General features: G+C 63.7%; 53 protein-coding genes, 1 tRNA gene, 1 pseudogene and 1 riboswitch (1 of these 56 cut by a window edge). Of the genes and pseudogenes, 27 read left to right on the top strand and 28 right to left on the bottom strand.

Features of this window, described 5'->3' with window-relative positions; all coding sequences use genetic code 11:
• The 3 genes from FW760_RS23400 to FW760_RS23410 form a co-directional block, all read left to right on the top strand.
• The coding region (locus FW760_RS23400) for a hypothetical protein (RefSeq protein WP_446444032.1) at window positions 1-361 on the top strand (361 nt) is incomplete at its 5' end.
• A complete protein-coding gene (locus FW760_RS23405; protein WP_054916223.1) occupies window positions 358-666 on the top strand; it encodes a DUF3630 family protein in 309 nt (102 codons plus the stop codon). The genes FW760_RS23400 and FW760_RS23405, both read left to right, overlap by 4 nt.
• A gap of 354 nt (window positions 667-1,020) precedes the next feature.
• On the top strand, window positions 1,021-1,290 hold the full coding sequence (locus FW760_RS23410) for a toxin glutamine deamidase domain-containing protein (protein ID WP_353229557.1): 270 nt from the start codon (window positions 1,021-1,023) through the stop codon (window positions 1,288-1,290).
• Between the two features lie 490 nt (window positions 1,291-1,780).
• Here FW760_RS23410 and FW760_RS23415 read toward each other — a convergent pair whose 3' ends face one another.
• The 10 genes from FW760_RS23415 to FW760_RS23460 form a co-directional block, all read right to left on the bottom strand.
• Window positions 1,781-2,287: a GNAT family N-acetyltransferase gene (locus FW760_RS23415; protein ID WP_054916224.1), complete on the bottom strand. Its 507-nt coding sequence runs from the start codon at window positions 2,285-2,287 to the stop codon at window positions 1,781-1,783.
• 52 nt (window positions 2,288-2,339) lie between these two features.
• Window positions 2,340-2,789, bottom strand: a complete 450-nt coding sequence (locus FW760_RS23420; RefSeq protein WP_446444033.1) for a hypothetical protein — start codon at window positions 2,787-2,789, stop codon at window positions 2,340-2,342.
• A gap of 86 nt (window positions 2,790-2,875) precedes the next feature.
• On the bottom strand, window positions 2,876-4,183 hold the full coding sequence (locus FW760_RS23425) for a carbohydrate porin (protein WP_116052815.1): 1,308 nt from the start codon (window positions 4,181-4,183) through the stop codon (window positions 2,876-2,878).
• A gap of 156 nt (window positions 4,184-4,339) precedes the next feature.
• On the bottom strand, window positions 4,340-5,032 hold the full coding sequence (locus tag FW760_RS23430; RefSeq protein ID WP_054916226.1) for a sensor histidine kinase: 693 nt from the start codon (window positions 5,030-5,032) through the stop codon (window positions 4,340-4,342).
• Window positions 5,029-6,636 (bottom strand): tetratricopeptide repeat-containing response regulator, encoded by a 1,608-nt coding sequence (locus FW760_RS23435; protein ID WP_043864364.1) that lies wholly within the window; start codon window positions 6,634-6,636, stop codon window positions 5,029-5,031. Before FW760_RS23435 ends, FW760_RS23430 begins: the two co-directional genes overlap by 4 nt.
• Window positions 6,637-6,888: 252 nt before the next feature.
• A complete protein-coding gene (locus tag FW760_RS23440) occupies window positions 6,889-9,609 on the bottom strand; it encodes a LuxR C-terminal-related transcriptional regulator (RefSeq protein ID WP_078481525.1) in 2,721 nt (906 codons plus the stop codon).
• Between the two features lie 252 nt (window positions 9,610-9,861).
• Window positions 9,862-11,226: a DUF1329 domain-containing protein gene (locus FW760_RS23445; protein WP_043864362.1), complete on the bottom strand. Its 1,365-nt coding sequence runs from the start codon at window positions 11,224-11,226 to the stop codon at window positions 9,862-9,864.
• A 25-nt stretch (window positions 11,227-11,251) separates the two neighbouring features.
• Window positions 11,252-13,135, bottom strand: a complete 1,884-nt coding sequence (locus FW760_RS23450; protein WP_088515274.1) for a DUF1302 domain-containing protein — start codon at window positions 13,133-13,135, stop codon at window positions 11,252-11,254.
• 337 nt (window positions 13,136-13,472) lie between these two features.
• Entirely contained in the window at window positions 13,473-15,155 is a 1,683-nt protein-coding gene (locus FW760_RS23455) for a fatty acid--CoA ligase (RefSeq protein ID WP_116052809.1), read from the bottom strand.
• Between the two features lie 132 nt (window positions 15,156-15,287).
• Window positions 15,288-15,917 (bottom strand): LysE family transporter, encoded by a 630-nt coding sequence (locus tag FW760_RS23460; RefSeq protein WP_043864359.1) that lies wholly within the window; start codon window positions 15,915-15,917, stop codon window positions 15,288-15,290.
• A 188-nt stretch (window positions 15,918-16,105) separates the two neighbouring features.
• Here FW760_RS23460 and FW760_RS23465 point away from each other — a divergent pair, with 188 nt between their 5' ends.
• The 3 genes from FW760_RS23465 to FW760_RS23475 all read left to right on the top strand — a co-directional run bounded on the left by FW760_RS23465 (window position 16,106) and on the right by FW760_RS23475 (window position 18,944).
• Complete coding sequence (locus FW760_RS23465) at window positions 16,106-17,068, top strand: 2-hydroxyacid dehydrogenase (protein ID WP_104572244.1); 963 nt, start codon at window positions 16,106-16,108, stop codon at window positions 17,066-17,068.
• A gap of 42 nt (window positions 17,069-17,110) precedes the next feature.
• Window positions 17,111-18,109 carry a class I SAM-dependent methyltransferase gene (locus FW760_RS23470; RefSeq protein ID WP_043864357.1) on the top strand — a complete coding sequence of 333 codons (999 nt, stop codon included), beginning with the start codon at window positions 17,111-17,113 and terminating at the stop codon, window positions 18,107-18,109.
• Between the two features lie 38 nt (window positions 18,110-18,147).
• Window positions 18,148-18,269: riboswitch (yybP-ykoY riboswitch) on the top strand.
• An 87-nt stretch (window positions 18,270-18,356) separates the two neighbouring features.
• The gene (locus tag FW760_RS23475) at window positions 18,357-18,944 is read left to right on the top strand and encodes a TMEM165/GDT1 family protein (RefSeq protein WP_043864356.1); all 588 of its coding nucleotides are present in this window, start codon (window positions 18,357-18,359) and stop codon (window positions 18,942-18,944) included.
• Between the two features lie 87 nt (window positions 18,945-19,031).
• Here the strand turns inward: FW760_RS23475 and FW760_RS23480 are convergent, their stop codons facing one another.
• Window positions 19,032-19,847: a M48 family metallopeptidase gene (locus FW760_RS23480; protein ID WP_058540663.1), complete on the bottom strand. Its 816-nt coding sequence runs from the start codon at window positions 19,845-19,847 to the stop codon at window positions 19,032-19,034.
• A gap of 1,237 nt (window positions 19,848-21,084) precedes the next feature.
• Between FW760_RS23480 and FW760_RS23485 the strand changes: the two are divergent.
• Together FW760_RS23485 and FW760_RS23490 are read left to right on the top strand one after the other, a co-directional pair.
• Window positions 21,085-21,288 (top strand): annotated as a pseudogene (locus tag FW760_RS23485) (HAMP domain-containing protein); the annotation flags it as partial.
• Between the two features lie 111 nt (window positions 21,289-21,399).
• Window positions 21,400-22,143 carry a methyl-accepting chemotaxis protein gene (locus FW760_RS23490; protein WP_373870460.1) on the top strand — a complete coding sequence of 248 codons (744 nt, stop codon included), beginning with the start codon at window positions 21,400-21,402 and terminating at the stop codon, window positions 22,141-22,143.
• Window positions 22,144-22,228: 85 nt separating this feature from the next.
• Here the strand turns inward: FW760_RS23490 and FW760_RS23495 are convergent, their stop codons facing one another.
• The 3 genes from FW760_RS23495 to FW760_RS23505 are packed head-to-tail and all read right to left on the bottom strand — an operon-like array spanning window position 22,229 to window position 23,301.
• Window positions 22,229-22,849 (bottom strand): SOS response-associated peptidase, encoded by a 621-nt coding sequence (locus FW760_RS23495; RefSeq protein ID WP_043864354.1) that lies wholly within the window; start codon window positions 22,847-22,849, stop codon window positions 22,229-22,231.
• 9 nt (window positions 22,850-22,858) lie between these two features.
• Window positions 22,859-23,119 (bottom strand): putative signal transducing protein, encoded by a 261-nt coding sequence (locus FW760_RS23500; RefSeq protein ID WP_078481521.1) that lies wholly within the window; start codon window positions 23,117-23,119, stop codon window positions 22,859-22,861.
• Complete coding sequence (locus FW760_RS23505) at window positions 23,119-23,301, bottom strand: CPXCG motif-containing cysteine-rich protein (RefSeq protein WP_054916232.1); 183 nt, start codon at window positions 23,299-23,301, stop codon at window positions 23,119-23,121. The genes FW760_RS23500 and FW760_RS23505 overlap by 1 nt, the downstream gene beginning before the upstream one ends.
• A 123-nt stretch (window positions 23,302-23,424) precedes the next feature.
• On the opposite strand from FW760_RS23505, the gene FW760_RS23510 reads away from it, so the two are divergent.
• Window positions 23,425-24,588, top strand: a complete 1,164-nt coding sequence (locus FW760_RS23510) for a 1-acyl-sn-glycerol-3-phosphate acyltransferase (protein WP_043864351.1) — start codon at window positions 23,425-23,427, stop codon at window positions 24,586-24,588.
• 107 nt (window positions 24,589-24,695) lie between these two features.
• Here FW760_RS23510 and FW760_RS23515 read toward each other — a convergent pair whose 3' ends face one another.
• The gene (locus FW760_RS23515) at window positions 24,696-24,956 is read right to left on the bottom strand and encodes a hypothetical protein (protein ID WP_054916233.1); all 261 of its coding nucleotides are present in this window, start codon (window positions 24,954-24,956) and stop codon (window positions 24,696-24,698) included.
• A gap of 163 nt (window positions 24,957-25,119) precedes the next feature.
• Between FW760_RS23515 and FW760_RS23520 the strand changes: the two genes are divergently transcribed.
• Window positions 25,120-25,326 carry a hypothetical protein gene (locus tag FW760_RS23520; RefSeq protein WP_043864349.1) on the top strand — a complete coding sequence of 69 codons (207 nt, stop codon included), beginning with the start codon at window positions 25,120-25,122 and terminating at the stop codon, window positions 25,324-25,326.
• Window positions 25,327-25,398: 72 nt separating this feature from the next.
• Here the strand turns inward: FW760_RS23520 and FW760_RS23525 are convergent, their stop codons facing one another.
• Window positions 25,399-25,983 (bottom strand): YajG family lipoprotein, encoded by a 585-nt coding sequence (locus FW760_RS23525; RefSeq protein ID WP_043864348.1) that lies wholly within the window; start codon window positions 25,981-25,983, stop codon window positions 25,399-25,401.
• Window positions 25,984-26,774: 791 nt separating this feature from the next.
• Between FW760_RS23525 and mqo the strand changes: the two genes are divergently transcribed.
• The gene (gene mqo, locus FW760_RS23530; RefSeq protein ID WP_043864347.1) at window positions 26,775-28,280 is read left to right on the top strand and encodes a malate dehydrogenase (quinone); all 1,506 of its coding nucleotides are present in this window, start codon (window positions 26,775-26,777) and stop codon (window positions 28,278-28,280) included.
• Window positions 28,281-28,334: 54 nt separating this feature from the next.
• Here mqo and FW760_RS23535 read toward each other — a convergent pair whose 3' ends face one another.
• From FW760_RS23535 to FW760_RS23545, 3 genes are all read right to left on the bottom strand, one after another.
• Window positions 28,335-28,622 carry a PA4642 family protein gene (locus FW760_RS23535; protein ID WP_054916234.1) on the bottom strand — a complete coding sequence of 96 codons (288 nt, stop codon included), beginning with the start codon at window positions 28,620-28,622 and terminating at the stop codon, window positions 28,335-28,337.
• Between the two features lie 71 nt (window positions 28,623-28,693).
• A complete protein-coding gene (locus FW760_RS23540; protein ID WP_054916235.1) occupies window positions 28,694-29,161 on the bottom strand; it encodes a hypothetical protein in 468 nt (155 codons plus the stop codon).
• A 154-nt stretch (window positions 29,162-29,315) separates the two neighbouring features.
• Window positions 29,316-29,873, bottom strand: a complete 558-nt coding sequence (locus FW760_RS23545; RefSeq protein ID WP_043864344.1) for a hypoxanthine-guanine phosphoribosyltransferase — start codon at window positions 29,871-29,873, stop codon at window positions 29,316-29,318.
• A 165-nt stretch (window positions 29,874-30,038) separates the two neighbouring features.
• Between FW760_RS23545 and upp the strand changes: the two genes are divergently transcribed.
• Together upp and FW760_RS23555 are read left to right on the top strand one after the other, a co-directional pair.
• A complete protein-coding gene (gene upp / locus FW760_RS23550) occupies window positions 30,039-30,677 on the top strand; it encodes a uracil phosphoribosyltransferase (RefSeq protein WP_054916236.1) in 639 nt (212 codons plus the stop codon).
• Between the two features lie 2 nt (window positions 30,678-30,679).
• The gene (locus tag FW760_RS23555) at window positions 30,680-31,954 is read left to right on the top strand and encodes a uracil-xanthine permease family protein (RefSeq protein WP_043864342.1); all 1,275 of its coding nucleotides are present in this window, start codon (window positions 30,680-30,682) and stop codon (window positions 31,952-31,954) included.
• An 87-nt stretch (window positions 31,955-32,041) separates the two neighbouring features.
• Here FW760_RS23555 and hemH read toward each other — a convergent pair whose 3' ends face one another.
• Together hemH and FW760_RS23565 are read right to left on the bottom strand one after the other, a co-directional pair.
• On the bottom strand, window positions 32,042-33,058 hold the full coding sequence (gene hemH, locus FW760_RS23560; protein ID WP_043864341.1) for a ferrochelatase: 1,017 nt from the start codon (window positions 33,056-33,058) through the stop codon (window positions 32,042-32,044).
• Between the two features lie 12 nt (window positions 33,059-33,070).
• Complete coding sequence (locus tag FW760_RS23565; RefSeq protein ID WP_116052806.1) at window positions 33,071-33,973, bottom strand: TIGR01777 family oxidoreductase; 903 nt, start codon at window positions 33,971-33,973, stop codon at window positions 33,071-33,073.
• A gap of 185 nt (window positions 33,974-34,158) precedes the next feature.
• Between FW760_RS23565 and FW760_RS23570 the strand changes: the two genes are divergently transcribed.
• The 5 genes from FW760_RS23570 (at window position 34,159) to FW760_RS23590 (ending at window position 39,262) form a co-directional block, all read left to right on the top strand.
• Window positions 34,159-35,145, top strand: coding sequence for an NAD(P)/FAD-dependent oxidoreductase (locus FW760_RS23570; protein WP_043864339.1), 987 nt, complete (start codon window positions 34,159-34,161; stop codon window positions 35,143-35,145).
• A 112-nt stretch (window positions 35,146-35,257) separates the two neighbouring features.
• On the top strand, window positions 35,258-36,214 hold the full coding sequence (locus tag FW760_RS23575) for a YbgA family protein (protein WP_043864338.1): 957 nt from the start codon (window positions 35,258-35,260) through the stop codon (window positions 36,212-36,214).
• Window positions 36,204-37,094: a MerR family transcriptional regulator gene (locus FW760_RS23580; RefSeq protein WP_043864337.1), complete on the top strand. Its 891-nt coding sequence runs from the start codon at window positions 36,204-36,206 to the stop codon at window positions 37,092-37,094. The genes FW760_RS23575 and FW760_RS23580 overlap by 11 nt, the downstream gene beginning before the upstream one ends.
• Before the next feature lie 28 nt (window positions 37,095-37,122).
• On the top strand, window positions 37,123-38,550 hold the full coding sequence (phrB, locus tag FW760_RS23585) for a deoxyribodipyrimidine photo-lyase (protein WP_116052804.1): 1,428 nt from the start codon (window positions 37,123-37,125) through the stop codon (window positions 38,548-38,550).
• 10 nt (window positions 38,551-38,560) lie between these two features.
• Window positions 38,561-39,262, top strand: coding sequence for an SDR family NAD(P)-dependent oxidoreductase (locus FW760_RS23590; RefSeq protein ID WP_158554925.1), 702 nt, complete (start codon window positions 38,561-38,563; stop codon window positions 39,260-39,262).
• Between the two features lie 57 nt (window positions 39,263-39,319).
• Here the strand turns inward: FW760_RS23590 and FW760_RS23595 are convergent, their stop codons facing one another.
• From FW760_RS23595 to hemA, 6 genes are all read right to left on the bottom strand, one after another.
• Window positions 39,320-39,838, bottom strand: coding sequence for an acyloxyacyl hydrolase (locus FW760_RS23595; RefSeq protein ID WP_043864335.1), 519 nt, complete (start codon window positions 39,836-39,838; stop codon window positions 39,320-39,322).
• A 114-nt stretch (window positions 39,839-39,952) separates the two neighbouring features.
• Window positions 39,953-40,744, bottom strand: a complete 792-nt coding sequence (gene murI / locus FW760_RS23600; RefSeq protein WP_043864474.1) for a glutamate racemase — start codon at window positions 40,742-40,744, stop codon at window positions 39,953-39,955.
• Window positions 40,737-41,492 (bottom strand): molybdopterin-synthase adenylyltransferase MoeB, encoded by a 756-nt coding sequence (locus FW760_RS23605; RefSeq protein ID WP_078481516.1) that lies wholly within the window; start codon window positions 41,490-41,492, stop codon window positions 40,737-40,739. Before FW760_RS23605 ends, murI begins: the two co-directional genes overlap by 8 nt.
• Entirely contained in the window at window positions 41,486-42,316 is an 831-nt protein-coding gene (gene prmC, locus FW760_RS23610) for a peptide chain release factor N(5)-glutamine methyltransferase (RefSeq protein WP_116052798.1), read from the bottom strand. The genes FW760_RS23605 and prmC overlap by 7 nt, the downstream gene beginning before the upstream one ends.
• The gene (gene prfA / locus FW760_RS23615; protein ID WP_054916244.1) at window positions 42,317-43,399 is read right to left on the bottom strand and encodes a peptide chain release factor 1; all 1,083 of its coding nucleotides are present in this window, start codon (window positions 43,397-43,399) and stop codon (window positions 42,317-42,319) included.
• Window positions 43,396-44,673, bottom strand: coding sequence for a glutamyl-tRNA reductase (hemA, locus tag FW760_RS23620; protein WP_043864331.1), 1,278 nt, complete (start codon window positions 44,671-44,673; stop codon window positions 43,396-43,398). Before hemA ends, prfA begins: the two co-directional genes overlap by 4 nt.
• 177 nt (window positions 44,674-44,850) lie before the next feature.
• On the opposite strand from hemA, the gene FW760_RS23625 reads away from it, so the two are divergent.
• The 9 genes from FW760_RS23625 (at window position 44,851) to FW760_RS23665 (ending at window position 54,050) form a co-directional block, all read left to right on the top strand.
• On the top strand, window positions 44,851-46,581 hold the full coding sequence (locus tag FW760_RS23625) for a tetratricopeptide repeat protein (protein ID WP_054916245.1): 1,731 nt from the start codon (window positions 44,851-44,853) through the stop codon (window positions 46,579-46,581).
• Window positions 46,582-46,585: 4 nt separating this feature from the next.
• Window positions 46,586-47,203, top strand: a complete 618-nt coding sequence (lolB, locus tag FW760_RS23630; RefSeq protein ID WP_043864329.1) for a lipoprotein insertase outer membrane protein LolB — start codon at window positions 46,586-46,588, stop codon at window positions 47,201-47,203.
• Window positions 47,203-48,051, top strand: a complete 849-nt coding sequence (gene ispE / locus FW760_RS23635; RefSeq protein ID WP_043864328.1) for a 4-(cytidine 5'-diphospho)-2-C-methyl-D-erythritol kinase — start codon at window positions 47,203-47,205, stop codon at window positions 48,049-48,051. Before lolB ends, ispE begins: the two co-directional genes overlap by 1 nt.
• Window positions 48,052-48,085: 34 nt before the next feature.
• Window positions 48,086-48,160 (top strand) — tRNA-Gln (locus tag FW760_RS23640).
• 47 nt (window positions 48,161-48,207) lie between these two features.
• Window positions 48,208-49,149 (top strand): ribose-phosphate pyrophosphokinase, encoded by a 942-nt coding sequence (locus tag FW760_RS23645; protein WP_010225730.1) that lies wholly within the window; start codon window positions 48,208-48,210, stop codon window positions 49,147-49,149.
• A gap of 138 nt (window positions 49,150-49,287) precedes the next feature.
• On the top strand, window positions 49,288-49,884 hold the full coding sequence (locus FW760_RS23650) for a 50S ribosomal protein L25/general stress protein Ctc (RefSeq protein WP_043864327.1): 597 nt from the start codon (window positions 49,288-49,290) through the stop codon (window positions 49,882-49,884).
• A 75-nt stretch (window positions 49,885-49,959) separates the two neighbouring features.
• Entirely contained in the window at window positions 49,960-50,544 is a 585-nt protein-coding gene (pth, locus tag FW760_RS23655; protein WP_043864326.1) for an aminoacyl-tRNA hydrolase, read from the top strand.
• A 21-nt stretch (window positions 50,545-50,565) separates the two neighbouring features.
• Window positions 50,566-51,666 carry a redox-regulated ATPase YchF gene (gene ychF, locus FW760_RS23660; protein WP_054916246.1) on the top strand — a complete coding sequence of 367 codons (1,101 nt, stop codon included), beginning with the start codon at window positions 50,566-50,568 and terminating at the stop codon, window positions 51,664-51,666.
• A gap of 179 nt (window positions 51,667-51,845) precedes the next feature.
• Window positions 51,846-54,050, top strand: a complete 2,205-nt coding sequence (locus FW760_RS23665) for an OsmC domain/YcaO domain-containing protein (RefSeq protein WP_116052796.1) — start codon at window positions 51,846-51,848, stop codon at window positions 54,048-54,050.
• Between the two features lie 99 nt (window positions 54,051-54,149).
• Here the strand turns inward: FW760_RS23665 and metE are convergent, their stop codons facing one another.
• Window positions 54,150-56,125, bottom strand: the 3' portion of a protein-coding gene (gene metE, locus FW760_RS23670) for a 5-methyltetrahydropteroyltriglutamate--homocysteine S-methyltransferase (RefSeq protein WP_116052794.1). 313 nt of this gene lie beyond the right edge of the window; only the last 1,976 of its 2,289 coding nucleotides appear in the window; its start codon lies off the right edge, out of view; its stop codon occupies window positions 54,150-54,152.

Genomic DNA, 56,125 nt, shown 5'->3' on the forward strand with positions numbered 1-56,125 from the left:
TACTCCTGCTTGGGACAACGCTATATCTAAAGCTGACGGAGACTTCGGGTATCTCCCACCTGTCCGACAAAACTATGTTAAAGATGTTTACGACTTGCAAGGTGCTGTGGACAAAATGCGTGCCGGCGGCGCTAGCGCAGAAGAAGTCGCAAAATATGCATATGGCGCAAGAAACGAGTTGAAAGTAAAGTATAGGGAGTATACGCCTCCGGATATGCTTGACGTAATCGATGCAAGAAATTTGGAGCGATATGGTAACAAGATCGGCCCTGCATTTGATGATTTAGTTAAAAAGGGAAAAACTTTTGATCAGATAATTGAGAGCTCTACGCGAGCTGGTGGTGGAGATCTTTTTCAATGAAAAAATTTATTGATGAAAAAGTGTTTTCTCTTGGCCGCATGAGGTCTGGGAGACTGTATGCGGAGCTGACTTCTGATGTGGGCTGGGAAGGCTTCCCTAATTATGCCGAAGAATTCGTTAAGTTATTTTCTGGAAAGATTATTAGCAGAAGTGATTCTGTTGATACTAGAGTGTGGGGGGTGATTATAAAAGACCGGCTCCTGCGATTGGTTTATGAAGACTTTCCTGTGATGATTAGTTTGGAGTCGCAAAGTGAGGAGGGGGATCGACTTATCGAGGAATTAAAAGAAATTTCTATTAAGTAGAATTAGTCCTTCGGTGCAAAAGGCGCAGGTGAGGTTGCCTCTATAGGCGGAAAGGCCTGTGTTTATAACTGCGTTATTGATGGCGTGACTCGTTACGTTGGAAACCGACGACATAGTTAAACGCAGTCAAGCTCACCTCAGACAAAAAGGTATAGTGGTTTCCGAAATCAGAGGGCTTGAGAATATTTCTCGTGCTGACGCTCGGGCAGTTGAGCAAACACTGATCGATTACGATGGCCTTGGTAAAGATGGCGGCACGTTAATCAATACTAACTCTACATAGTCCATCAAAAAACAGACCAAGTATGGTTTGTTTTGCGCCTGCAAGGCCAGGCGAAAGGTGTCCCGCTGAGTGTGTTTCAAAAACAATTTGGGTCTAAATTTGGCCCTATAACGGCGCCTGACAATATTGCGCAGCAAATGGCAAGCTCCGGAAATGGCGCTCGGGGAGTTGTGTTTGGTTCTTATGGGCTGGGTCAGCCAGGGCATGTTTTCAATGTGTTTAATCAGAATGGTGTTGTTAGATTCCTTGATGGGCAGACCGGGAAGCCAGCAAATCTCAGTAATTTCAAAATACTACGCAGTCTGGTGCGCTTCATGTTCTTGGAACAGCAAAGCCCTTAGAAAGTTATTTGGAGGACTACATAAAAGAGAAGGCCGTGAAATCTAGGTGATTTAACGGTGCAAAAGCAACTGGTGGCGCTGCCAGAAAGGTAGATGATCTAGCTACTAGTGGCTTAAGCTCAGCGTCAAACCTTCCAAGTGGAACAGGTCTTGGGCCACGCTTACGCACAGTGGTTTCCTGCTGCTGACCAAACAGCTCTTCGAGTTTGGTCGAAAGCAGTCGGGCCAGCTCTCATCGCTGGAATAATTGTCAATGCACGGCGGTATGGATCTCTGACATTCCGCACAAGGGCGGGTGGGCCGGGTGGCTCGCTCTGGCTGTGGGACGGTGACGAAGAGTATCGACCGGACAGGGCATTCAGCTCGCAAGAGCAGAAGTACCCCACCCGAGGATTAATCAGCGCGCCCTTGCTGGTCTAGCGCATCGAAAAAAACTACAGGGCCCAGCCCCATGAAGTCTGGTGAGGCTTGCCGCTGGTAGCCGGCCCTTTCAATGCATGACCGCCCGCGTAATCAAAAAGCTCAGCAGCTCGCCCTCATCATCCAGTTCGATGGCCTGCACCGGCCGTGGCAGGTTGTCGAGCACGCTGCGCCAGAACGCCTGTGAGGTTTCATCCTGGTCATAGAAGCGCACCAGCCAGTCCCCTTCCCCACTCATCAGCACCTGGGTAGCCAATGCCTGGCCGATGCCCTTGCGCCGGTAGCGCTTGAGAATGAACAGGTCGGCCAGCTCCTGTGCGTCCAGCCCTGCCAGTTCGCTGCGCTCGACCAGCAGGAAGCCGGCGATGTAGCCATCGACCAGAATCAGGTTGGCGCTCCACTGCGGCTCCTGCCAGTAGCGGGCCAGGTGTTCGTCGTGGATGTAGAAACGGCCGTCCACCTCGACGTCTTCCTGCTCCCAGTCCGAGGACTCGTAGGCATAGAACTGGTAGAGGTTGCGGATCAGCTCGATGTGTTCAGGGCCGGTCGGGATCAGTTCGACGGTGAGTTCACTCATGGCTACGGCAGGGGCTCGATGAAAAAGAGCGCGCAGTCAGCCACGATTCGCGTCACAACTCAACCCATTCGCCCTGCGAGTAGACGCTGAACCGGTTCGACTCGGAAAGCCGCATGGTGTAGGACGATTGCACGTGGTGGGTCTGCCCGCCGTCGCCGAGCAGGCGTACTTCGGCACCGCAGATGAAGTTCGAATCGCGTTCCGGGCCCATCGATGCGCAAGAGACGGTGGAGACTTCTATGCGGCCCAGCACCTTGATCGGCGACGTCATCCGGCCACTGGCGTGAAGCTTGCGGGTGAAGTCAGCCATGGCGTCTTGCACCTGGCCCTGGGTCGGCATCCAGTCGGGGCAGACATAATCGTCACCGCTGCAACTCTTGTCCGAGGCCGAAGGGGCTGCGTAGGTGAAAACCGGGAAGGACAACAGAGCGAGGGCAAACAGTGCAGTGCGAAGCATGAAGGCGAGGCTATCCTGGGCGATCTGGGCGCGGGATGATGTCATGCAGCCCTCTTCGCCAGCAAGGCTGGCTCCTACAGTCCTGTGCAGGGGTCAGCCTCCAGGCGAACAAGCGCATCGCGCTCACGCCATCAGAACTGCACCTTCACCTGTACGCCGGCCAGCAACGCGTCCTGGGTGTCCTTGCCGGAAAATGCACCCGGCTCCATCACGTACTGCACGCTCGGGCGCACCGTCAGCCAGCGGGTTACCTGGGCGGTGTAGCTCAGTTCCAGCAACTGCTCGCCCATGTCCAGGTTGCTGACACTCTGCGCCTGGGCCAGGTCGCCACCGCGCTCCAGGTTGGCGATCTGGACATCGCGGCTGCGCGAGTTGAACACCGCACGGCCGTATGCCAACCCCACGTTGTCATGCTCGCGCGAAGCGAACGGTCGGCTCAGCACCGCTCCGGCCGCGTACCAGTGCGAGAACGGCGAAGTGGCCGTGTCGGTGTCGGCGGCCTGCGCGAACAGGCGTACGCTGCGCCCCCGGGTCGAATCCGAACGCCATACCATCTGATCGACCAGGACATAGGCACCGTGACGCCCCGCCGCCTTGCTGTCGGGCTGGCCGATGCGCGCAGTGTCGGAGGTGTCGTAATACCAGCCGAACTTGTACTGCCCATCATAGGTAGCCAGGTTGTTGTAAATCAGCTCCACCGGCAGGATGGCCCCGGTGGTGCCGCTGGAGGTCAGGTCGAAGGCCTTGGACGAGGCGCTGTTGGTCTCGGGGTTCACGTTGAACCAGGCGGTCTGCACCGTCCACTCGGGGCTGATGCGGTATTTCAGCTCCATGCCCCAGTGCGCGGTGGGGTAGTTGCCCCAGCCACTGCCACCGGACATGCTCAGCGGGTGCGCGCAGAAACCTGCGTTGACGAAGTTGGTGAGGATGCCCATGCCGCCGAAGTCATTGCCCATGGCCATCCAGCCGAGCTTGACGTTCAGGTCGTCGGTGAACAGGCTGCGCGCATAGCTCAGCTCGCTCAGGCGCGTGTACAGCCCGCCGTAGATCTCCTGCACCGGCAGCCGGTTGCCCACCAGGTCTTGCGAGGCGCTGTTGCCGCGCCGGTCATTGATCGTCAGCTGGACCGTGCCTGCATCCGCCTCGTCCAGCAATGTCTCGAGGTCGAAGGTGGCGCCCAGGCGGACCTGCTGCGCATAGCGCGCACCGTGCTTGAGGCCACCGCTGACCAGGCCCATGGTTTCCGACACATACTCGCCGGTGAGCTTGACGCCGCTCGCCTCCAGGCGTGAGCGGCTGCCGCCCCAGTCGCCGGTCAGGGTCGGGCTGTCGACAAGGGTGTCGAATGCATCGGCCTGCACCGCACACGCCAGCAAGCTGGAAGAAAGGCCCACGGCAAACGCGAGGGGGCTGAACGGAAAACGCGAAAAGAGGCTCAAACGGCCCTCCCGAAAGACAATAGATCACCACCCGGTCAGCGACGAAGACGCGAACCGGGACACAAGAAATGCAGGTGGCCTATATTACGGGATTTTATGTACTAACCGTTTAATTTGTAGACTTTGGTGCAACGCCCTGGCCGACCGGCGACTGGCTCAGGGCAGGTACAGCTGGAACAGGCCGCCGCCCAGGGCACCGCCATTGGCGATCTCGATGCGCCCGCGCACACCGTTGCGCTCGTGCAGCGCAGCAATGCGTTCAGCGAAGTACAGGCCCAACCCGGTGCTGCCGGTGTGCAGGTTGATGCCCTGCACGTAGTCGGCCTGACGGTCGATCATGCCCTGTGGATAACCCGGGCCGTCGTCATTGATGCTCAGCACCAGTTGCTCGCCCTGCTCGGCCACCGTGACCAGCAAGGCGTGCCCGGCATAGCGGATGGCGTTGTTGATCACGTTGGAGATCACCGAACCGACCAGCTCGCGGTCGAAGAAGCCCAGCGGGTTGAAGGCATCGATCTCGTAGCGCGCAATGATCTCGCGGCTGTCGATGATCGGCTGATTGGAGGCCAGCAGGCCGCCGATGAAGTCGTCCAGGTCATGGTAGTCGGGGCACATGGGCAACTGATTGACCCCGAGTTTGTACAACCCCAGCAGCTGCACGAGCATGCCGTTGAGGTGCGCGAACTCGTGCTCCACCACCGCCTGCTCCGGGCCTTGCGCCTGGGCGGCCGGCAGGCGCGACAGCCACTGGCTGTGCGCCTGCATCAGCATCGCCAGGGAGTTCTTCATGTCGTGTACGGTGGAGGCGATCACCGTGGAAAAATCCAGCCCCTGGGAATCGTTGCTCATGAGCCCACCGCCCGGATACGCAGTTTTCGATAGCGCTCGTAGCGCGGATCGGTATTGGGAATGCCCGCCACCTTGGCCAGGCACGCGCGGCATTCCTCCAGCGCGGCGCTCGAGGGGTTTTCCCCGGCCATGCGCAGCAGCGCCTGGGCAGTGTTCAGTGCAATGCTGATGTTCTTGGGCTGCAACGCCAGCGCGCGCCGGAACTGCTCCAGCGCCTCGCCGACCTTGCCGGCCTGATAGCTGCGCACGCCCTGGCGGTTGAGGTCGACGGCTTCGTTGCCGGCGCCCAGAATCGTCGGGTCGTCAGTCAGCTTGGCGATGCTCTGCATCACGCTCGCGTCGTCACCGTAGACTTCCACGCAGTTCTTGAGGATGGCCGTGCCCGCCGCCTCCTGACCCAGTTGCTGCAACTGCGCAGCCACTGCCAGGGCGGTTTCGGCCGAGAAGAACTGGTCCATGTTCTCCAGCCGCGCAACCGCCGCCTCGGTGAGCTTGGCGGCCGTCTCGGCATCGCCCGCCTGCGCCAGGCCGGTGGCCTTGATCAAGCGCGCACGTACCTGCAGGCCCTGGTCGTCGGTGTACTCCTTGGCCACATCGCCCAGCACCTGGTTCAGCTCCACCCGTGTGCGTGCATCCAGGCCGTTGCCCACGTTCTTCTGGATCAGCGCCTGGGCCAGGCCCAGGTTGCTTTCAGGGTCTTTGAAACGCGAATTCTGGCCCTGGCTCACGGCCTGGCGATAGGCCCGCGACGAGGTGTCGAAGTCGGCGTTGCCCAGGGCCAGCTTGCCCAGTTGCATCTGCCGGCGGACCGCCAGCGGCGACAGGCGTACGGCCTCTTCGAGCACCGACTGGGCACGGCGGGTTTCACCTGCGGCAGCCAGCACGTCGGCCAAGCCGTCGTACAGGCCGGGCATCATCGAAAACGCCTTGATCGCCTGTTCGTAGATTTCCTTGGCCTGGACGGCCTGGCCGCGCTTGAACAGCAGCTTGCCCAGCGCCGCGTACGCCCACGGCGTAGGGCGGTTGGCCAGGATCGCCTTGAGAAAGCGCTCCAGCTCCTCATGCCGGTTGAGGGCGCCCAGGGCGTCGGCACGGTAGCGCAGGCACAGCGGCGCAAAGCGCGGGTCCTGCTTGCACAGGTTGTCGCAGGCCAGCAGCACTTCGGCCGGTCGGCCACGGTCCAGCGCCTGCAAGATAGGCTTGAGCAGGGTCTTGCGCTGTACCAGCTTGTCCAGGCGCTGGGTCAGCCCCAGGCGGTTGAAGGGCTTGGTCAGGTAGGCGTCCGGCTCGTGCTCCAGGGCACTGAGCACCACCGCCTGGCTGCTCTCGGCCGTCACCATGACAAAGATCGCCTCGTGGCTGATCAGCTTGTCGATCATCAGGTCTTCCAGCACCTGCTGGCCGTTCTTCTTGCCGTCGCCCAGGTGGAAGTCGTGCAGGATGAAGTCATAGCGCTTCTGCCCGCACATGCGAATCGCCGTCTCGCCGCTCTCGGCGGTATCGACGTCGCGGATACCCATTTCCCGCAACATCGAACGCACGGACGTGCGGAAGTCGGTGAAGTCATCGACGATCAGAAAACTTTTTTGGCTATACACCAACATCCACAAAACCTGACTTGGAAGAAAGAAGAGCGGCGCCAAGGCGCCTACAGGGACAGGCTCGGCTTCAGGACGCAAGCAGCGCGACGATCATCGCCAGCGCATGCTGCTTGGGCAAGCAACGTCAACGGCTGCAGGCCTCGGAAAGGCTATCGGCAGCACGTGCACTTTGCTTGAGGCGCCGCAAGCATGCGGCATGAAGCCAACGCGCCAAGTATGATGGCGCTATGCCATCATACTTGGCCGACTGCCGTGCTACAACAGGCCCAGCGCCTTGGCCCGGGCGACCGCCTGGGTGCGGCGCTCGACGCCGAGCTTGCTGTTGATGTGGCTGGCGTGGGTCTTGACGGTGTGCAACGAAATGAACAGTTGCTCGCTGATCTGCTGGTTGGAGCACCCCAGCGCGATCAGCTTGAGTACCGACATCTCTCGCGCACTCAGAGCCTCGGTGCCCGCCCCGGGGGCCGGCGGGGTATCAACCACCGGCAACAGCGACAGCAGGCGCGCCTGCACCGGCCCCGCCGGCTGGGCCAGCAACTGCTCGCGCATCCACTCGGGGTGATCTTCCAGCAGCCGCTGGAAGGGTTGCAGCACGCCCCCCTGCGCGGCCTCCAGGGCCTGGGGCAGCAACACCACGGCCGCCTCTGCAGCACCGCTCGCCAGCAACAGGCCGATATGCTGACACACCGCGGTGGTGCCGAGCAGCTGGCCGCCATTGCTGCGCCCGTGCTCGGTCAGCGCCTGCAGGCGTTGTGCGGCCTGTGCGGTACGCCCCTGGGCCTGTTCCAGCAGGGCCTGCTGCAGTTCGATGTGCAAAGGCAGCAGCGGATGGAACTCCGGTGCGGCGGCGGCACGTTCGCCACCGTAGGTCTGGCCCAGGCGCAGCAGCCAGGATTCGGCCAGGTCCATGCGCCCCTGGGCCAGCCACAGCTCGCATTTGACCAGGGTGATCATGGCCAGGTAGAACACCGGCGGCACGTCCCAGATATGCATCAGGCGCTCGGCCTCGGCCAGCTCGCAGAAGGCCTCGGTAAAACGCCCCTCGCGTCCGTCCAGGGTGGCCAGCACGCAATGCCCGATCAGTACGCTGATGTCGCGACAGGCACGCGCTTCCACCAGCCCGGCGCGCAAGCGCGCACGCCCTTCCTGGGGCTGCAGCCCGGCGACCAGCAGGTAGCCTTCGTACAGCGCCAGGCGCGCACGCGCCGCGTACAGGCGCTGGGCCGACAGCCCTTGCAGGCGTTGCAGGCCGTGGCGCACCTCCTCCATCGAACGCAGGACCTCGCCACGGGCATGCAGCACCCGCGCGCGATCGTAGTGGGCCAGGGCCTCGAACAACGGGTTGCCGACCCGCCGTGCCAGCTCCAGCGCCTCGCGGTTCCAGCCACGGGCGTGCCAGAAATCGCCCTCGGCGATGGCCAGGTTGGACAACGTGGACAGGCACATCAGGCGCTGGCCGTAGCGCTTGGTGGGCAGGCTGCGCAGCGCCTGCTGGCAGTACGAGCGGGTTTTCAGACGGTCGCCGCGACCGCGGGCGATGATTCCGCTCAGGGCCAGCCATTGCGCCAGCATGGACTTCTGCGCCGTGGCCGAAGGCGCCGGCAGGAACCGGCTGAGGTGGCTGACCAGTTCCTCGGCCGCGTCCAGCTGGCAGGCCAGCCCCAGCGCCCAGCTGTACAGCACGATCAGGCGCGGGGTGCTGATCAGCAGGCTGTCGGGCAGGTCCATCTTCCAGCGCAGCAGCATGCCGACGTTCTGTTCGGCCAGCAGTTGCTCTTCGGACAGGTTCTGCACCAGGTTGGCCGCCACGTCCAGGTGACCGGCGCGCAGGGCCTGCTCCACCGCCTCGTCGAGCAGGCCCTGGGCGTGGAACCAGCGGCACGCGCGCAGATGCAGGCTGGCCAGCGGCTGGCTGGCCTGGCGGGTGCGCAGCAGGTCGGAGAACAGGTGGTGATAACGCAGCCATTGACCCTGCTCGTCCAGCGGTACCAGAAACACCTGGTGTGCCTTCAGGTAACGCAGTATCTGCGCGCTGTCGTGGCTTTCGCGCAGGGCATCGCACAGGTCGGCGCAAAAACGCTCCTGGCAGGCGGTGTCGTAGAGAAACGCCTGCACCTCGGGCGGCAGGCAGTCGATGACTTCTTCGAGCAGGTAGTCGCGGATCAGCCCTTCGCCGCCATGCAGGGCGTGGGGCAAGGCGCTGTCGACCCCCGCCTCGGAGGCGGCCAGCAGCCAGAAGCGCAGGCCGGCGACCCAGCCATCGCTGCGTTGAATCAGGTTGTCCAGGGCCTGGCCACGCAGCGTGGTGGGGTGCTGGTCGAGCACGGCCAGGGATTCCTCGGGGCTCAGGCGCAGGTCCTGTTCGGTGAGTTCGAGCAACTGCTGCGACAGGCGCAGGCGCGCCAGGTGCCAGTCGGGACGCTGGCGGCTGGTGACCAGCAGCACCAGGCCAGGCGGCAAATGATTGAGGAAGAACTGCAGGCAGCGGTCGAGCACCGGGCCCTGGGCCAGATGGTAGTCATCGAGCACCAGCAGCAGCGGGTTCTGCGGGTGCAGGTGCAGGGCCAGTTCGTCGAGCAGGCTGTCGAGCCACTCCTCGAAGGCAAAAGGCTGGTGCCGCTGGCGCATCTTGAGCAGGCCCAGGGCCTGGTTGCCCAGGTCCGGGCAGAACTGCTGCAGCCCTTCGAGCAGGCGCTCCAGAAAGCGCCCGGGGTCACTGTCGCGCTGGCTCAGCCCCAGCCACAGGCTGCCCCACGAGGCCGGCAGGCTCTGGCAGAACTCCACGGCCAGCGAGCTCTTGCCGAAACCGGCGGGCGCCGAAACCAGCAGCAGTCGACCGCTAAGGCCGGCGTGCAGGCGCTGGCATAGCCGCGGGCGCGGCACGTGCCCCTCGGGCAGTGGTGGACGGTAGAAACGGCCCTCCACAGCGCTGATGGCCTGGCTGGCGAACCCTTGCATACGCGACAGATCAGTCATGGCCGGCTCGTTTTAGTTGGAAGTCTTCGGCAGAACAGACCCGCCGAGACTAGCGCTTTAAACGGCACATTTGAAGATGATTGGCGCAGAGGTCGGAAAAAAGACTACAACAAAAAGCGACAAAAACTCACGAAGCGCAGCATTGCGTGCAATTCATCCCGCATTGCCCCTCACGGCCTGTTGTCGGGCCACACACAGAAACGCCCCGGGCAAGCCGGGGCGTTCTGGGGATCACACGGAGGAGGTTCTAACTCAGCGCACACCATCCTGGCGCAGCGCTGCCGGCTGGAAGTCGGCCTTGCTGGCAGTGAAGTCGAAGTTGTAGGCCTTCTGCTCTTCGTTCTTCATGCCCAGCGCCAGGTAACGGCCCGACTGCAGGTCGTAGATGGCTTCCAGGGTGTACCACGGCACCTGCTTGTTGTAGTAGTCCTGGGCATGTGCCTCGGATACCCGCCACAGCTGGCCGCGGCCGTCGTACTGGTCGATCACGGCCGCTTGCCAGGTGTCTTCGTCGATGTAGAAGTCACGCTTGGCATAGATATGCCGCTGGCCCGGCTTCAGGGTGCCCACCACATGCCACACGCGACGCAGCTCGTAACGGGTCAGGTCCTGGTTGATATGCCCCGGCTTGATGATGTCGGCATACTTGAGGCTCGTCGAATCGAGCTTGTAGCTGTTGGAGGCAATGTACATCTCCTTCTTGCCTTCCAGCTTCCAGTCGTAGCGGTCCGGCGCACCGTTGAACATGTCCAGGTTGTCGGAGGTACGCAGGCCGTCAGCGGCGGTACCCGGGCCGTCATACGACACTTGCGGGGCCTGGCGCACGCGGCGCTGGCCAGCGTTGTACATCCAGGCCTTGCGCGGCTCCTTGACCTGGTCGAGGGTCTCGTGAACCAGCAGCACGGTACCGGCCAGGCGCGGCGGGGCGGTCACTTTCTGCTTGAAGTAGAACAGCACGTTGCCAGGGTTGGCCGGATCGAAATCCTTCAGGCGATCGCGGAACATGAACTGTTCCTCGAGCTTCACCATGCTGTAGCTGCCGTTCTGCTGCGGCGTGGCCTGGTTCACCACACGCGTGACGCCACCGCCACGGTAGCGGGTGATGTGGTTCCAGATCACCTCCACACCGCTTTTCGGGATCGGGAACGGAATCGCGATCTGGAAGTTCTCCAGCCCGTTGCCGCCAGCTACCAGGTTGGTGGTGGTGGCGTTCTTCTTGATGGCGGCGAACACCGAGTCCGGCACCGTGGAGCCACGCTGGGTCGGGTACACCGGCAGCTTGAAGGTGTCCGGATAGCGCTTGAACATGGCCAACTGGCCAGGGGACAGCTTGTCCTTGTACTGGTCGACGTTCTGCGCGGTGATGGTGAACTTGGGCTTGTCGTTGCCGTACGGGTCGGACAGGAAGCCCTTGGCATCGACCGAACCGGCCGTGGTGCTCAGGGGCTGCCAGGCAGTGATCGAACCGTCGGCATTGCCGGCCTTCTCGGCGCCCATCGGGGTCAGGCTGGTGCCCAGCTTGGCGGCTTCGTCGGCGGACACCGCCGCCATCACGCCGGTGGCGAGCAGCGACAGGCTCAGCACACCGATTTTCAACAGACTCTTGGTTGCTTTCATGATCTTGGTCTTCCCGGATCAGTGCTTAGAAGTTCACGCCGAAGCTGAGGGCGATGAAGTCGCGGTCATCCACGGTGGTGTACTTGCCATCGAAGAAGTTGGTGTACGACAGGCTCGCGGTGTAGGTGTTCTGGTATTCGGCGTCCAGGCCCAGGCTGACCGCCTTGCGCCCTTCCTCGAAGTTGCCGCCCGGGCCTGGCGAGTAGCCGGACACGTCATGCGACCAGGCCACGCTCGGCTTGAGGTTGACCCCGGCGAACACATCGTTGTAGTCCCAGATCACGCGGCCACGGTAGCCCCACGAGGTGCTGGTGGTGTAGCCGTCCTTTTCGCACTTGCGGCTGCGGTTGGCGGAGGAACCACCGCCAGGCGCGGCGCCACCGATGGTGCCGGCGTTGAGGATGTCCGTGCAGGTATTGAGGCCGAAGGTATCCGGCAGCGGGCCAGGGCCATACACCGGATCGCGGCCGTAGCGCAGCTTGTCGGCGCTTTCCAGGCCGCCCACGTGGGTCACGCCCACTTCACCTACCACGGTCATGCGGCTGGCGCCCATCACCTGGTCGAAGAAGTGCGTCAGGGTGGTCTGGAACTGGGTGATTTCCTTGCGCTTGTAGCCGTGCAGGTCGGTATCGGCCTGGCCCTTGAGCAGCGAGGCATTGCCGAACGTGCCGCCCAGCTGGGTGACCCCGGCGTACAGGATGTCGGTGGTGTTCAGCTGCACCGGTGCGTTCGGCCGGTAGCTGATTTCACCGCTCCACGCGGTGCCGGTAGGCAGGGTGGTGGAGAAGCTCAGGCCGTACAGGCGGATGTCTTCGGGATACTCGACGAAGTACTTGGAGTTGCCCGCCACGATAGCGGCGCCGGTGCGCGGGTCGACCATGCCGGCAATGGCGTAGGCCTGTGCAGAAGCCCCCGTGGCGCTGAAGATCGGCGCACGGCTGTGGTAGTTCATGGCGTAGGCGCCGAACTCGGTATTGAGCGGTTCGAACATGTAGCGCAGGGCAACACCGAACTGGCCGCTGTCACGGGCATCGCGGTCGGGGCCGCGCGCCACCTTGATGCCTTCCTCGTTCACGTCCACGCCGAAGTTGGCCAGGCCGGCGATCTGTGCCGGGGTCATGGTGCGGCTGCTGGACAATACGCGCAGGTTGTCGGTGCAACCGTCGGCGATGATGTCCGGCTGGGAGAAGAAGGTGCCGCAGTTGTCGACGACGGTCTGGTCCCATTCCAGCTGGTAGAAGGCTTCGGCCGACAGGTTGTCGGTCAGGCTCTGGGAGATGTAGAACATGTTGACCGGGATCAGGCCTTCCTTGATCTCGGCACCCGGGCGGCGGAACGCGGAAACGTCGATCGGGTTGATCGAGTTGATGCCACCACCGATGAAGGTACTTTCACCCCAGCTCACCACCTGCTTGCCGAAACGCACCGAACCCGGCAGTTCGCCAATCGAGTAGTTGTGGTAGACGAAGGCGTCGAGCAGCTCGGCACCGGACGACTTGGCGCCCTCTTTGCGGTTGGAGTCGCTGATGTCCTTGAACTGGCGGTGTTCGTCCTTGAGTTCGAAGTCGTACCAGTACTTGCCACGCACGAACACGCCGGTGTCGCCGTACTTGAGCTCCAGGTCGTGGATGCCCTTGAAGATCTTCGAGAAGGTCTCGCCGCGCTTGAAGTTCAGGTGGCCGTCGTCGGAGGTCTGCGACAGACCCTTGCCGCCGTTGTTGACGCCGATCAGGTTCTGGTTCGGCTTGGCCGTCGACCAGCTGGCCCCCACGGACAGCGACGAGTCGAACTGACCTTCGATTTCACCGATGTTGAAACTGACGCCGAATGCAGGGCCGGCGAGCGTAGAAGCGAGGCTGACGGCCAATGGCAATTTCGCCCGGCGCCAGAACAGATTTACTGATGTCATCGACGCTACTCCATGTACTTTATTTTTATGGCAGTGAGTCCTTTGAGAAACGCATCGAACGACCGACGTGAATACGCCTGCTGGTCGACCAACGTGGCAGTGCGCAGTCATTTGCGCGGGCCCCCGTCCCTAAAAATCCCCTGACCCGACTATAGCCAGCAGGTACCTGTGCTTGATCCCTCTAAAGTGTGATTTGCACGTTGGTACTACACCCAAAGAGCTGATTCGCTCGCCAACTGCGCGGGCAGCGGCAAGGATGGCCTATTTTTTCGCTTTGACAAGGCGCGCAGGTGTCTGGCGCAAGGGTCGCACCCGCCAGGGCGCGACCGGCCCGCCTTCAGAGGGTGGACAGAAATGCGCTGTTGCTGGCCTGCCAGTGGCTGATGTCGACGCGGATGCGCTTCTTGTCCAGCTTGCCCACGCTGGTCTTGGGAATTTCGGTAACAAGGGCGATCTGGCTGGGGATTGCCCACTTGTTGATCATGCCCAGCTCCACGTAGGGTTTGAGGTGCTCCTTGAGCTCGCGGGCGTCGATGCTGGTGCCGTCACGCACCACCAGCAGGGCAAACGGACGCTCGCCCCACTGCGGATCGGGTACACCCACCACCGCCACTTCGCGCACCGAGGGGTGGCGGCTGACGAGGTCTTCGAGGGCCAGCGACGACACCCACTCCCCGCCGGTCTTGATCACGTCCTTGATGCGATCGCGGATATCGACCACGCCCATGCTGTCGATGGTCGCCACATCCCCGGTGTGCAGCCAGCCGCCCTGCCACAGCTCGGCGCCTTTCTCCGGTTCGCGGAAATACCCCATGCTCAGCCACGGCGCGCGCAGCACCAGTTCGCCCTGGGACTCGCCGTCAGCCGGCAGGAAGCCGCCTTCGGCATCCATCACCGCGGCCTCCACCAGCGGCACCGGCACGCCGGCCTTGATGCGGTAGCTGATGCATTCGTCGTCGCTGCCGGCCAGCAGCTCTTCGTTGAGGTGGGCACAGGCCACCAGCGGGCAGGTTTCCGACATGCCATAGGCCGCCGTGAGCTGGATGCCCTGGGCCTTGGCCGACTCATACAGGGCGCGGTTGAGCGAGCTGCCGCCGATGATGATCTTCCAGCCGCCGAAATCCTGGCCCTGCGCGCCCTTGGCGTTGAGCAGCATCTGCAGGATGGTCGGTACGCAGTGCGAGAAGGTGACCTTTTCGTCCCGCCACAGCTGACACAGCATCTCCGGCTCGTAGCGCCCCGGGTAGACCTGCTTGAGCCCGAGCATGGTGGCCACGTAGGGGATGCCCCAGGCGTGCACGTGGAACATCGGGGTGATGGGCATGTACACATCATCGGTGCCCAGCAGGCGGATGCTGTCGATGCTGCCGGTCACAGTAGCCACGCCCAGGGTGTGCAGCACCAGCTGGCGGTGGGTGAAATACACGCCCTTGGGGTTGCCGGTGGTACCGGTGGTGTAGAAGGTGGTGGCCACCGAGTTCTCGTCGAAGTCGGGGAAGTCGTAGGTGGTGGCCGCGCCGGCCAGCAAGTGCTCGTACTCGCCCACCAGGTTCGGCAGTTCGGCATGCTTGTCGGGGCCGTCGGTGAGCAACAGGGTCTTCTCGACCGTGGTCAGTTGCGGCGCGATGGACTGATACAGCCCGATGAAATCGCTGTTGACCAGTACGAAGCGGTCTTCGGCGTGGTTCATGGTGTAGAGGATCTGCTCGGGCGACAGGCGCACGTTGATGGTGTGGGCCACCGCGCCGATCATCGGGATGGCGAACATGCACTCCAGGTAGCGATGGCTGTCCCAGTCCATCACCGCCACGGTGTCGCCGGCCTTGACCCCGGCTGCGGTGAGCACGTTGGCCAGGCGCGCGATGCGCTCGCTCAGGGTCAGGTAGTTGTAGCGCAGCTGACCGCGGTACACGATCTCGCGGGTTTTCTCGTAGCGGCTGCCCGACATCAGCAGGCGCTTGATCAGCAGCGGGTATTCGTAAGCGCCCGCAGCGGGGGCGATAATCCTGGTTTGCAGCATGGGAGTCCCTTTTTCGAGTACGCAGGCATGGCAATACGGCGCTTACTCTAGAACGGGACGGGGGCGCTCAAATCAGCCAAAGGAATGATTTGCGCGCCCGCAGGGATGACAGGCCAATGGCCATCAACCGCCTCAGTGCATCTCGGTGAAGGCGATCTTGATACCCAGCGCCACCAGCACCGCGCCCATGCCGCGATCGAACCAGTGGCCCATGCGCGCAAACCCGGAGCGCACGCGGGCGTGGCTGAACAGCAGGGCCACCAGGCAGAACCACAGGCCGGTGGCCAGCGCCAGGTAGGCCCCGTAGCCGGCCTGTATCAGCAGCGGCGTGTGCGGGTTGATCACCACCGTGAACAGCGACAGGAAGAACAGCGTGGCCTTGGGGTTCAGGCCGTTGGTCATGAACCCTGCCACAAAGGCGGCACGCGGGGTGCGCGCCACGGTCGAGACCTGCACGCTCTCGCTGCCGGCAGGCGCCGGGCGGGCACGCAGGGCCTTGATGCCGATGTACACCAGGTAGGCCGCAGCCAGCCACTTGAGCACGTTGAACAGCATGATCGACTGCGACACGATCAGGCCGATGCCCAGCAGCGAATAGCCCACATGCAGGAAGATCGCCGTGCCCACGCCGAAGGCGGTCCAGGTACCGGCGCGCCGACCGTGGGTAACACTTTCGCGCACCACCACCGCAAAGTCCGGGCCGGGGCTGGCCACGGCCAGCAGGTGGATCAGCGCAACGGTGAGAAATTCTGCCCAGTACATGGGGTGACGCTCCTGGCAAACGATCGGGTGGCGTACCTTACCCACTGCCTGGCAGTTCTGAAAGATACAGTTACAAGTGAATCGGCACAGTCACCTCCCGTGCAGCCGGATGCCTGGCTTTACGCCCACGGCGATGCAGGCTCTAATGCCCCACTACCTGCTCAAACCACACCCCAGGAGCCTGCCCCATGACCTTGCGCCGCGCTGTATTCCTCGACCACAGCTCCCTGGACCTGGGCGACCTCGACCTGAGCCGCCTGCGCGGCTGCTTCGATGAACTGCAGTTGCATCCGACCACTGCCCCCCACGAAGTGGCCGAGCGCCTGCAGGGCGCGAGCGTGGCGATCACCAACAAGGTGCACCTGGACGCCGCCGCCCTCGCGGCCTGCCCCGACCTAAGGCTGATCCTGGTGTCGGCCACCGGCACCAACAACGTCGACCTGCAGGCCGCGCGCGCCCAGGGCATCGTGGTCAGCAACTGCCAGGGCTACGGCACGCCCTCGGTGGCGCAGCACACCCTGGCCCTGCTGCTGGCGCTGGCCACTCGCCTGCCCGATTACCAGCAGGCGGTGGCCGACGGCAAATGGGCCCAGGCCAGGCAGTTCTGCCTGCTCGACTTTCCCATCGTCGAACTGGAGGGCAAGACCCTCGGCCTGCTCGGCCACGGCGAACTTGGCGGTGCGGTGGCGCGCCTGGCCGAAGCTTTCGGCATGCGCGTGCTGTCCGGCCAGTTGCCCGGCCGCCCGGCCCGCGATGATCGCCTGAGCCTGGCCGAGCTGCTGCCGCAGGTGGATGCGCTGACCCTGCACTGCCCGCTCAACGACAGCACCCGCAACATGATCGGCGCCGCCGAGCTGGCCCTGCTCAAGCCCGGCGCGTTCGTGGTCAACACCGCCCGTGGCGGGCTGATCGACGAGCAGGCGCTGGCCGACGCACTGCGCAGCGGGCACCTGGGTGGCGCCGCCACCGACGTGCTCAGCGTGGAGCCTCCGGTCAATGGCAACCCCCTGCTGGCAGGCGATATCCCGCGCCTTGTGGTCACCCCGCACAGTGCCTGGGGCGCGGTCGAGGCGCGCCAGCGCATCGTCGGCCAACTGGCCGAGAACGCCGAAGCCTTCCTGCAGGGCAACCCGCGCCGAGTGGTCAGCTGAGTTCTGCTAGAATTCGCGACTTTTTGCAGAGGGGCGCCGACCATGGACCCGCGTAGTGAAGTGTTGCTCCGTCAGGCCGAGCTGTTCAAAGGCCCCGTGTTGCTGGCCGGCCTGCCCGCCGACGACCTGCTGGGCAGCCTGCCCGATGCCCGCGCCTGGAGCTGGCACGCCGGCGACCAGGCCGCGCTCGAGGCGCGATTTGCCGGGCGCAGTCACTATGGCGTGGAGGTGCCGCCGGTGGCTTTCGACGGCGCCGTGCTGTTTCTGCCCAAGTCCCGCGATCTGGCCAACTACCTGCTCAATGCCCTGGCCTCGCGCCTGGGTGGGCGCCAGCTGTACCTGGTGGGTGAAAAGCGCGGGGGTATCGAGGGTGCGGCCAAGCAGCTGCACGCCTTCGGCAAGCCGCGCAAGCTCGACAGTGCACGCCATTGCCAGCTGTGGCAGGTCACGGTGGACACCCCGCCAGAGGCGCAGCCGCTGGAAAGCCTGGCGCAACGATTCGAACTGCCGCTGGCCGAAGGCCCGCTGCAGATCGTGAGCCTGCCCGGGGTCTTCAGCCATGGCCGGCTGGACCGCGGCAGCGCGCTGCTGCTGGACAACCTCGAGCAACTGCCCGTGGGCCATGTGCTGGACTTTGGCTGCGGTGCGGGCGTGCTCGGCGCGGCGATCAAGCGCCGCTACCCACAAAGCCGGGTAACGCTGCTGGACGTGGATGCCTTCGCCGTGGCCAGCAGCCGCCTGACCCTGGCCGCCAATGGCCTGGAGGGGGAGGTCATCGCCGGCGACGGCATCGATGCCGCGCCCCGCGAGCTGAACGTGATCCTGAGCAATCCGCCGTTTCACACCGGGGTTCACACCAATTACCACGCCTCGGAAACCTTGCTGAAAAAATCGGCCGATCATCTGAAAAAAGGCGGCGAACTTCGGCTTGTGGCCAACAGCTTCCTGCGGTACCAACCGCTCATCGAAGGCGCCTTGGGCAACTGCCTGATTCGCGACGAGGGACAAGGCTTTCGGATCTACCAGGCCACACGAACTTAAAAACTTCGCTTGCCCAAACGGTTTTGCCTAGGCAGAATCCGCTCCGTCCTAGGGGAGTAGTCTCCCGCGAGCACCCAGCTCGCCCGGTACGCGTCAACATACTTGGTCCTCAGACCATGGCGCGTACGACCCACGGTCCGCACAGACGGATCCAGGGTTTGACAAGACCTATGACACGCACACCTTACCCGGGGCGGGAAGGCTGTACGTGTCATAGCCGTGTCGACCCGCCCCCGTAGGAATCCTGATGCTGGAATCATTGCTGGTCCCCACCGCCATCGTTGCGCTCGCCGAAATCGGCGACAAGACGCAACTGCTCGCGCTCATCCTCGCTGCACGCTTTCGCAAACCCTGGCCGATCATCGCCGGTATCGTTGCCGCGACCCTGGCCAACCATGCGGCGGCCGGTGCGGTGGGTGCGTGGTTCGGCAGTTTCTTCTCGGAGGCCACGTTGCACTGGATCCTGGCCGCAAGCTTTGCCGCCACGGCCCTGTGGACCCTGGTGCCGGACAAGATGGATGACGATGAAGCCAGTACGGCGCGGCGCTTCGGCCCGTTCCTGACCACGCTGATCGCGTTCTTCATTGCCGAGATCGGCGACAAGACGCAGGTGGCCACGGTGATGCTGGCGGCGCAGTACCCGCACCTGATCATGGTGATCATCGGCACCACCCTGGGCATGCTGATTGCCAACGTACCGGTTGTGCTGGCGGGCAATTTTGCCGCCGAGAAGCTGCCGTTGACCCTGATCCGTCGCCTGGCGGCCACGGCATTCGTGGTGCTGGCGCTGGTGGCGGTGTATTCGGCGATGAAGGTCAGCGGGTGGGTGGGCTGATACCGGCTAGCGTGTGAAGCATTCGCCGGCAAGGCCGGCTCCTACAGGTTCAGGTAGGAGCCGGCAGTGCCGGCGAAGGTCACGGCGCTATTTTCTGGCTTGCTCGTACAACGGCATCACCTTGGGAATCGCCGCCTGCAACGACGCGATACGGCTGCTCGAAGCCGGGTGAGTGCTCATGAACTCAGGCTGCGAACCACCCGACGCTTCGGTCATCTTGTTCCACAGGCTGATCGCCGCATTCGGGTTGTAGCCCGCACGCGCCGCCAGCTCCAGGCCGATCAGGTCGGCTTCGTTCTCGTTGCTGCGGCTGTTGGGCAAGGTCATGCTGTACTGCACCACGGTGTCGGCCAGCGCCAGGCTGTCCTGGCCCAGGCCGAACAGGGCACCTGCGCCCTGGCGCGCCATCTCCACACCATAGGCCTTGGACATCGCCTCGCGACCATGCTCGCGCAGGGCGTGGGCGATTTCGTGGCCCATCACCGCCGCGATCTCGTCGTCGGTCAGCTTGAGCTTGTCGATCAGGCCGGTATAGAAAATGATCTTGCCACCCGGGCCGCAGTTGGCATTGAGCTCGTCGCTCTTGATCAGGTTGACTTCCCATTTCCACTGCGCCGCATCGGGGCGGAACTTCGGCGCCTGCACGATAAGCCGGTCGGCAATGGCCTGCACCCGCTTGGCGGTGGTACTGGTCTTGTCGAGCATACCCTTGGTGGATGCCTCACCCAGGGTCTGCTGGTACGACTGCGCGTACATCTGGTTGACCTCATCGGTCGACAGCATGCTGAACATGTACTGCTTGCGCTCCACGCCCACCGCTCCACCACTGGTGGTGTTCACGGCCTGGCAACCGGCCAGCAGCACACTGGCGCTCAGGGCACCGATAACAACTGATCTACGCATGAAAACACTCCCTTCGAACATGCGGCGTATCCTAGGCCGCGCATCATAAACGCGCTACAGCCGTTCGCGAAGAATTGCATCGCCACACTCATGCTTTGCCCCCGGCGCGCCGATAACGCCCAGACAGGCGACCCTCTTTGCGCTCGGAGCTCCCATGAAGTTCAAGTCGATCCAGTTTTCCGTGGCCGCGCTGGCCGGTGCCATCGTGCTGAGCATCGTTGCAGCACTGGTGCTATACGCAGTGTATTCCGGTGCCCGCACCCAGACGCTGGTGCACAACCGCACCCAGCAACAGTTCGAGGCAGTGATCGAGCAACGCCTGACGGCCCTGGCCCAGACCCAGGTCAGCCAGATCCAGCGCAGCCTCGAGGCGCCGCTGCTGATCGCCCGCGGCCTGGCCACCACCAATGCCCTGATCGGCATGCAGGATGCTGCCGGCAACCCGCAGCTCAAGCTCGAACGCGAACAGATGATCGCCCTGCTCAGGCAGACCGCCCTGGACAACCCGCTGCTGCTGGGCGTTTACGTGGGCTGGGAGCCCAATGCGCTGGACCACGACGATGCCCGCTATGCAGGCAGCACGCTGGCGGGCGTCAACCCGCAGAGCGGGCGCTTTCTGCCGTGGTGGTACCGTAACGACGACGGTAGCCTGACCCTCGACAAACTCCAGGATGTGGACGACCGTACCCTGCTGCCCACAGGCGTGCGCACCAGCGAGTACTACCTGTGTTCCAAGGAAACCGGCAAGGCCTGCGCCATCGACCCGGCCCCGTACCAGGTGGGCAACAAGACCGTGATGCTGGCCTCGTTCGTCGAGCCGATCATGGTCAACGGCCAGTTCCAGGGCATCGCCGCCGCCGACCTGTCGCTGAACTTCATCCAGGATATGCTCAAGGCCGCCGACGCCCAGCTGTATGACGGTGCGGGCGAGATGGCGCTGCTGTCCAACAACGGACGCGTGGTGGCCTACACCAAGGATGCGAGCACGTTCGGCAAAAAAGCCAGCGATGTGCTGCAACCCAATGAAGTGGCGGTGCTCGGCAGCCTGTCGGGCAAGGCGCTGCACTACGAAATCGACCATGCCAGCGGACAGATCGAGCTGTTCGTGCCATTTGCCGTGGGCAACACCGCCTCGCGCTGGACCTTGCTGCTGCAACTGCCGGTCAGCGCGGTGATGGCCGACCTCGACGCGCTGCAGCGCGAAATGAGCGCCCAGCGCAGCACCGACCTCACCGGCATGATCGTGGTCGGCCTGGGCATCGCCGGGCTTGGCCTGCTGGTGATCTGGCTGCTGGCCCACGGCATCGCCCGGCCGCTGCGCCAGATGGTCGGCATGCTGGACGACATCGCCCAGGGCGAAGGTGACCTGACCCGGCGCCTGAGCAGCGATCGCGCCGACGAACTGGGCGCCATCGCCCGTGGCTTCAATACATTCCTGAGCAAGCTGCAGGCAATGATCAGCCAGGTGGTGGTGTCGGTGCAGAAGGTCAGCGACTCGTCCGAGCACACCGCCGACATCGCCATTCGCACCAACCAGGGCGTGCACAAGCAGATGGCCGAAATCGACCTGGTGGCCACTGCGGTGCATGAAATGACCGCGACCGCCCAGGACGTGGCGCGCAATGCCACCCATGCGGCGCAAGCGGCCAGCAATGCCGACCAGGCCGCCAACCAGGGCCTGGAGATCGTGCGCAACACCTCCACCTCGATCAGCGCCCTGGCCGAGGAGATCGGCCGTGCGGTGGGTGTGGTACAGGCCCTGGCGCGCGACAGCGAGAACATCAACGCGATCCTGGTGGCGATTCGTGCCATTGCCGAACAGACCAACCTGCTGGCGCTCAACGCGGCCATCGAGGCGGCGCGAGCCGGTGAACAGGGACGCGGGTTTGCCGTGGTGGCCGATGAAGTGCGCAACCTGGCGCAGAAGACCCAGCAGGCTACCGAAGAGATCCAGCAGATGATCCAGCAGTTGCAGCAGGGCACGCGGGATGTGGTGCAGGTAATGGAGGACAGTCAGGGCAAGACCGAAGTCAGCGTGCAACAGGCGGCGCAGGCGGCCCAGGCGCTGGAGAGCATCACCCGGGCGGTGTCGGTGATCAACGACATGAACACCCAGATCGCCAGCGCGGCGGAGGAGCAGAGCGCAGTGGCCGAGGACATCAACCGCAATGTGATCAATATCGGCCAGGTGGCCAACGAAGTGGCTGGCGGGGCGGATGAGTCAAGCGCGGCGAGCGCGGAGCTGACCAAGCTGGCGGAGCAGCAGCGCCGGTTGATCAATCAGTTTCGCGTCTGAGCCAGAAGCTTCGCCGGCAAGGCCGGCTCCTACAGGGGCATGCAGTTCCTGTAGGAGCCGGCCTTGCCGGCGAAGGGCTCACCACTTACGCCGGGGTCAGGCACTCCGGCGCATTCAACTTCGGATCATTCACCAGGTTCGCCAGCACCCGCTCGCGCAAGGCGGCCTGCGGGCCAGCGAGCAATTCCTGCAACTTCACCAGCGGCGTCTGCGGGTCCAGCCACGCGGCCTGCCCTGCCGCATCCAGAATCAGCGGCCGGCGCTGGTTGACCGCGGCCTGGGTCACCACCGCCGTGCTCAGCCACACCTGGTCCTGCACCGGGTAGGCCTCCCACACGCCGGCAAAGAACAGCGAAGACCCCTCGCCCGGCGTCAGCCAGTACGGCCGCTTGCGCGCGGTGCCGCGCCACTCGTAGAAGCCGTTGGCCGGCAGCAGGCAACGGCGCAGGCGAAACGCTTCGCGAAACATCGGTTGCTCGGCCAGGGTCTCGGCGCGCGCCTGGGCCGGGGTGCGCGACAGGTCGGTCAGCCACGCCGGGGTCAGCCCCCAGCGCGCCCGCGCCAGCTCCAGCTGGCCTTCGCGCTGACGCTGGATCAGCACCGAGGCGCCGGGCGAGATGTTCCATTGCGCCTGCTGGTCAGGCGGGAACCCGGGCAGCGCGGCAAACGCCGAAGACCAGCGAAACAGGGCGTAACGTCCACACATGAGCAAAACCTAGCAAATCAGTATTCCCGGAAGGGTCTCCGGCTCGTCGCCAGGAAGCGGCTGGGCGCCATTGTACGCGGCGATCAGCTGGCGTGCGTATTCGGCCTGCGCATCGGGCACCGCCAGGCCCAGCAGCCCCTGCATCGGCAGCTCGCCCACGGCGCCCATCAGGTCGCGCCCACTCAGGTGCGCCTGGATCCCTTCGCTGCGCAGCATGCCGATCAGAAGCTCGGCCTCCAGCAGACTTTCCGGCTCGTAGATACGCTGCATCACTCGTCCTCGCGCTTGACGTCCAGCATCCACTCCTCGCCATGCACCTGCAGCACGAACACGATCGGCCGGCAACAGACCTGGCAGTCCTCGATATAGCTCTGGTCGCCACCGGACAGGTCAACGGTGGTTTCCACTTGCTCACCGCAGTAAGGACAATCATAGAAAGCAGATTCCACCATCGCAGTCTCCCAGGTGACTTGTGCGTATAATTGCCGGTCTATTTACAGGCCTTGCCGGTGTCTGAGCCGTTTTTCAGTCCGCAGCCCTACTATTACCCTAGCCGTTTCCAACAAGAGAGCATGATGGGCGAATTCGATGCCATCCGACCGTACAACGACGCCGAGGTGCCCGCCGTGCTGGCGCGCCTGCTCAGCGACCCGGCATTTCTGGATATCCTCACCCACTTTCGCTTCCCGCGCATGGCCGGGGCCTTCGGCTGGCTGCTCAAGCCGCTGATCGCTCGGCGCCTGCGCAAGGAATTTGCCGGGGTCAGTTGCGTATCGACCCTGCAGGACAAGGTCGAATACTACGTCGACCACACCATCGACCGCGCCACCGACGGGGTGACCTACACCGGTGTCGAGCAGTTCAAGTCCGGCAGTGCCTACCTGTTCCTGGCCAACCACCGCGACATCGTGATGGACCCGGCCTTCGTCAACTATGCGGTGTACCACGCCGGCCTGCCGACCCCGCGCATCGCGATCGGCGACAACCTGCTGCAAAAGCCGTTCGTCAGCGACATGATGCGCCTGAACAAGAGCTTCATCGTGCACCGCTCGATCACCGGGCGGCGCGAAAAGCTGGCGGCCTATCAGCTGCTGTCGGCCTACATCAACCACTCGATCCGCAACGACTGCGCCTCGATCTGGATCGCCCAGGCCGAGGGCCGCGCCAAGGATGGTGACGACCGCACCGATTCGGCGATCCTCAAGATGTTCCACATGAGCCGCAAGGACGAACCGTTCGGCGCGGTGATCCAGTCGCTGAACCTGAGCCCGGTGTCGATCAGCTACGAGTACGACCCGTGCGACCAGGCCAAGGCCCGCGAGCTGTACATCCGCGCCACCACCGGCACCTACAGCAAGGCGCCTGGCGAGGATGACGTGAGCATCGCCCAGGGCATCACTGGCTACAAAGGCCGCGTGCACATCAACTTTGCCCCGCCGGTGAGCGAGTACTTCGAAGACACCAAGCAGCTGGCGGCGGAAATCGATCGGCAGATACTGGGTGGCTACCGGTTGTTCCCGGTGCATTACCTGGCGTATGCACAGTGGGCCGATGCCGACCCGCAGTTGCAGGTGCCCAGGGCCGCCGAGGTGTTCCCGGCCGATGAGCTGGCCCGAGCCCAGGCCGAGTGGCAGCGGCGCCTGGATGCCTGCCCGGTGGAACACCAGCCGTACCTGGTGCTGCAGTATGCGATGCCGGTGCGCAACCAGTACCGCGTCAAGGCGGGGTTGGCGCTCTAGAGCGCGTCGCCCGTATCGCGGGTCAAGCCCGCTCCCACAGGGATATCACTGGCTTTGAGTACAGTGCAGAACATGTGGGAGCGGGCTTGACCCGCGATGGCTTCACCTCAGATCCAGGTACTGAACCACGACAGCAGCAGCGCCATCGCCAGGCACGAAAACCCCAGGATGTAGTAGAACCGGTTCACCCGCAGGTTCATCCCCTCCACCATCACCTCATCACGCGCCAGCCCCGCCAGCGCCTGCGCGCCACGACGCCGCGCCGCTTGCAACAGCAACCCGCCAGGGCAGGTAATCAACAAGGCCAGCACATTGATCAGCTTGGCCGGGTGGGCCGCCAGCAGCCCCCACATCACTTGCAACGACATCGCACAACCTCGATAAAAAACCAGACCTCGACACGCCGCGCATTCTACCCAAGCGCCAGCGGCTCTCTCGTACTTTGCGACCGATGACAATTAAATCCGGCCGTCACACGTTCGTCATCCCGACAAGCCACTCTATTGCCCTTCAACACTCAGGGAGCTTGTCATGCTGCACGCCGAAAACCAGGACCGCCTCTATCTGATCGCCCCCAGCGATGAACAACAGGCCTTGATCGACGGCCTGGCGTTCAACGTCCAGGACCGCCAGTGGCTGGTGTACTGCGCACTTGGCGGGCATGCCCACCATGACCTGCCGGAGGTCGACCAGGGCACCGGCATCAGCCTGCTGGACTTCTACGTCGAAGCCGCCTGAGCAGGTCACGCCCACTAAAAAGCCCGATGCCTGCAACGAGGCATCGGGCTTTTTCGTTTGCCGTCAGCGGGTTTACTCGCCCAGTACCTGACCGACCGTCGGGTCCTTGAACAGGCGGGTCAGGGCGTCGCTGAGCACGTCACCCACCAGCTTGGTGTTGGTTTCCTGGTTGGGCGCCATGCCGAAGCGCTGGTCCAGCGAGGCGCCGTAGCGACCGCTGTAGCGGCGGTTGGCATTGGACACGTCGGCACGGAAGGTGGCGCCGATGGTGGCCTCGGTCACGTACAGGCCTTCCTTGGGCGACTGGTACTTCAGCTCGGCCAGGGTCACGGTCAGCTGCGGGGCGTTGTAGGCGTTCGCCGTGGGCGTGAAGCCCAGCAGGCGCACCGCTGCCTCGGCCTGGGCCTGCAGCTTGGGCACGATGTCATTGCCGTTCACGGTGATGGCGCTGGTTTCCGGGTACAGCCCGCCGCGGGTACCCAGGGTTTGCGAAGGACGACCATCGACCACCTTGACCACCACCGGCTGGCCACGACCCACGGGCGCGAGCTGGGCAGTGAGTTTGGGTTGCGGGCTGAGTTGTTGCGGGCTGTGGGCACAACCGACCAGGGTCAGGCTGGTGACAGCGATCAAACCGAACAACAAACGTTGCAACATGCTCATCTCTCCAGGAATAGCAGCAAAGGTCGCCAGTATAACCACCCGGGACCACCCCAGCCATCGGGGCCAGCCACTGTCACAATCGTTTCATCATCGACCGCGTAGACTGCCCACCTGCGCCGGTGAACGCTCTGTTCAGCCGCCTGCCCCCTGCAGGCCAGCCCGCCACGGCGTGGCCGGCGAAGCAAAGCGCAACAAAAGTCGTTAATAAAGATCGTTTCTGCCCGCGACCTCGTTATAATCTCCCCCCGATTATAAGGACGTCTCCTGATCGGGCCTCGCAGCACCGCCAATGCCATTGCATCGGCATCCCCGAATCGCCCACAGAGAGCCGCCCACACAGGTCTTGCCAAGCTGGTGTGCCCGCGTTCCTTCGGCGCTCTGCTCTGCCTGAACCTGCCGGGTTTGCCATCGTGCACACCCTTTTTGAGGTTCACGACTCCAAAAGAGCGTGAAAAAACGGTTTTCACAACTTCACGAGAGTGTGGCGAGCAATGAACAGTCTGGCATGTGTAAAAGCAGCAACTGCGTCCCTGAAAGCCCCAAACAGCTGGCAACAGCACTCATCTGCGATGGGTGACTAAGGCCGGTCCATAGCGCACGATGGACACCTTGACCATAAGTCGAATTGCCGCACGGGCGGTAAAATGCGTTCATAGGCAACGCAAAGCCCGGTTGGTGGTGTCCGCGGAAGTTGAAAAACCTGCGAAGTAGCGGACATGGAAATCCCGGCCAAGCCTGGGAGCCATGCTGTCAATTTGGTGCTGAAGATTTTTGGAGACGCGTTAATGGCGCAGAACGAAGCAGTCGATGTAGTACTGGTAGGGGCCGGCATCATGAGTGCCACCCTGGCCGTACTGCTCAAGGAACTCGACCCGGCGATGAAGCTGGAAGTCGTCGAGTTGATGGATTCGGGTGCCGCGGAAAGTTCCAACCCGTGGAACAACGCCGGGACCGGCCATGCCGGGCTGTGTGAGCTGAACTACACGCCGCAGGCCGCCGACGGCAGCATCGACATCAAGAAAGCGGTGCACATCAATACCCAGTTCGAGGTATCCCGGCAGTTCTGGGCCTACCTGAGCAAAAAGGGCGCCTTCAAGAACCCGCGTGCCTTCATCAACCCGATCCCGCACCTGAGCTACGTCGAAGGTGACAAGGGCGTCGCGTTCCTGAAAAAGCGGTTTGAATCGCTCAAGCCTCACCACGCCTTCGCCGAGATGGAATACACCGAAGACAAGGCGCTGATGAACGAGTGGATGCCGCTGATGATGCCGGGCCGCCCCGCCGACCAGCACATCGCCGCCACCCGCGTGATGAAAGGCACCGACGTCAACTTCGGCGCCCTGACCAACAAGCTGCTCAAGCACCTGGCCGACACCCCCGAGTCGCAGGTCAAGTACAGCAAGAAGGTCACCGGCCTGCGCCGTAACGGCAGCGGCTGGACCGTCACCATCAAGGACGTCAACAGCGGCAGCAGCCGCGACGTCGATGCCCGCTTCGTGTTCCTCGGCGCCGGTGGCGCGGCCCTGCCGCTGCTGCAGCTGTCGGGCATCGAGGAGAGCAAGGGCTTCGGCGGTTTCCCGGTCAGCGGCCAGTGGCTGCGCTGCGACAACCCCGAGGTGGTCAAGCGCCACCAGGCCAAGGTCTACAGCCAGGCCGCCGTGGGTTCGCCGCCGATGTCGGTACCGCACCTGGATACCCGCGTCGTCGACGGCAAGACCTCGCTGCTGTTCGGCCCGTACGCCGGCTTCACCACCAAGTTCCTCAAGCACGGCTCGTTCCTCGACCTGCCGCTGTCGGTGCGCCTGGGCAATATCGGGCCGATGCTGGCCGTGGCCCGCGACAACTTCGACCTGACCAAGTACCTGGTCAGCGAGGTGATGCAGTCGATGGAACAGCGCCTGGAATCGCTGCGTCGCTTCTACCCTGAAGCCAAGGCCGAAGACTGGCGCCTGGAAGTGGCCGGGCAACGGGTGCAGATCATCAAGAAAGACCCGAAAAAAGGCGGCATCCTGCAGTTCGGAACCGAACTGGTGGCGGCCAAGGACGGCTCGCTGGCCGCCCTGCTGGGCGCCTCGCCGGGTGCTTCGGTCACCGTGTCGATCATGCTGGAACTGATCGAACGCTGCTTCCCCGAGCAGGCCAAGGGCGCCTGGGCGGCCAAGCTCAACGAGATCTTCCCGGCACGGGAGAAAGTCCTGGCGACCGACGCTGCGCTGTACCACAAGATCAGCGCGCAGAACGACGAGGCCCTGGGCCTGGTCGAGAACCAGCCGACGCAAAGCTACGCGTAAGCGTGATGCATGAAAAAACGCCCCTCGGGGCGTTTTTTCATGGCTGCGATGTACTCACTTGCGGGCGCTGTCGATGATCTCGATGTACTCGGGCGCATTGCGCTGGTCGCCGATCACCTGGGCGAAAGTGTTGCCGTGCTCGTCCTTGCCGTCCACATCGTATCCGGCCTCGACGAAGAAGCCGACGAAACGTTCGAAGTCATCGATGCGCAGGCCGCGATAGGCCTTGATCAGTTTGTGGTGCGAGGGCGAGCTGGCATCGGCCGGTTCGAACTGGAGAAACGACTTGATGTAGTCGTCGCTGATCTCATCACCAATCACTTGCTTCTTGTCTTTACGCATTGCCGACTCCAACTGAACCATCACGGACATTTTTCACGGGCCGGCAGTTTACCCCCCGGCAGCGCTGTGGCTCAACGCGCGCGTAGGGTGCCGGTGTGCACATCGGCCCAGATATGACCGTTGGCATAGCTGAGGAACTGCACGTACAGGGTGTCGTTGCGCAGCAGGTCGAGAATCACCCGGTACTGGCTGGCGGGATAGTTGAGGGTCAGGGTGCGGCTCTTGGCGTCGAACGCCGGCTTGCGCAGGCTCTTGCCTTCGCCGTCGAAGCTGATCAGCACCTCGCTGATGGTGGCGCCCTTGTTCAGGGGCTTGCCCTTGAGGCGCATCAGCACCGGTGCCGTGACCGGTATCGGTTGCTGGTTGGACTGTCGCTGGTTGCCGACCACCACCGAATACTGGGTCACCTGCAGCAGTTGCTGGGCTTCGGGGGTTTCCTGGCGCAGGGTAAGGTCGTCGGGCGGCAGGAACTGGCTGTGCAGCGGCGCGGCGGCCAGGGGCAGGCTGGTCAGCAGCAGGAGGGCGAGGATGGCGCGCATGGCAGGCTCCTTGGGGGCGGCCTGGCACTCTAGCATGAGAAATGTACGAAGCTGATGGCCTCTTGTGGGAGCGGGCCTGACCCGCGATGCAGGCACCGCAAATAGCTGATACCGCATCGACCCTTTCGCGGGCCAAGTCAGCTCCCACCCGGTTTTACATGCCCTTCACGGCATAGATACCCGCCGCATTGCGCCAGTAGCCCTTGTAGTCCATGCCGTAGCCGAACACATAGCGGTCAACGCAGCTCAAACCGCAATAGTCGGCCTTCAGGTCAGGGCTGGCCTTGCGGTCGTGGTCCTTGTCCACCAGCACCGCGCTGTACACCGCCTTGGCACCGGCATGCTTGCAGAAGTCGATGATGGCGCTGAGGGTGTGCCCTTCGTCGAGGATGTCGTCGATGATCAGCACTTCGCGATCGATGAACGACACTTCGGGCTTGGCCTTCCAGAACAGATCACCGCCGCTGGTCTGGTTGCGGTAGCGCGTGGCATGCAGGTAGGACGCCTCCAGCGGGAACTGCAAATGGGTCAGCAGCTTGCCGGAGAAGATCAGGCCACCGTTCATCACGCAGAACACCACCGGGTTGCGGTCGGCCAGGTCGGCGGTGATCTGCGCGCCCACACGGGCAATCGCCGCTTCGACTTCGGCTTCGCTGTGCAGGCAGTCTGCTTCACGCATGACTTGACGGATATGCTCGAGATCAGCGGACATGACGCTCTCCAGGGGGCTGCGGTTGAGAAAAGCGGGCAAAGGTACGCACCCTCACGCATCAGATCAAGCATTTATGGACTAACGTGCACAATGCCTATAGGACACCTGCGGCCGAATAGATTACTCTAGCGCGGTTTTTTTGCCCGCCCCCCGGAGCCTTTCCCTATGCCAACCCGTGAGATCCGCCATCCGCTGATCCGTCACAAGCTCGGCCTGATGCGCCGCGCCGATATCAGCACGAAGAATTTTCGCGAACTCGCCCAGGAAGTCGGCGCGCTCCTGACGTACGAGGCAACCAAGGATCTGCCGCTGGAAAGCTACGACATTCAAGGCTGGTGCGGCACCGTACAGGTCGAGAAGATCGCCGGCAAGAAGATCACCGTGGTGCCGATCCTGCGCGCCGGTATCGGCATGCTCGACGGCGTGCTCAGCCTGATCCCGGGCGCCAAGGTCAGCGCCGTGGGCGTTGCCCGCAACGAGGAAACCCTCGAAGCGCACACCTACCTGGAAAAACTGGTACCCGAGATCGACGAGCGCCTGGCCATGATCATCGACCCGATGCTGGCCACCGGCAGCTCCATGATCGCCACCATCGACCTGCTGAAGAAGGCCGGCTGCAAGGACATCCGCGCCATGGTGCTGGTGGCAGCGCCCGAAGGCATCGCGGCGGTCGAGGGTGCACACCCCGACGTGCACATCTACACCGCCTCGATCGATGAACGCCTGAACGAACACGGCTACATCATTCCCGGCCTGGGCGATGCAGGCGACAAGATCTTCGGCACCAAGCAGAAGGACACCTGAACATGCAGGACGAGTTCAACGACCCGCTCTGGCGCCAGGTCGTCTCCGGCGCGCAGATGCTCTTCGTGGCATTCGGCGCGCTGGTGCTGATGCCGCTGATTACCGGCCTCGACCCCAACGTTGCGCTGTTCACTGCGGGCCTGGGGACTCTGCTGTTCCAGGTGGTCACTGGCCGTCAGGTGCCGGTGTTCCTCGCCTCCAGTTTTGCCTTCATCACCCCCATCATTCTCGCCAAGGGCCAGTTCGGCCTGGCCGAGACCATGGGCGGGGTAATGGCGGCCGGGTTCGTCTACACCTTCCTGGGCCTGGCCGTGAAGATCAAGGGCACCGGCTTCATCGACCGCCTGCTGCCGCCGGTGGTGATCGGCCCGGTGATCATCTCGATCGGCCTGGCGATGGCGCCGATTGCTGCCAACATGGCCATGGGCAAGGCCGGCGACGGCGCCGAACTGCTGCCCTACAGCACCGCGATGATGATCTCGATGCCAGCGCTGCTCACCACCCTCATCGTGGCGGTGTTCGGCAAGGGCATCTTCCGCCTGGTGCCGATCATTGCCGGGGTGCTTGTGGGCTTTGGCCTGTCGTTCTACTTCGGTGTGGTCGACACCGCCAAGATCGCCGCCGCCCCCTGGCTGGCCCTGCCGCACTTCACCGCGCCGGCCTTCAACTGGCAGGCGATCCTGTTCATCGTACCGGTGGCCCTGGCCCCGGCGATCGAGCATATCGGCGGCGTGATTGCAGTGGGCAGTGTGACCGGTCGCGACTACCTGAAAAAGCCCGGCCTGCACCGTACCCTGCTGGGTGACGGCATCGCCACCACCACCGCCGGCCTGTTCGGCGGCCCGCCCAACACCACCTACGCCGAAGTGACCGGCGCGGTGATGCTGACCAAGAACTACAACCCCAAGATCATGACCTGGGCGGCCGTGTTCGCCATCAGCCTGGCCTTCGTCGGCAAGTTCGGCGCGTTGCTGCAGAGCATTCCGGTGCCGGTGATGGGCGGCATCCTGTGCCTGCTGTTCGGCTCGATCGCGGCAGTGGGCATGAACACCATGATCCGCCACAAGATCGACCTGAGCGAAGCGCGCAACCTGGTGATCGTCTCGGTGACCCTGGTGTTCGGGATTGGCGGTGTGCTGGTCGGCACCGGTACCGGCCCGGACGACTGGGGCCTGAAGGGTATCGCGCTGTGCGCCGTGGTGGCCATTGCGCTCAACCTGCTGCTGCCGGGCAATGACGGCTGGAAGAACAAGGTGCTGGACGACCATTTGCCTTGATCTGAAACGCTTCGCCGGCAAGGCCGGCTCCTACAGGGGTTCGCGCAAACCTGTAGGAGCCGGCCTTGCCGGCGAACGCTGCACTACCTAACCCGCCTGCTCACACAACTGCGTAAGCGCCTCCACCCACTGCGGGTGATCATTCAGGCACGGCACCAGCACCAGCTCTTGCCCGCCCGCCTCGACAAACTGCTCGCGCCCGCGATCGCCGATTTCTTCCAGCGTCTCGATGCAGTCGGCCACGAACGCCGGGCACATCACCAGCAGCTTCTTGACGCCTGCCTTGCCCAGCTCGTCCAGGCGCGCCTCGGTGTAGGGTTCGATCCACTTGGCCCGGCCCAGCCGCGACTGGAACGACACCGACCATTGGCCCTCGGCCAGGCCCATCTTCTGCGCGAACAACTGCGCCGAACGTAGGCACTGCGCGCGATAACACACCGCCAGCACCTCGGGCGAAGCGTTGCGGCAGCAGTCGGCATTCTGGAAACAATGCGAACCGGTAGGGTCGAGTTTCTTCAGGTGCCGCTCGGGCAAACCGTGAAAGCTCAGCAGCAGGTGATCGAAGCCCTGCTCCAGGTACGGCCTGGCACTGGCCACCAGCGCGTCGATGTACAGCGGCTGGTCATAGAACGGACGCAGCACCGGCATCTGCAATGCCAGCTTGTGCTCGGCCACCACGGCCTTGGCCTGCTCGATCACGGTGGTCACGGTGCTGTCGGCAAACTGCGGGTACAACGGCGCCAGGGTCACCTTGGTGACGCCCTGGCCGGCCAGACGCTGCAACACCGTGGACAGCGAAGGCTCGCCATAGCGCATGGCGATTTCCACAGGCCCGTGGGCCCAGTGCGCACCCATGGCCTGCTGCAGGCGCCGGGTCAGCACCACCAGCGGCGAGCCTTCCTCCCACCAGATGGAGGCATAGGCGTGGGCCGACTGCTCCGGACGCTTGATCAGGATCAGCGAGACCAGCAGGCGACGCACCGGCCACGGCAGGTCGATCACATACGGGTCCATCAGAAACTGGTTGAGGTAACGACGCACGTCGGCGACGGAAGTGGAAGCCGGTGAACCCAGGTTGACCAGCAGCAGAGCATGATCGGTCATGCAACATCCTTTTCAGAGGCGCGCGGACAAGTCATCCAGCGCCGATTGCACATCGTTGTAACGGAACGTGAAGCCTGCCGCCAGCAAGCGCACAGGGCGCGCCCGCTGGCCACCCAGCAGCAATACCGACAGTTCGCCGAGCCCGGCGCGCAGCACCAGCGCCGGCAACGGCATGAACGCCGGGCGGTGCAGCGCGCGCCCCAGGCGTCGGGCAAATTCGCGGTTGCGCACCGGCTCCGGCGCGCAGGCATTATAAGGACCGCTGGCATCCTCGCGCTGCAACAGAAAATCAATCAGGGCGATTTGGTCGTCCAGATGGACCCACGGCATCCACTGGCGACCACTGCCAATCGGCCCGCCCAGCCCGAGCTTGAACGGCAGGCGCAGGCGCGACAAAAAGCCGCCCTCGGCCGCCAGCACCAGCCCGGTACGCACCAGCACCACCCGCATGCCTAGGGCCTCGGCGCGCAGCGCAGTTTCTTCCCAGGCAATGCACAGCTGGCTGGCAAAGTCCTCCTTGACCGGCTGCGACAGCTCGGTCAGCTCGCGCTCACCACCATCGCCATACCACCCTACCGCCGACCCCGAGATCAGCACCGCAGGGCGCTGCTGCCGGCCTTGCAGCCAGGCGATCAACTGCTCGGTGAGGGTGATGCGGCTAGCCCATAGCAGCGCGCGTCGGTGCGACGTCCAGGGGCGATCGGCAATCGGCGCACCGGCCAGGTTGACCACGGCGTCCACCGGCTCGTCGCCAAGTTCGTCGAGCCGGGCAATGCCGCGCACCCCTGCCCCGCACACCTGAGCGACCTGCGCCGGACGCCGGCTCCACACCGTCAGGCGATAACCCCTGTCCAGCCAGAAGCGGCAAAGGTGTCTGCCGATCAGGCCCGTACCACCGGTCAGCAATATATGCATGGCTGTGTCCTCACATGGCGCGCGCTGGTCTATTTTTAAGTTCAAGGCACTTTTTTGACCGAACGCTCTCGGATAAACATAGGCCAACCTGCAACGTCGAGCGGAATCATCTTATACAAGCTGGAGATATTGTACAGGCTTGTCGGGCAGCGTAGGCTGTTTCCAAAAGGTTCGAAGAGGCCATCATGACTGTTCCTATCGCAATCATCGGTGCCGGCATCGCCGGCCTGTCCGCCGCCCAGGCCCTGCAGAAGGCCGGGCACACCGTGCACCTGTTCGACAAGGGCCACGGCAGTGGCGGACGCATGGCCAGCAAACGCAGCGAAGCCGGCGCCCTGGACCTGGGCGCGCAGTACTTCACGGCCCGCGACCGACGTTTCGTCGAACAGGTCCAGGCCTGGCAGGCCAAGGGCTGGGCGGCCGAATGGAAGCCGCAACTGTACAACTACCGCGAAGGTCAGCTGACCCCCTCGCCGGACGAGCAGATCCGCTGGGTGGGTGTACCGCGCATGAGCGCCATCACCCGCGGCCTGCTCAAGGATGTCACCGTCAACTTCAATTGCCGCATTGCCGAGGTGTTCCGCGGCAAGCAGTACTGGCACCTGCAGGACACCGAGGGCGGCAGCCACGGGCCGTTCAGCCGCGTCATCATTGCGGTGCCGGCGCCCCAGGCCACGCAGCTGCTCAGCGCCACCACCAAGCTGGCCGGCATGGCCGCCAGCGTGCAGATGGAGCCCACCTGGGCCATTGCGCTGGGCTTCGATACGCCCCTGGACACCCCCATGCAGGGCTGCTTCGTGCAGGGCTGCGACCTCGACTGGCTGGCGCGCAACCGCAGCAAGCCCGGGCGTGACGAAAAACTCGACACCTGGGTTCTGCACGCCACGGCCAGCTGGAGCAAGCAACACATCGACCTGTCGCGCGAGGCCGTGATCGAGCACCTGCTGGGCAACTTCGCCGAACTGGTGGGCTGCGCCGTGCCGGCCCCCACCTTCACCCTGGCCCATCGCTGGTTGTATGCCCGCCCGAGCAGCAGCCATGAATGGGGCGCCCTGGCCGATGCCGACCTGGGCCTGTACGCCTGCGGCGACTGGTGCATGTCGGGGCGCGTCGAGGGCGCATGGCTCAGCGGCCAGGAAGCGGCGCGGCGCCTGCTCGAACACCTGGAATGACCCCTGCACCGGCTGAAGCTGTACAGAACATTTGACTTGTACAACGCGTTATCTATGATGAGCGAAGCTGTACATAATTTTGTTTCTGTACAAATTTCAGTCGAGAGCGACCATGGCGGCCACCAGACCAAAGATTGCCATCAGTGCATGCCTGACCGGCGAAGAGGTCCGCTACAACGGCGGGCACAAGGCCTCGCGCCTGTGCAATGAAGTGCTGGCCGAACACTTCGACTTCATCGGCATCTGCCCCGAGGTCGCCATCGGCCTGGGCACACCTCGCCAGGCCATCCGCCTGACCGGTGACCCGGCCAACCCCAGGGCCGTGGGTAGCCGCGATGCCAGCCTGGACGTCAGCCAGGCACTGGATGCCTACGGCGCAGAAATGGCCGGGCAACTGACCGACATCTGCGGCTACATCTTCATGCAGAAATCGCCATCCTGCGGCCTGGAACGGGTCAAGGTGTACCAGGCCAACGGCTACCCGGCCACCGAAGGCGGTCGCGGCCTGTACGCCGCACGGTTCTGCGCCCAGCGCCCCGACCTGCCGGTCGAAGAGGATGGCCGGCTGTGCGATCCGGTACTGCGGGAAAACTTCATCACCCGCGTGTATGCCTACGCCGACTGGCAGCAACTGCTGGCAGGCGGGCTCAGTCGGCATGCCCTCATCGCCTTCCACTCGCGTTACAAGTACCAGTTGATGGCGCACAACCCCCAGCAGTACAAGGTGCTCGGCAAGTTGCTGGGCAGCATGCAGCGCCAGGACGACCCCACCCAGATCGGCCCACGGTATTTCAGCCAGCTGATGAGCGCCCTGAGCCGCTGCGCCAGTCGCGGCACCCACGGCAACGTGCTGATGCACCTGAGCGGCTACCTGCGCCGGTTTCTCGACCCCCGCGACAAACAGGAAATCCGCGCCCTGATCGACCAGTACCAGGCCGGCATCGTCCCGCTGGTGGTGCCGCTGACCCTGCTCAAGCACCACCTGCGCCGCCACCCCGACCCCTACCTCATGCAGCAGGTCTATCTGCAACCGCACCCGGAAAACCTGAGCCTGCGCAATGCCATCTGAAGACGACCTGCTGCCCATTCGTGAAGTCACCCGCCTGACCGGGGTCAACCCCGTGACCCTGCGCGCGTGGGAGCGTCGCTACGGGCTGATCGTGCCGCAGCGCACCGGCAAGGGTCACCGGCTCTACAGCGCCGCACACGTGCAGCGCATCCAGCAGATTCTGCAATGGCTCAACCGCGGAATCGCGGTGGGCCAGGTCAAGCCGCTGCTCGACACCTCCCCAGCAGTGCAACCCGCACCCGGCAACGACGACTGGCACACCCTGCGCCTGCAACTGGTCGACTGCATCGCGCAACTGGCCGAACGCCGACTCGACCAGCTGTTCAACCAGGCCATGGCCCTCTACCCCGCCGCCACCCTGTGCGAGCAACTGTTGCTGCCGTTGCTGCAAGAACTCGACACCCGCTGGCACGGGCACTTTGCCGCCCGCATGGAGCAGGTGTTCTTCCATACCTGGCTGCGCAGCAAACTTGGCGTGCGGGTGTATCACAACAACCGTCAGCTGAACGCCGCGCCCGCCCTGCTGGTCAACGCCTCGGCCCTGCCATTCGACCCGCAGCTGTGGCTGTGCGCCTGGCTGCTCAGTGATGCCGGCTGCGCGGTCGAGGTATTCGACTGGCCGCTGCCACCTCGAGAGTTGGCGTTTGCCGTGCAGCAGCTCAAACCCTGTGCGTTGGTGATGTGCCTGAACGCGGCGCTCGATCCGCGTGAACTGCAGCGCAGCCTCAATGCGATCGATCTGCCGACCCTGCTGCTGGGCAGCATGGCCGCGCTCTACAAGGAGCATGCCGAGGCGGCGGGCCTGCAGGCAGGCAACGTGCATCTGCCGTCCTCTGTGGTGGCGCTGCCCGCCCTGTTGCTGGGCCTGCTGGCCACCTGACGTCTCCCCCACATTCACAGGATTTCGTATGCAACTGATCTGGCTGCGCAACGACTTGCGCGTTCACGACAACACTGCGCTGGCCGCTGCCTGCTCGCGCGGCCCCACCCTGGCGGTGTGGCTGGTAAGCCCCGGGCAGTGGCTCGCCCACGACGACGCCCCGTGCAAGGTGGACTTCTGGCTGCGCAACCTGCACAGCCTGCGCCAGTCACTGGACGCCCTGAACATTCCCCTGCTGATTGTGCCTGCCGACCAGTGGGCCGATGCACCTCGGGTGCTGCTCGCGCTGTGCAGGCAACATGCGGTCAGTACCGTGCACCTGAACGAGGAATACGGGGTACACGAACAACGTCGCGATCAGGCCGTGCAGCAGGCATTGCGCCAGGCCGACATCCAGGTGCACAGCTACCTGGACCAGTTGCTGTTCAAGCCCGGCAGCATCCTGACCCGCAGCGGCGGTTACTTCCAGGTGTTCAGCCAGTTTCGCAAGGTGTGCTACGAACGGCTTCACCTGGGGCTTCCCTCACGGGTAGCGGCGCCGGCAGCCCAGGCCCGGCTGGCCATTGCCAGCGACACCGTCCCCACCCAGGTGGCCGGCTTCGAGACGCCGCCCGACGCGTTGCGCACGCTGTGGCCGGCAGGCGAGGATGAAGCCGCGCGCCGCCTGGCGCGCTTTGTCGACGAGGCCATCGAGGATTATCCGGTACAGCGCGACCTTCCTGCCGTGCCTGGCACCAGCCAGCTGTCGGCCTACCTCGCCGCCGGGGTGATCTCCCCCCGCCAGTGCCTGCATGCCGCCCTGGCCTGCAACTTCGGCGAATTCGACAGCGGGAATGCCGGCGCCATCACCTGGATCAACGAACTGCTGTGGCGCGAGTTCTACAAGCACATCCTGGTGGGCTACCCGCAGGTTTCCCGCCACCGTGCCTTCAGGTCACATACCGAAGCCCTGCCCTGGCGCAACGCGCCACAGGACCTGCTGGCCTGGCAACAGGGCCGCACCGGCATCCCTATCGTGGATGCGGCCATGCGCCAGTTGCTCGCCACAGGCTGGATGCACAATCGCCTGCGCATGGTCACGGCCATGTTTCTGACCAAGAACCTGCTGATCGACTGGCGTGAAGGCGAACGCTTCTTCATGCGCCACCTGATCGACGGCGACCTGGCCGCCAACAACGGCGGCTGGCAGTGGAGCGCCTCGACCGGTACCGACGCCGTGCCCTACTTTCGGATCTTCAATCCGGTGAGCCAGTCACAACGCTTCGACCCTGCAGGGCGATTTCTGAAGCACTGGCTGCCTGAACGCGGCAAACTGGACCACAAGGCCGTCCATTTACCCAATGTCCAGAACGATTTGTTTGCAATAGATGTCTATCCTCATGCAATTGTAGACTTAAGTTCTAGTCGCCAACGCGCACTGGATGCGTTCAAACACTTACCTAAACGCAACGATTGAGGAAAGGATCTTGAGCAGTGATCGACCTCGGCGCATCTGGATTACCGGTGCCAGCAACGGACTTGGGCATGCCTTGGCAGAGGCGCTGCTTGAACAGGGCTGCAAGGTGGCGCTCAGTGTTCGCAATCGCGACGATGCACACCCCCTTGAGACCGACTATCCCGGTAGGGTCCTTGTGCTTGCCGGCGACCTGCACCAGATGCCGCAGGCCAGGCGCGCCTGCGCCACCCTGACCGAACAATGGCAGGCCATCGACGGCCTGATCGTCAACGCCGGCACCTGCGACTACCTGCCGTTGCCGATTACCCAGACACTGCTGCAGGACGTGGTGCGAAGCAACCTGGCCGCCGCCTCGCACTGCCTCGATGGCGCGCTCCCCCTTCTGGACAAGGGGCGCGCCCCGCAGGTGGTGGGGATTCTCAGTGCGTACTCTGCCCTGCAGCTGGGCGAGCCCGGCCAGCCGCGGCGCCCTGCCAACAGCATCGCGTCACTGTTCGAAGACGCCCGCCCCCTGCTGGTCGCACACGGCATCGACCTGACCATCGTGGCCCCTCAGACGCCTGCACAGGCCATGAACACACCCACTGCCATCCCGGATGAGTGGGACGCCAGTTCGGCTGCCAGCGCCATCCTGCAACGCCTGGGCGAACGCCCGCAGCAGTTGACCCTGCAGGCGCTGGCGGTCAATGAGCTGTGGCCGCTGCCAAAATGAAAAAAGGCCCTGACGCAAGTCAGGGCCTTTTTCGAGGTGCAGGGTACCGGCCGACCGTCAGAGCGGCATGCGGTAGTGCAGCGAATAGCTTTCCACGCCATCGTTGGGGCTTTGCAGGCCCGCGTTCGAATAGTGGATGGCGCGCACGCCTACCTCGTGTCCGCCCGCGAAGCGCAAGCCGAACCCGATGCGGTCTTCGAACTGGAACGACGAGCCGAGCTTGTTGGTTTCAAGCTTGGTGCTGGAGAAGGCCGCTACACCGATACCCGCCTCGATGTAGGGTTTGACCGACTCACCGGCGAACTCGTAGACGAACACGGGCGCGAACGAGAGGCTGTGGTTGCTGGAAGTCTTGTCGCCGTCCCAGTAGGTGTAGGCACCGTCCCAGTAGCCGGTCACGCGGCCGACGCTGGTCTGCCACCAGCTGGCGTCCCAGTTGGACTGCAGCCCAAGGCGATAGACCATGGTCGAGTCACCGGTCTGCCCTACGGAAAACGAGGCGTCAGCGGCGTTTGCGGTGAAAGAGTGCCCCAGGGTAACGGCTGCAATCGCAGCCAAGCAAAGCAGTTTCTTCATGAGAAACGTCCCTTTTCCTAAATGCTGTTGTGGTTTTGTGTCTCATCAGACGATTGAATAGAAATCGGCAGTAGTACGATAGTTCAGGAAAAAAATGCATTTTTCACAGTTTTTTTACAAGTCGAAGCTTCGCACACTGTCAGATTTATTCCACAACATCGGCAGAATCTTTACCAAATGTGCCGGACTGCCGCTGGTCCAGAACTGCGCAGGCTGCGCCGGGCCGTGGGCCAGCAGGTCCCGTTCACCCAGCAAACGCTGGAGTTGCCGGGCCACCGCAGCGCCGGTATCGATGATGGCCACGGCCGGCGGCACCATGTGCGCCAGCAGCGGTTTCAGGAAGGGGTAATGGGTGCAGCCCAGGATCAGGGTGTCGCAGCCGGCGGCCAGCAGCGGCTCGACATAGCCCTGCAGCAACTGGCGCAGTGCGGGGCTGTCCAGGTCGCCCGCCTCGATCAGTTCCACCAGCCCCGGGCACGGCTGGGTAACTACACGAACGTCGCTGGCAAAGCGGTCCAGCAACGCGGCGAACTTGGCGCTCTGCAGGGTGCCGGTGGTTGCCAGCACCCCTACCACGCCACTGCGGGTGGCCGCTGCCGCCGGCTTTACCGCCGGCTCCATGCCCACCAGCGGCCAGTGCGGGTAGCGCTCGCGCAGATCGGCCACCGCCGCCACGGTGGCGGTGTTGCAGGCCAGCACCATGGCCTTGGCGCCCTGTTGCTGAAAGAACTCGGCTACCAGGCGGCAGCGCTGGCGGATGAACTCGGGCGACTTCTCGCCATAGGGAATATGCCCGCAGTCCGCCACATACAGCAGCGACTCGTCGGGCAGCAGGCGGCTGATTTCCGCCAGCACCGACAGCCCGCCCACGCCGGAATCGAACACCCCGACCGGCGCTTCACGCATGGCCGGCGCCACACACGCTGCAGGCCGGGTCGCGCTTGACCCGCAGCTCGCGAAACCGCGTTCCCAGGGCATCGACGAGCAGCAGGCGACCCACCAGCGGCTCGCCAAACCCGGCCAGCAGCTTCAAGGCCTCCAGCGCCTGCAGGCTGCCCACCAGGCCTACCAGCGGGCCGAGCACACCGGCTTCGCTGCAGGTCAGCTCGGCTTCGCTGCCATGCCCGTACAGGCAGTGGTAGCAGGGGCTGAGCGGGTTGCGCGGATCGAACACCGACAGCTGGCCTTCCAGGCGAATGGCCGCACCGCTGACCAGCGGCTTGCCGGCCGCGACGCAGGCAGCGTTCACCGCCTCGCGGGTGGCAAAGTTGTCGCAGCAGTCCAGTACCAGGTCGACCGCCCCCACCGCCTGGGCCAGGGAGTCTTCATCCAGGGCCTGGCGATGGGCAACCAGGGCGACCTGCGGGTTGATCGCCTGCAGCCGGGCCATGGCCGAATCGACCTTGCTCAGGCCCACGGCGGCCGTGTCGTGCATCACCTGGCGTTGCAGGTTGGTCAGGTCGACCGTGTCGAAGTCGGCCAGGTGCAGCTCGCCGACCCCGGCCGCCGCCAGGTACAGCGCCACCGGCGAACCCAGGCCGCCCAGGCCGACGATCAGTGCCCGGCTGCCCTTGAGGCGCAACTGCCCGTCGATATCCACCTGGGCCAACAGGATCTGCCGGCTGTAGCGCAACAGCTCCTCGTCGTTCAGCATGCCAGGCGCCCGAGGCTGATGCGCTCATGGCCGCCAAGGTCGGTGCGGCTCTGGATCTGCTCGAACCCGTGTCGCGCCAGCAGTTCGCGCACCGCTGCAGCCTGGTCATAGCCATGTTCCAGCAGCAGCCAGCCGCCGGGCAGCAGGTGCTGCGGGGCCTGTGTGATGATCTGGCGCAGGTCGTCGAGCCCGTCGCTGCCGGCCACCAGCGCACTGCTGGGCTCGAAGCGCACGTCGCCGGCCGCCAGGTGCGGGTCCTGCTCGGCGATGTAGGGCGGATTGCTGACGATCAGCGTAAAGCGCTGCCCTGGCAGGGCGTCGAACCAGTGGCTGGCAAGCACCTTGGCGTTGTCCAGCTGCAAACGCTGGCGGTTGCGCTCGGCCAGGGCCACGGCTTCGGGCACCCGGTCGACGGCCGTCACCTGCCAGCCGCCGCGCTCGCTGGCCAGGGCCAGGGCGATGGCGCCGCTGCCCGTGCCCAGGTCGAGCACCTGCAATGGCGTTGCCGGCAGCAGCTCAAGGGCGACCTCCACCAGCAGCTCGGTGTCCGGCCGCGGGATCAGCGTGTGCGGGGCCACTTCCAGGTCAAGCTTCCAGAAGCCCTGCTGGCCGAGGATATAGGCCACCGGCTCGCCTTGGCTGCGCCGCTGCAGGTAGGTGGCGAAGGTCGCGGCCGCTTCGCTGCTGACGATGCGCTCGGGCCAGGTGTGCAGGTAGCTGCGCGATTTGCCGATGGCCGCAGCCAGCAGCAGCTCGATATCCAGGCGCGCGGTGGGCGAGTCGGGTAGCTGCGCCCCGCGCAGCAGGCTGGCAATGATGGTCATTTACTCACCCAGTGCGGCCAGTTGATCGGCCTGGTATTCGGACAGCAGCGGCTCGATGATCGCATCGACGCCGCCCGCCAGTACTTCATCCAGCGAATACAGGGTCAGGTTGATGCGGTGATCGGTCACCCGGCCCTGTGGATAGTTGTAGGTACGGATACGCTCGGAGCGGTCACCCGAGCCCACCAGCAGCTTGCGCTCGCTGGCGATCGCGTTCTGCGCGGCACTGGTCTGCATGTCGTTGAGCCTGGCCGACAGCCAGGACATCGCACGGGCGCGGTTCTTGTGCTGCGAGCGCTCTTCCTGGCATTCGACCACGATGCCGGTGGGCAAGTGGGTGATGCGGATGGCCGAGTCGGTCTTGTTCACGTGCTGGCCGCCCGCGCCGGAGGAGCGGTAGGTGTCCACCCGCAGGTCGGCCGGGTTGATCTCGATGGCCACCTGCTCGTCGGGCTCGGGCAGCACCGCCACGGTGCACGCGGAGGTGTGGATGCGGCCCTGGGACTCGGTTTCCGGCACCCGCTGCACGCGGTGTGCGCCAGACTCGAACTTGAGCTTGCCGTACACGCTGTCGCCCTCGACGCGGGCGATGATTTCCTTGTAGCCGCCGTGCTCGCCCTCGTTCTCGGAGAGGATTTCCAGGCGCCAGCCGCGACGCTCGGCATAACGCGAGTACATGCGGAACAGGTCGCCGGAGAAGATCGCCGCCTCGTCGCCACCCGTGCCGGCACGGATCTCGAGGAACACGTTGCGCCCGTCGTTGGGGTCCTTGGGCAGCAGCATGCGTTGCAGTTGCCCTTCGATAGCGGCCAGTTGCTCCTTGGCCTCGCGTACTTCTTCGACCGCCATTTCGCGCAGGTCCGGGTCGCTGTCCTTGAGCAAGGCCTGGGCACCCTCCAGGTCAGCCTGCACCTTGCGCCACTGCGCGTAGGTCTGTGCCACGGGCTCGACCTCGGCATATTCGCGCGAGTAGGCACGGAAGCGCGTCTGGTCCGAAATCACTTCGGCGTCACCCAGCAGGGCGGTCAATTCCTCGAAACGGTCCTGGAGCGTGTCCAGTTTATTCAGCAGCGACGCTTTCATTGCGGGGTTTTATCCGTGGAGCCCTCGTTGAGGGCAAAGAGTTCCTGGGCCATGGCCAGCGCATCGAGGCGGCCTTCGGCAGACAGCTTTTTCAGTTGCACGCTCGGCGCGTGCAGCAACTTGTTGGTCAGGCCGCGGGCCAGCTGCGCCAGCACCTCTTCGGCGTTGCTGCCGTTGGCCAGCAGGCGCTGGGCCTTTTGCAGCTCTTCGTCGCGCAGGCGCTCGCTCTGCTGGCGGTAGGCCTTGAGCACATCCACCGCAGCCAGCTCGCGCAGGCGCAGCATGAAGTCCTCGGCGCCCACGGTGACCAGCTCTTCGGCGGCCTGGGCGGCGCCCTGCCGGCTCTTGAGGTTTTCGGCCACCACATCGTGCAGGTCGTCGACGGTGTACAGGTACACGTCGTCCAGCTCGCCCACCTGTGCCTCGATATCGCGGGGCACGGCGATGTCGACCATGAAGATCGGCTTGTGCCGGCGCTGCTTGAGCGCACTCTCGACCGCGCCCTTGCCCAGGATCGGCAACTGGCTGGCGGTGGAACTGATCACGATATCGCTGTTGACCAGCTCCTGCGGGATGTCCGACAGCAGCACCGCATGGGCACCGAACTGCTCGGCCAGGGTGCTGGCGCGCTCCAGCGTGCGGTTGGCCACCACGATGCGGCGCACGCCCTGCTCGTGCAGGTGTCGCGCCACCAGCGTGATGGTTTCGCCGGCACCGATCAGCAGGGCCTGGCTGCGGCCCAGGTCGCTGAAGATCTGCTTGGCCAGGCTCACGGCGGCAAATGCCACCGACACCGGGTTTTCACCGATGGCGGTATCGGTACGCACCTGCTTGGCGGCGCTGAAGGTCGCCTGGAACAGGCGCCCCAGCAGCGGGCCGATGGTGCCGGCCTCGCGCGCCACGGCATAGGCCGATTTCATCTGGCCGAGGATCTGCGGCTCGCCCAGCACCAGCGAGTCGAGCCCGGAGGCCACCCGCATCATGTGCCGCACGGCGCCATCATCTTCATGGATATAGGCGCAGGCGCGCAGTTCATCCAGGCTCAGCTTGTGATAATCGGCCAGCCAGCGCAGTACGCTGTCCGCCGCCAGGTGATCCTGTTCGATGTACAGTTCGCTGCGATTGCAGGTCGAAAGGATCGCAGCTTCGCGGCTGGCGGTCAGTCGACACAGCTGCTGCAAGGCTTCGACCAGCTGCTCGGGCGTAAACGCCACGCGCTCGCGTACGTCTACCGAGGCAGTCTTATGGTTGATACCGAGGGCAAGAAAGGCCATTCAAGGTCGCTGATTGTGACGAGAAGCCGATAATTGTCCTACTTCGCCGGATAGAGAACAACCACCGCTCGTTATTGTCTCTTATAGTCTGTATCCAAAAGCCCCATCGACGATGGGTTTGCCATGATCCTTGTGTCATGATGATCCGACCGCAGGTAAGCCGCCCAAATCCTCCCTATGAATAGATCTTCCGCGTTATTCCTCGCCTTTGCCTTGCTCCAGGGTTGCCAGACGCTGACCCCGGGCGCCCGGGACGCCACGGCGCCTGCCGACGATGCGGCCACGGTCGCCGAGGCCAAGAAGCCCACGGTGTACGGCTCGTTCACCCAGGACACGGTGTACAGCCTGTTGACCGCCGAGCTCGCCGGGCAGCGCAACCGCTTCGATATCGCCCTGGACAACTACGTCACCCAGGCGATCAAGACCCAGGACGCGGGCATTTCCGAGCGGGCATTTCGCATTGCCGAGTACCTGGGCGCCGATCAGGCCGCCCTCGATACCGCACTGATATGGGCCAGGAACGACCCCGAGAACCTCGACGCACAACGCGCCGCCGCCATCCAGCTGGCGCGCAGCGGACGCTATGACGATTCGATGGTGTTCATGGAGAAGGTGCTGCAGGGTCAGGGCGACACGCATTTCGACTTTCTCGCGCTGTCGGCGGCCGAAACCGACCAGGACACCCGCGACGGCCTGCAGAAAAGTTTCGACCGCCTGCTGGTCAAGTACCCCGACAACAGCCAGCTGGTGTTCGGCAAGGCCCTGCTGCTGCAGCAGGACGGCAAGTCCGAGGCCGCCCTGGCGCTGCTCGAAGCCCACCCGCCGGCGGACGGTGAAATTGCCCCGATCCTGTTGCGTGCGCGCCTGCTGCAATCGCTTGACCGTGGCCCCGAAGCCCTGCCGCTGCTGCGCAAGGCCATCGCCCGCAACCCCGACGACAAGCGCCTGCGCCTGACCTACGCGCGCACCCTGGTGGAGCAGGACCGCATCGACGACGCCAAGGTCGAGTTCGCCAACCTGCTGCAGCAATACCCCGAAGACGACGAACTGCGCTATTCGCTGGCGCTGGTGAGCATCGAGGCCAAGGCGCTCGACGAAGCCACCAGCTACCTGCAGGAACTGATCGAGCGCGACAGCCACGTGGATGCGGCGCACCTGAACCTGGGGCGCATCTTCGAAGAGCGCAACGATTCCGAAGCGGCCCTGACCGAGTACGCCCTGGTCGGCCCTGGCAACGACTACCTGCCCGCGCAACTGCGCCAGGCCGACATCCTGATTGCCAACGGGCGCACCGACGAGGCCAGCCGGCGCCTTGCCGAAGCCCGCGAGGCGCAGCCGGACTACGCGATCCAGCTGTACCTGATCGAGGCCGAAACCCTTGGCAACAATGACAAGGACGCCCAGGCCATGCAGGTGTTGCAGGCAGCGATCCGGCAGTACCCGGACGACCTGAGCCTGCTGTACAGCCGTGCCATGCTCGCCGAGAAGCGCGACGACCTGGCCCAGATGGAAAGGGACCTGCGCAGCATCCTGCAACGCGAACCGGAAAACGCCATGGCGCTCAATGCGCTGGGCTACACCCTGGCCGACCGTACCACCCGCTATGCCGAAGCCAAGGGCCTGATCGAGAAAGCCCTGCAGATCAACCCCGAAGACCCGGCCGTGCTCGACAGCCTGGGCTGGGTCAACTACCGCATGGGCAACCTGGACGAAGCCGAGCGCCTGCTGCGCCAGGCCCTGGAGCGCTTCCCCGACCACGAGGTCGCGGCGCACCTGGGCGAAGTGCTGTGGGCCAACGGCAAGCGTCGTGAAGCCCGCCAGGTTTGGGCCAAGGCCTTCGAAGGCCAGCCCGACAGCCCTATTCTGCGCAAGACCGTCTTGCGCCTGACCGGATCCGAGACTCTATAAGCTTATGTTACTGCGCCATTTCATCACCTTCAGCCTGATCGCCGTGCTTGCCGGCTGTTCCAGCTTCGGCTCCCGCGAGGCCGTGCAGGGCCAGGGCAACGCGCAACTGTGGCGTGAACACAAACAGCAGTTGAGTACCCTCGACGGCTGGCAGATCAACGGCAAGGTGGGCATCCGCGCACCGAAAGACTCCGGCAGTGGCACCCTCTTCTGGCTGCAACGCCAGGACTACTACGACATTCGCCTGTCCGGCCCGCTGGGTCGCGGCGCCGCACGGCTCACCGGCCGTCCGGGCCAGGTGGTGCTGGAAGTGGCCAACCAGGGCCGTTTCGAGGCACAAAGCCCGGAAAGCCTGCTGGCCGAGCAACTGGGCTGGGAACTGCCGGTGTCGCACCTGGTGTGGTGGGTACGCGGCCTGCCCGCCCCCGATAGCAAGAGCCAGCTGACCCTGGACGGCGACAGCCGCCTGGCCAGCCTCAAGCAGGACGGCTGGAGCGTCGAGTACCTGAGCTACACCGAACAGAACGGCTACTGGCTGCCCGAACGCCTCAAGCTGCACGGTCAGGACCTCGACGTGACCGTGGTGGTCAAGGAATGGCAACCGCGCCAGCTGGGGCATTGATGATGAGCCGATTGACCCTGCCGGCCCCGGCCAAGCTCAACCTGATGCTGCACATTCTCGGCCGCCGCGACGACGGCTACCACGAGCTGCAGACGCTGTTCCAGTTTCTGGACCATGCCGACGAACTGAGTTTCGACCTGCGCGACGACGGCCAGGTCATCCTGCACAGCGACCTCAAGGATGTGCCCCACGAGAGCAACCTGATCGTGCGCGCGGCGCGCAAGCTGCAGCAACTGACCGGCTGCCCCCTGGGCGTGGACATCTACCTGAAGAAGGTACTGCCCATGGGCGGAGGCATCGGCGGTGGCAGTTCGGATGCCGCCACCACCCTGCTCGGTCTCAACCACCTCTGGCAGCTTGGCTGCAGCGAAGACCAGCTGGCCGAGCTGGGCCTGACACTGGGCGCCGACGTGCCGGTTTTCGTGCGCGGGCACGCGGCGTTTGCCGAAGGCGTGGGCGAGAAGCTCACCCCCGTCGACCCCGAGGAACCCTGGTACGTCGTGCTGGTACCGCAAGTATTTGTAAGTACAGCAGAAATTTTTTCGCATCCGTTGTTGACACGTAATTCACCGCCCATTAAGATGCGCCCCGTTCCCAAGGGAAACAGTCGTAATGACTGCCAACCGGTAGTAGAGCAGAGTTACCCGGAAGTACGTAACTCACTGAATTTACTAGGTAAATTCACGGATGCTAGGCTAACCGGAACTGGAAGTTGTGTGTTTGGGGCCTTCCCAAGCAAAGCTGAAGCTGATAAAGTTTTGGCCCTTCTTACAGAGACCCAAACAGGGTTTGTGGCTAAAGGAAGCAACATCTCAATGTTGCATCGCACGCTGCAAGGTCTGCTCTAGGAATCGAGTATCAGGTACTCGCAGCAACAGATACAGGGGCGTCGCCAAGCGGTAAGGCAGCAGGTTTTGATCCTGCCATGCGTTGGTTCGAATCCAGCCGCCCCTGCCATTTTCCTATACTCATCCAGGTATACCCTCAGCCTTCAGGTACTGCGCGTGTCCAAGATGATGGTCTTTACGGGGAACGCTAACCCCGATCTGGCTCGGCGTGTCGTACGTCAGCTGCATATCCCTCTCGGTGACGTCTCTGTCGGTAAGTTCTCCGACGGCGAAATCAGCACTGAGATCAATGAAAATGTTCGTGGTAAAGACGTTTTCATTATTCAGCCGACTTGCGCGCCAACCAACGATAACCTGATGGAACTGGTAGTGATGGCCGATGCCTTCCGCCGCTCCTCAGCGTCTCGAATCACTGCCGTGATTCCTTACTTCGGATATGCCCGCCAGGATCGCCGTCCGCGTTCGGCGCGTGTAGCTATCAGCGCCAAAGTGGTTGCCGACATGCTCACCGTCGTCGGGATCGACCGTGTTCTCACCGTCGACCTGCACGCTGACCAGATCCAGGGTTTCTTCGATATTCCGGTAGATAACATCTACGGCTCCCCCGTTCTGGTGGATGACATCGAAGACCAGCGTTTCGAGAACCTCATGATCGTGTCCCCGGACATCGGCGGCGTCGTGCGTGCACGTGCTGTTGCCAAGTCCCTGGGCGTCGATCTGGGTATCATCGACAAACGCCGCGAGAAGGCCAATCACTCCGAAGTGATGCACATCATCGGCGACGTCGAAGGACGTACGTGTATTCTCGTCGACGACATGGTCGACACCGCCGGCACCCTGTGCCACGCGGCCAAGGCCCTGAAAGAGCACGGCGCGGCAAAGGTTTACGCCTACTGCACGCACCCTGTCCTGTCGGGTCGTGCGATCGAGAATATCGAAAACTCCGTGCTGGACGCACTGGTGGTGACCAACACCATCCCGCTGTCCGCTGCAGCACAAGCCTGTGACCGTATCCGTCAACTGGATATCGCACCGGTCGTGGCCGAAGCGGTTCGCCGCATCAGCAACGAAGAATCGATCAGCGCGATGTTCCGCTGAGGGCCTGGCCCTCGCGAGATCACGTTGACGTAAAGCGCCCCGCCCCAGCACTGGTTGTTGGGGCGGGGCTTTTTTGCCCTCCCCGGTTTGGCGCTGGTCGCAAACGCCGCCGGGGTCTGGCTATTTTGGAGAAACAACATGACTGATTTCACTCTGAACGCCCAAGCGCGTACCGACCTGGGGAAAGGTGCGAGCCGCCGCCTGCGTCGTCTCGCCGCCCAAATTCCTGCCGTTGTCTACGGTGGTGACAAAGAAGCGCAATCCCTGACCATCGTGGCCAAGGAAATCGCCAAGCTGTTCGAAAACGAAGCTGCCTTCAGCCACGTAATCGAACTGAACGTTGACGGCACCAAGCAGAACGTCATCGTCAAGGCCCTGCAGCGTCACCCAGCCAAGCAGTTCATCATGCACGCCGACTTCGTGCGCGTTGTTGCTGGCCAGAAACTGACCGCTATCGTTCCTGTGCACTTCGTCAACGAAGAAGCACCGGTCAAGAAAGGCGGCGAAATCTCCCACGTAGTGTCGGAGATCGAAGTTTCCTGCGAAGCCAAAGACCTGCCTGAGTTCATCGAAGTCGACCTGGCCAAGGCCGAAATCGGCACCATCATCCACCTGTCGGACCTCAAAGCTCCGAAAGGCGTAGAGTTCGTCGCTCTGGCCCACGGTGATGACAAGGCTGTTGCAAACGTTCACGCTCCGCGTGTTGCGCCTGAAGCAGAAGGCGCTGCCGAGTAATCCACTCGACACGCCGGCGTTGACCGGGTTGCAGCCCCGCGCTGCAACCCACAACTCCAAGGAAGAGCCCCTGACGTGACCGCCATCCAACTGATCGTCGGCCTGGGAAACCCCGGCCCCGAATACGAACAGACCCGGCATAACGCAGGGGCTCTTTTCGTGGAACGCATTGCCAGCGCCCAGCGCGTCAACCTGACCGCTGACCGCAAGTATTTCGGCCTGACGGCTAAATTCAGCCATCAGGGCCAGGACGTTCGTCTGCTGATCCCCACCACCTACATGAACCGCAGCGGCCAGGCCGTTGCTGCACTGGCGAACTTCTTCCGCATCCCGCCAGATGCCATCCTGGTGGCCCACGACGAACTCGACCTGCCCCCCGGCGTCGCCAAGCTCAAGAAAGGCGGCGGCCATGGCGGGCACAACGGCCTGCGCGACATCATCGCGCAGCTGGGCAACAACAAAGACTTTCACCGTCTGCGGCTTGGCATCGGCCACCCGGGTGACAGCACCAAGGTGTCCGGTTTTGTCCTTGGCAAGGCGCCCCGCGCCGAGCAGGAAAAACTCGATGCCAGTATCGATTTTGCCCTCGGCGTGCTGCCGGACATCCTCGCCGGCGATTGGACGCGTGCGATGAGAGAGCTGCACAGCCAAAAGGCCTGACTCCACGAAGAGGGATTCACCATGGGTTTCAATTGCGGCATCGTCGGCCTGCCCAACGTCGGCAAGTCCACCCTGTTCAACGCCTTGACCAAATCCGGCATCGCGGCAGAAAACTTCCCCTTCTGCACCATCGAGCCGAACAGCGGCATCGTGCCGATGCCCGACCCACGTCTGGATGCCCTGGCTGCGATCGTCAAGCCCAACCGCGTGCTGCCGACCACCATGGAGTTCGTCGACATCGCCGGCCTGGTGGCAGGTGCGTCCAAGGGTGAAGGCCTGGGCAACAAGTTCCTGGCCAACATCCGTGAAACCGATGCCATCGCCCACGTGGTCCGCTGCTTCGAAGACGAGAACGTGATTCACGTCTCCAACAGCGTCGACCCCAAGCGCGACATCGAGATCATCGACCTGGAACTGATCTTCGCCGACCTGGACAGCTGCGAGAAGCAACTGCAGAAGGTCGCGCGCAACGCCAAGGGCGGCGACAAGGATGCCCTGGCACAAAAGGCCATCCTCGAGAAGTTGATTGCGCACTTCACCGAAGGCAAGCCGGCGCGCAGCCTGATGAAGACCATGGCCGATGACGAGAAGGCGCTGGTACGCGGTTTCCACCTGCTGACCAGCAAGCCGGTGATGTACATCGCCAACGTTGCCGAAGACGGCTTCGAAGACAACCCGCACCTGGACGTGGTCAAGGCCATTGCCGAGGAAGAGGGCGCGATCGTGGTACCGGTCTGCAACAAGATCGAAGCCGAGATCGCCGAGCTGGAAGACGGTGAAGAGAAAGACATGTTCCTCGAAGCCCTGGGCCTCGAAGAGCCAGGCCTGAACCGCGTGATCCGTGCCGGTTACTCGCTGCTCAACCTGCAGACCTACTTCACGGCCGGCGTGCAGGAAGTGCGGGCCTGGACCGTTCGCGTGGGCGCCACCGCGCCTCAGGCGGCCGGCGTGATCCACACCGACTTCGAAAAGGGCTTCATCCGTGCCGAAGTGGTCGCCTACGACGACTTCATCCAGTACAACGGTGAAAGCGGCGCGAAGGAAGCCGGCAAATGGCGTCTGGAAGGCAAGGACTACATCGTCAAGGATGGCGACGTGATGCACTTCCGCTTCAACGTCTAAGCCCCGAGCCGGGTCGCCACGACGCCCGACGCACACCAAACCCCTTGAGCGTTTACGCCTCAGGGGGTTTTGTTTTTACCGGTGTCGGTCACGCCTTCGGGTGACATGCCAAGACTTCCGGGCAAAAAGCCGGATAATGGCGGCCAATTCGTTTCGCACTTTCAGCACGGTATTCCCGCATGGAAATCAAGGTCAATTTTCTCGACAACCTTCGACTTGAAGCCAAGTTCGATGACTTCACGGTGGTGGCCGACCAACCCATCCGCTACAAGGGCGATGGTTCGGCACCCGGCCCGTTCGACTATTTCCTGGCCTCCTCGGCCCTGTGCGCGGCCTACTTCGTCAAGCTGTACTGCGAAACGCGCAACATCCCCACCGACAACATTCGCCTGTCGCAGAACAACATCGTCGACCCGGAAAACCGCTACAACCAGATCTTCAAGATCCAGGTCGAGCTGCCGGCCGACATCTCGGCCAAGGACCGCCAGGGCATCCTGCGTTCCATCGACCGCTGCACCGTGAAGAAGGTGGTGCAGACCGGTCCCGAGTTCGTGATCGAGGAAGTCGACAACCTCGATGCCGACGCCCAGGCCCTGCTGATGCTGGACGCCCAGGCGCAGACGCGCACCGTGATCGCCGGCAAGGACCTGCCGCTGGAACAGACCATCGCCAACATGTCGGGCATCCTCGCCAGGCTTGGGATGAAGATCGAGATCGCCTCGTGGCGCAACATCGTGCCCAACGTCTGGTCGCTGCACATCCGCGATGCGCATTCACCCATGTGCTTCACCAACGGCAAGGGCGCCACCAAGGAAGGCGCACTGGCCTCGGCACTGGGCGAGTTCATCGAACGCCTGAACTGCAACTTCTTCTACAACGACCAGTTCTGGGGCGAGGACATCGCCAACGCCGACTTCGTGCACTACCCCGACGAGCGCTGGTTCAAGCCGGGCCGCAAGGACGCGCTGCCGGCCGAGATCCTCGACGCCCACTGCCGCGACATCTACAACCCCGACGGCGAACTGCGTGGCTCGCACCTGTACGACACCAACTCGGGCAACACCGAGCGTGGCATCTGCGCCCTGCCCTTCGTGCGCCAGTCCGATGGCGAGGTGGTGTACTTCCCGTCCAACCTGATCGAAAACCTGTACCTGAGCAACGGCATGAGCGCCGGCAACACGCTGGCCGAGGCGCAGGTGCAGTGCCTGTCGGAGATCTTCGAGCGCGCGGTCAAGCGCGAGATCCTCGAAGGCGAGCTGGCCCTGCCCGACGTGCCGCAGGACGTCATCGCCAAGTACCCCGGCATCCTCGCCGGCATCCAGGGCCTGGAGGCCCAGGGCTTCCCGGTGCTGGTCAAGGATGCGTCGCTGGGCGGTGAGTTCCCGGTGATGTGCGTGACCCTGATGAACCCGCGCACCGGCGGCGTGTTCGCCTCGTTCGGCGCGCACCCAAGCCTTGAAGTGGCGCTGGAACGCAGCCTCACCGAGCTGCTGCAAGGGCGCAGCTTCGAGGGTCTGAATGACCTGCCGCAGCCGACCTTCGAAAGCCAGGCGGTGACCGAGCCGAACAACTTCGTCGAGCACTTCATCGACTCCAGCGGCGTGGTGTCGTGGCGCTTCTTCAGTGCCAGGGCCGACTTCGAGTTCGTCGAGTGGGACTTCTCCGGCCAGGGTGAAAACTCCAACGCCGAAGAAGCTGCCACCCTGTTCGGCATCCTCGAAGGCATGGGCAAGGAAGTGTACATGGCGGTGTACGAGCACCTGGGTGCCACCGCCTGCCGCATCCTGGTACCAGGCTACTCGGAGATCTACCCGGTCGACGACCTGGTGTGGGACAACACCAACAAGGCGCTGCTGTTCCGTGCCGACATCCTCAACCTGCACCGCCTGGACGATGACGCCCTGCAAGCGCTGGTCGAGCGCCTCGAAGACAGCGAACTGGACGACTACACCGACATCACCACACTGATCGGCATCGAGTTCGACGACAACACGGTGTGGGGTCAGTTGACCATCCTGGAGCTCAAGCTGCTGATTCACCTGGCGCTGGAGCGTTTCGAGGAGGCCAAGGAGCTGGTGGAGACCTTCCTGCAGTACAACGACAACACCGTCGAGCGCGGGTTGTTCTACCAGGCGTTGAACGTGGTGCTGGAAGTGGTGCTGGACGACGAGATGGCGCTTGAAGACTACGCCGTCAACTTCCGGCGCATGTTCGGGGACGAGCGCATGGATGCCGTACTGGGCTCGGTGGATGGCAGCGTGCGTTTCTACGGCCTGACCCCCACCAGCATGAAGCTCGAAGGTCTGGACCGTCACCTGCGCCTGATCGACAGCTACAAGAAGCTGCACGCGGCACGTGCCCGTGCGGTAGCGGGCACACGCTGATACAACGCCGATCCTGCAGGCCATGGCCTGCAGGATCGGCGTTGCCAGGCTTGTTCGTTCGCCAACAGGTCGCGGTGGCGGAGAACAAGCCTCGAACGATCACCCCAGCTCGTTGCGCAACAAGCGGGCAGCACTCACCATGTTCGCCAGCGCCGCCTCGGTTTCCGGCCAGCCGCGGGTCTTCAGGCCGCAGTCCGGGTTGACCCACAGGCGCTCGACCGGAATGCGCCGGGCAGCCTTGCGCAGCAGCTCGGCCATTTCCGAAGCCTCCGGCACCCGGGGCGAGTGGATGTCGTAAACCCCCGGGCCGATCTCGTTCGGGTAGTGGAAGGCTTCGAATGCCCCCAGCAGTTCCATGTCCGAACGCGAGGTTTCGAGGGTGATCACGTCGGCATCCATGGCGGCAATCGATTCGATCACATCGTTGAACTCGCTGTAGCACATGTGGGTGTGGATCTGGGTTTCGTCGCGCACGCCCGAGGCGCACAGGCGAAACACTTCGGTAGCCCAGTCCAGGTACTGCTGCCACTGCGCCCGGCGCAGCGGCAGGCCCTCACGAAACGCCGCCTCGTCGATCTGCACGATCTTGATGCCGGCCGCCTCCAGGTCCACCACTTCATCGCGGATGGCCAGCGCCAGTTGCCGCGCCTGCACCTCGCGCGACACATCTTCACGCGGGAACGACCACATCAGCAGGGTCACCGGCCCTGTCAGCATGCCCTTCATCACCTTGTCGGTCAGGCCCTGTGCGTAGCGGATCCACTCCACCGTCATGGCATGCGGTCGACTCAGGTCGCCGAAGATCACCGCCGGTTTCACACAGCGCGAACCGTAGCTCTGCACCCAGCCGAAGCGGGTGAACACGTACCCATCGAGCTGCTCGGCAAAGTACTCGACCATGTCGTTGCGCTCGGCTTCACCGTGCACCAGCACGTCCAGGCCCAGGCGCTCCTGCACCTGCACGGCGTGGCGAATCTCGCTGTGCATCGCCTCCACGTATTGGCCCTCGCTCAGCTTGCCCTGCTTGAACGACTGGCGTGCCAGGCGAATGGAACCGGTCTGCGGGAACGAACCGATAGTGGTGGTCGGCAACAGCGGCAGGTTCAGGCGGGCACGCTGGCGGGCAATTCGCGTGGCAAAGGGCGAGTGGCGCTGGCTGTCCTTCTCGCTGATGGCTGCCACACGGGCCTGCACTGCCGGCTTGTGGATGCGCGTGGAGGCAGCGCGGCTGGCCTGCACCGCACGGCTGCGGGCCAGGGCCTGCACCACCGGGGCCGCCTCGGGCTGGTCGAGGGCATGGGCCAGGATCGCGACTTCCTCGCACTTCTGCACGGCAAAGGCCAGCCAGCTCTTGAGCTCGGCATCGAGGGCGTCTTCACGGCCCAGGTCTACCGGGCTGTGCAGCAGCGAGCACGACGGCGCCACCCACAGGCGCTCGCCCAGGCGTTCATGGGCGTGCTGCAGCACGGCCAGGGCCTTGTCCAGGTCGCAGCGCCACACGTTGCGGCCGTTGACCACACCCAGCGACAGCACCTTGTAGGCCGGCAGGCGGTCGAGAATGGTCGGGTACTGCTCGGGGGCGCGCACCAGGTCGATGTGCAATCCGTCGACCGGCAGGTTGGCCGCCAGCCCCAGGTTCTCCTCCAGGCCACCGAAGTAGGTGGCAACCAGCTTTTTCAGCGGGTCGCGCTGGATCAGGTTGTAGGCACGCTCGAAGGCGTTCTTCCACGCCTGCGGCAGGTCCAGCGCCAGGATCGGCTCGTCGATCTGCACCCACTCCACACCCTGTGCCGCCAGGCGCTGGAAAATCTCGCCGTACAGCGGCAGCAGGCGCTCGAGCAGCTCGAGCTTGTCGAAGTCGCCGCCCTTGGTCTTGCCCAGCCACAGGTAGGTCAGCGGGCCGATCACCACCGGCTTGACGTCGTGGCCCAGGGCCCTGGCCTCGGCCACTTCCTCGAACAATTGTTCCCAGCCCAGGCCGAACTGCTGGTCGGCGCTGAATTCAGGCACCAGGTAGTGGTAGTTGGTGTCGAACCACTTGGTCATCTCCTGGGCATGCGCACCACCACAACAGC

This window comes from Pseudomonas sp. 1176_21, assembly GCF_052850635.1.

What these genes read in the sequence shown, in the direction of transcription:
- FW760_RS23405 (WP_054916223.1), top strand. Translation starts at nt 358, where the DNA reads ATGAAAAAATTTATTGATGAAAAAGTGTTTTCTCTTGGCCGCATGAGG.
- FW760_RS23415 (WP_054916224.1), bottom strand. Translation starts at nt 2,287, where the DNA reads ATGAGTGAACTCACCGTCGAACTGATCCCGACCGGCCCTGAACACATC.
- FW760_RS23420 (WP_446444033.1), bottom strand. Translation starts at nt 2,789, where the DNA reads ATGACATCATCCCGCGCCCAGATCGCCCAGGATAGCCTCGCCTTCATG.
- FW760_RS23430 (WP_054916226.1), bottom strand. Translation starts at nt 5,032, where the DNA reads ATGAGCAACGATTCCCAGGGGCTGGATTTTTCCACGGTGATCGCCTCC.
- FW760_RS23435 (WP_043864364.1), bottom strand. Translation starts at nt 6,636, where the DNA reads ATGTTGGTGTATAGCCAAAAAAGTTTTCTGATCGTCGATGACTTCACC.
- FW760_RS23440 (WP_078481525.1), bottom strand. Translation starts at nt 9,609, where the DNA reads ATGACTGATCTGTCGCGTATGCAAGGGTTCGCCAGCCAGGCCATCAGC.
- FW760_RS23445 (WP_043864362.1), bottom strand. Translation starts at nt 11,226, where the DNA reads ATGAAAGCAACCAAGAGTCTGTTGAAAATCGGTGTGCTGAGCCTGTCG.
- FW760_RS23450 (WP_088515274.1), bottom strand. Translation starts at nt 13,135, where the DNA reads ATGACATCAGTAAATCTGTTCTGGCGCCGGGCGAAATTGCCATTGGCC.
- FW760_RS23455 (WP_116052809.1), bottom strand. Translation starts at nt 15,155, where the DNA reads ATGCTGCAAACCAGGATTATCGCCCCCGCTGCGGGCGCTTACGAATAC.
- FW760_RS23460 (WP_043864359.1), bottom strand. Translation starts at nt 15,917, where the DNA reads ATGTACTGGGCAGAATTTCTCACCGTTGCGCTGATCCACCTGCTGGCC.
- FW760_RS23465 (WP_104572244.1), top strand. Translation starts at nt 16,106, where the DNA reads ATGACCTTGCGCCGCGCTGTATTCCTCGACCACAGCTCCCTGGACCTG.
- FW760_RS23470 (WP_043864357.1), top strand. Translation starts at nt 17,111, where the DNA reads ATGGACCCGCGTAGTGAAGTGTTGCTCCGTCAGGCCGAGCTGTTCAAA.
- FW760_RS23475 (WP_043864356.1), top strand. Translation starts at nt 18,357, where the DNA reads ATGCTGGAATCATTGCTGGTCCCCACCGCCATCGTTGCGCTCGCCGAA.
- FW760_RS23480 (WP_058540663.1), bottom strand. Translation starts at nt 19,847, where the DNA reads ATGCGTAGATCAGTTGTTATCGGTGCCCTGAGCGCCAGTGTGCTGCTG.
- FW760_RS23490 (WP_373870460.1), top strand. Translation starts at nt 21,400, where the DNA reads ATGGCCGAAATCGACCTGGTGGCCACTGCGGTGCATGAAATGACCGCG.
- FW760_RS23495 (WP_043864354.1), bottom strand. Translation starts at nt 22,849, where the DNA reads ATGTGTGGACGTTACGCCCTGTTTCGCTGGTCTTCGGCGTTTGCCGCG.
- FW760_RS23500 (WP_078481521.1), bottom strand. Translation starts at nt 23,119, where the DNA reads ATGCAGCGTATCTACGAGCCGGAAAGTCTGCTGGAGGCCGAGCTTCTG.
- FW760_RS23505 (WP_054916232.1), bottom strand. Translation starts at nt 23,301, where the DNA reads ATGGTGGAATCTGCTTTCTATGATTGTCCTTACTGCGGTGAGCAAGTG.
- FW760_RS23510 (WP_043864351.1), top strand. Translation starts at nt 23,425, where the DNA reads ATGGGCGAATTCGATGCCATCCGACCGTACAACGACGCCGAGGTGCCC.
- FW760_RS23515 (WP_054916233.1), bottom strand. Translation starts at nt 24,956, where the DNA reads ATGTCGTTGCAAGTGATGTGGGGGCTGCTGGCGGCCCACCCGGCCAAG.
- FW760_RS23520 (WP_043864349.1), top strand. Translation starts at nt 25,120, where the DNA reads ATGCTGCACGCCGAAAACCAGGACCGCCTCTATCTGATCGCCCCCAGC.
- FW760_RS23525 (WP_043864348.1), bottom strand. Translation starts at nt 25,983, where the DNA reads ATGTTGCAACGTTTGTTGTTCGGTTTGATCGCTGTCACCAGCCTGACC.
- mqo (WP_043864347.1), top strand. Translation starts at nt 26,775, where the DNA reads ATGGCGCAGAACGAAGCAGTCGATGTAGTACTGGTAGGGGCCGGCATC.
- FW760_RS23535 (WP_054916234.1), bottom strand. Translation starts at nt 28,622, where the DNA reads ATGCGTAAAGACAAGAAGCAAGTGATTGGTGATGAGATCAGCGACGAC.
- FW760_RS23540 (WP_054916235.1), bottom strand. Translation starts at nt 29,161, where the DNA reads ATGCGCGCCATCCTCGCCCTCCTGCTGCTGACCAGCCTGCCCCTGGCC.
- FW760_RS23545 (WP_043864344.1), bottom strand. Translation starts at nt 29,873, where the DNA reads ATGTCCGCTGATCTCGAGCATATCCGTCAAGTCATGCGTGAAGCAGAC.
- upp (WP_054916236.1), top strand. Translation starts at nt 30,039, where the DNA reads ATGCCAACCCGTGAGATCCGCCATCCGCTGATCCGTCACAAGCTCGGC.
- FW760_RS23555 (WP_043864342.1), top strand. Translation starts at nt 30,680, where the DNA reads ATGCAGGACGAGTTCAACGACCCGCTCTGGCGCCAGGTCGTCTCCGGC.
- hemH (WP_043864341.1), bottom strand. Translation starts at nt 33,058, where the DNA reads ATGACCGATCATGCTCTGCTGCTGGTCAACCTGGGTTCACCGGCTTCC.
- FW760_RS23565 (WP_116052806.1), bottom strand. Translation starts at nt 33,973, where the DNA reads ATGCATATATTGCTGACCGGTGGTACGGGCCTGATCGGCAGACACCTT.
- FW760_RS23570 (WP_043864339.1), top strand. Translation starts at nt 34,159, where the DNA reads ATGACTGTTCCTATCGCAATCATCGGTGCCGGCATCGCCGGCCTGTCC.
- FW760_RS23575 (WP_043864338.1), top strand. Translation starts at nt 35,258, where the DNA reads ATGGCGGCCACCAGACCAAAGATTGCCATCAGTGCATGCCTGACCGGC.
- FW760_RS23580 (WP_043864337.1), top strand. Translation starts at nt 36,204, where the DNA reads ATGCCATCTGAAGACGACCTGCTGCCCATTCGTGAAGTCACCCGCCTG.
- phrB (WP_116052804.1), top strand. Translation starts at nt 37,123, where the DNA reads ATGCAACTGATCTGGCTGCGCAACGACTTGCGCGTTCACGACAACACT.
- FW760_RS23595 (WP_043864335.1), bottom strand. Translation starts at nt 39,838, where the DNA reads ATGAAGAAACTGCTTTGCTTGGCTGCGATTGCAGCCGTTACCCTGGGG.
- murI (WP_043864474.1), bottom strand. Translation starts at nt 40,744, where the DNA reads ATGCGTGAAGCGCCGGTCGGGGTGTTCGATTCCGGCGTGGGCGGGCTG.
- FW760_RS23605 (WP_078481516.1), bottom strand. Translation starts at nt 41,492, where the DNA reads ATGCTGAACGACGAGGAGCTGTTGCGCTACAGCCGGCAGATCCTGTTG.
- prmC (WP_116052798.1), bottom strand. Translation starts at nt 42,316, where the DNA reads ATGACCATCATTGCCAGCCTGCTGCGCGGGGCGCAGCTACCCGACTCG.
- prfA (WP_054916244.1), bottom strand. Translation starts at nt 43,399, where the DNA reads ATGAAAGCGTCGCTGCTGAATAAACTGGACACGCTCCAGGACCGTTTC.
- hemA (WP_043864331.1), bottom strand. Translation starts at nt 44,673, where the DNA reads ATGGCCTTTCTTGCCCTCGGTATCAACCATAAGACTGCCTCGGTAGAC.
- FW760_RS23625 (WP_054916245.1), top strand. Translation starts at nt 44,851, where the DNA reads ATGAATAGATCTTCCGCGTTATTCCTCGCCTTTGCCTTGCTCCAGGGT.
- lolB (WP_043864329.1), top strand. Translation starts at nt 46,586, where the DNA reads ATGTTACTGCGCCATTTCATCACCTTCAGCCTGATCGCCGTGCTTGCC.
- ispE (WP_043864328.1), top strand. Translation starts at nt 47,203, where the DNA reads ATGATGAGCCGATTGACCCTGCCGGCCCCGGCCAAGCTCAACCTGATG.
- FW760_RS23650 (WP_043864327.1), top strand. Translation starts at nt 49,288, where the DNA reads ATGACTGATTTCACTCTGAACGCCCAAGCGCGTACCGACCTGGGGAAA.
- ychF (WP_054916246.1), top strand. Translation starts at nt 50,566, where the DNA reads ATGGGTTTCAATTGCGGCATCGTCGGCCTGCCCAACGTCGGCAAGTCC.
- FW760_RS23665 (WP_116052796.1), top strand. Translation starts at nt 51,846, where the DNA reads ATGGAAATCAAGGTCAATTTTCTCGACAACCTTCGACTTGAAGCCAAG.